Here is a 56,196-nt window from a genome sequence, read left to right on the forward strand (position 1 = left end):
CGATGGCGGCGTTCGCAAAGGATCCTGGCCTGATGCACGCGCACGATGAGAATGGCTTCCCGCAAAAGCTGTTTTTTCCCTGTCATATTGAACGCGCATCCTCAGTTGAACAGGCCGGTTCGGTGCGCTGACGAACTTTCTGCTGCGGCCGACGGTCACTTACTGTGCACATGCAGTTGTTTTCGGACTATTGAAGGGTGATCGAATGGAAAGTATCAGCCTATTGCTGGGTGAGGCTTTGAGCCCGTATCAGGTCACGCTGATTCCCTCCGGCGCCGGTGGCGAATGCCTGGTGACGCTGAAGAGTGCTTCTGGAGCCATCATGGTTGAGCGGGTGTTCAATCAGGCGCAGTTGACCGACAAGCGTCAACTGACGGACGTGGTCGATGGTCTGCATCGGGATGTACTGATCGCCGAGGGGCGTTTGGAGCCTTGTGTGATCGCGGCACTGCGTAATGTGGCTCGCGACAAGGTCATGACCGCAGCGAATTGAATGGCAGGTTGTGGGAACCTTCCTACCGTCCCGTGAGTCAGACTTTTTACCAACAAGATCAAGCATTGTGCTCCGGTGCTTGTCGCTTGTTGCACGGACCTCGAATGGTCACGTTTAACCCCGAGTCGTCTCCCCACTTCTCGGGGTTTCTTTTTGCCTGTCGTTTCGTTCCGTGTGGGAGCGCCTCAGCGAACCTTCCACGTCCAACTGCCAGGACACAAGGCGTTCCTGGCTGAAACGGTGCGGGCGTATTCAGGATTTGACACCTTTAAATCGCCCCCTCGGTGCGCAGGCGAGCGATTTGCTGCGCATCGTAGCCAAGCTCGCCGAGCACCTGGGCGTTGTGTTCCCCAAGCGTTGGCCCGACCCATTCGGCGCTGCCCGGCGTGTCGGAAAGTTTCGGTACGATGCCTGGCATCTTGAACGCCTTACCGTCCGGCAGCTTGGCTTGCAGGAACATTTCACGGGCCAGGAATTGTGGATCGCTGAACATGTCTTCGGCGCTGAAGATTCGGCTGGCCGGCACTTCGGCCCGGTTCAACTGTTCGATGACGGTATCGAGCGGCAATGAGTTGACCCAGCGATCGATGACGCCGTACAGCTCGTCGCGGCGGCTGTCTCGGCCGTCGTTGCTGGCCAGTTGCGGGTCATTGGCCAAATCGTCACGACCGATGACCTGCATGAAACGCTTGAAGATCGCGTCGCCGTTGGCGCCAATCTGCACGTGCTTGCCATCGGCGCTGGTGTGAATCGACGACGGCGTGATGCCGGGCATGATATTGCCGGTGCGCTCGCGGATGAAACCGAACACGTCGAATTCCGGCACCATGCTTTCCATCATGGCGAATATCGCCTCGTACAATGCCACGTCCACCACTTGTCCGCTGCCGCCGTTGACTTCGCGGTGACGCAGGGCCATCAATGCACCGATCACGCCCCACAGGGCGGCGATGGAGTCACCGATGGAAATCCCGGTGCGCACTGGCGGGCGGTCTTCGAATCCGGTGATGTAGCGCAGGCCGCCCATGGATTCGCCCACTGCGCCGAACCCGGGCTGATCCTTCATCGGCCCGGTCTGGCCGAACCCGGAGAGACGCACCATCACCAGCTTCGGGTTCAATGCGTGCAGCACCTCCCAGCCCAGGCCGAGCTTTTCCAGTACGCCGGGGCGAAAGTTTTCGATCAGGATGTCGGCTTCGCCAATCAGCTGTTTCAGGATCGCCAGCCCGTCGGGGTGTTTCAGGTTCAGGGTCAGGGATTTCTTGTTGCGCGCCTGGACGAACCACCACAGGGAGGTGCCTTCATACAACTTGCGCCACTTGCGCAGCGGGTCACCGCCGTCGGGCGATTCGACCTTGACCACTTCGGCACCGAATTCGGCACAGATCCGCGAGGCAAAAGGCCCGGCGATCAAGGTGCCGAGTTCGATGACTTTGACCCCGGCAAGGGGTTTGGCTGTGAGCGACATGAAAGATCCTGTAGGACAAAACGGAACGAATAGAGCGTTTTATCATAGGCCAGCGTCAGTCGCCGCAGGTTGATGGTCGGCAATTCGTGGATTTGCCGTTTCATCGGTTAGACTTGCCGCCTTTCCACGTATCAAGAAGCCCGTTCATGGCCCAGCCGTCCACGACCTACAAGTTTGAACTGAACCTCACCGACCTCGATCGCAATGTCTACGAGAATGTGAAGCAGACCATCGCCCGCCATCCTTCGGAAACCGAGGAGCGCATGACCGTGCGGCTGCTGGCCTACGCTCTCTGGTACAACGAACTGCTGTCGTTTGGTCGTGGTCTGTCAGATGTCGATGAACCTGCACTGTGGGAAAAAAGTCTGGATGACCGCGTGCTGCACTGGATCGAAGTCGGTCAGCCCGACGTTGATCGCCTGACCTGGTGCTCGCGCCGTACCGAGCGCACCAGCCTGCTGGCCTATGGCAGCCTGCGGGTCTGGGAAGGCAAGGTGATCCCGGCGGTGAAAGGCCTGAAGAACGTCAACATCGCCGCTGTGCCCCAGGATGTGCTGGAAACCCTGGCCCAGGACATGCCCCGCGTGATCAAGTGGGACATCATGATCAGCGAAGGGACAATGTTCGTGACCGACGACCGTGGCCAGCATGAAGTTCAACTGCAGTGGTTGCTGGGCGAGCGCGGTTGATTCCTGTGGGAGCGAGCCTGCTCGCGATAGCGGTGGATCATCTCGCAACTCAGAGACTGACACACCGCTATCGCGAGCAGGCTCGCGCCCACATGCAGCTCTTTTGCCGATAGTTTCAATGACCCATAGAAGAATGTCTGTAACCCCATGCGCATAGAACCCCGCCAGCTCCCCGCCACCCTGCCGTTCCTCGGTGACCTGCCGCCCCTGCTGACCCGCCTGTATGCGGCGCGTGGCGTGCAGTCCGAGGCCGAACTGGACAAGAGTCTGGCGCGCCTGATTCCCTACCAGCAGCTCAAGGGCATCGATGCGGCGGTGGATCTTCTGGTGGTGGCCCTGGAGCAGCGCCAACGGATCCTGATCGTTGGCGATTTCGATGCCGACGGGGCAACGGCCAGTACCGTGGGCCTGTTGGGGCTGCGGCTGCTGGGGGCGGCCCATGTCGACTATCTGGTGCCCAATCGCTTCGAATACGGCTACGGGCTGACCCCGGAAATCGTCGAAGTCGCCCTGACCCGCGAGCCGCAACTGTTGATCACGGTGGACAACGGCATTTCCAGCGTGGAAGGTGTGGCGGCGGCGAAAGCGGCGGGGCTCAAGGTACTGGTGACCGACCACCACTTGCCGGGCACCGAGTTGCCGGCGGCCGATGCCATCGTCAATCCGAACCAGCCGGGCTGTGAATTCCCGAGCAAGGCGCTGGCGGGGGTCGGGGTGATTTTCTATGTGCTGATGGCCCTGCGCGCGCGGTTGCGCAGCTTGGGTTGGTATGCCACCAAGCCTCAGCCGAACATCGGTGAACTGCTGGACCTGGTGGCTCTGGGCAGTGTGGCAGACGTGGTGCCCCTGGATGCCAACAACCGGATCCTCGTGCATCAGGGCCTGGAACGCATTCGTGCCGGGCGCGCGCGCCCTGGCATCAAAGCCATTCTGGAAGTGGCCAAGCGTGACCACTCACGCATTACCTCGACCGATCTCGGGTTCATCCTGGGGCCGCGTCTGAATGCGGCAGGACGCCTGGACGACATGAGCCTGGGCATCGAATGCCTGCTCACCGACGACGAGGCGCTGGCCCGGGAAATGGCCGCGCAGCTGGATGGCATGAACCAGGATCGCAAATCCATCGAGCAGGGCATGCAGCGTGAGGCGCTGGCCCAGCTCAAGGAGCTGCCGGTTGAATCGATGCCGTTCGGTCTGTGCCTGTTCGATCCGCAGTGGCACCAGGGTGTCATCGGCATCCTTGCCTCCCGAATGAAAGAACGTTACTTCCGTCCGACCATTGCCTTCGCCGATGCCGGAGACGGCATGCTCAAGGGGTCTGGTCGTTCGGTGCAGGGGTTTCATATTCGCGACGCCCTGAGTGTCGTGGCCGCGCAGCATCCTACCCTGATCACCAAGTACGGCGGTCATGCCATGGCGGCAGGGCTGTCATTGCCGGAGGCGAATTTCCCGTTGTTCGCCGAGGCTTTCGACGCGGAAGTGCGCAGGCAGTTGCGTGAAGAGGACCTGACCGGGCGCCTGTTGTCGGATGGCACCCTGGCGGTGGAAGAATTCCATCTGGAACTGGCCCGGGCCCTGCGCCATGCCGGCCCCTGGGGCCAGCATTTTCCGGAACCGATGTTCCACGGTGTGTTCCAGCTGGTCGAGCAGCGGGTGGTGGGCGAACGGCACCTGAAGGTGGTACTCAGGAGCGAGTGCGGTTCGGTGAAGCTCGATGGCATCGCCTTTGGCATCGACCGCGACGTCTGGCCGAACCCGACCGTGCGCTGGGTCGAGTTGGCCTACAAACTCGATCTCAACGAGTTTCGTGGCCAGGAAACGGTGCAGTTGATGATTGCCCATATCGAGCCGCGGTAGGCCCACAGATTTCCCAAGGCGATGATCCTCCTGTGGCGAGGGGATAAATCCCCTCGCCACAGGAGCTTGTTTTAAACGCGAAACCCTGCCTTATCCCAGGTTGTCGACTAGGCTCTAAACACTGGTTGATAGCCCTTGTGACGTCTTGTCCTTTTTCTTTGCCCGCGGGGGCGGGTGCTGCACCTTTTGTCACTCGTCGACTTTTCAAACAGAACCTGGAGCCTGCCCACTGATTCGAAGAGGTGCCCCATGAGTCTGCTGCTTGAACCCTATACCGTACGCCAATTGACCCTGCCCAACCGCATCGCGGTATCACCGATGTGCCAGTATTCGAGTGTCGATGGCCTGGCCAACGACTGGCATCTGGTGCACCTCGGCAGCCGTGCCGTGGGCGGTGCCGGCCTGGTATTCACCGAAGCCACCGCTGTCACCGCCGACGGCCGCATTACCGCCCAGGACCTGGGGTTGTGGAACGATGAACAGATCGAGCCGCTGCAACGCATCACCCGCTTCATCACCGCCCAGGGCTCTGTGCCGGGCATTCAATTGGCCCACGCCGGGCGCAAGGCCAGTACCTGGCGGCCCTGGTTGGGCAAGCATGGCAGCGTGAAGCCTGCGGATGGCGGCTGGGTGCCGGTCGGTCCCTCGCCGATTGCCTTCGACCCGCAGCACACGCAGCCGTCCCAACTGGACGAAGGACAGATCAATGGTGTCATCCAGGCGTTCGTGGAGGCCGCCAAACGGGCCTTGACGGCCGGTTTCAAGGTGGTCGAGGTCCACGCGGCCCATGGCTATCTGCTGCATCAGTTCCTGTCTCCGCTGAGCAATCAGCGGCGCGATCAATATGGTGGTTCGTTCGAAAACCGTATCCGGCTGGTGCTGCAGGTCACCGAAGCGGTCAGGGCCGTATGGCCTGAGGAGTTGCCGGTGTTCGTGCGTGTCTCGGCCACCGATTGGGTCGAGGATGGCTGGAATCCCGATGAAACCGTCGAGCTGGCGCGGCGATTCAGGGCGTTGGGGGTCGATCTGATCGATGTGTCATCGGGCGGTACCGCGGCGAATGCGGAGATCCCTACCGGTCCGGGTTACCAGACGCGTTTTGCCGAACGGGTGCGCAAGGAGTCGGAAATCGCCACCGGCACCGTCGGCATGATCACCGAGCCAGCCCAGGCCGAGCACATTCTGCGAACCTGCCAGGCCGACATCATTTTCCTGGCCCGCGAGTTGTTGCGCGATCCGTACTGGGCGCTGCATGCCGATGATGACCTGGGTGGGCGCAAGGCAGTCTGGCCGGCGCAGTATCAGCGTGCGACCCATCGGGACCAGCCGATTCATGAGTCGGATCTGCGGGACTGACTGTTTCTGCAAAAAACAAAGCCCCGGTCGTTCAGGCCGGGGCTTTTCTTTGGTTGAAATTTTCTCTGCTTGCACTGGCCTCATCGCGAGCAGGCTCGCTCCCACAAGGAATCCCTATGCAATGAGATCACTGTGTGGGAGCGAGCCTGCTCGCGATGGGGCCAGCCCGGACGACCAATAACTATCAGGGATACTTGCGCTTATCCGGCGTCGGCGGGAAGTACTGGTAAAGCCAGGTCTCGCTCAGGGTCCGGTCCTTGCTGCGAATGAACAGGCGCATCTCCACCGGGTCCACCCGGTCATCGGTCGGGTACCAGTCGAAGGTAATGCGATAGCCCTTGATCGCATCCACCACCAACACGTTGAAGTCCTTCACCTCGCCATGGGAGCAAGTCACCACCGGTTCGATACCGGTCCCAGGGGGCAACTGGTCGATACCGCCGCCACTGAAGTCCACGGCAAAGCGTCGCGCCCAGACGGTGGGGTAATGCTCGCCCGGTGCCCAGCCTTCGATGAACCCACCCATGCCTGAACGGCTCGCATGGACCTGTGCCAGCTCGGTGCTCACCGGTGGCAGGGCGCTCCAGTAGAGTTTGTAGCCGTAGTTCAGTGAATCACCGGCTGCAACCGGTTTTTTTGGCGACCAGAACGCGACGATGTTATCCAGGGTTTCGCCGGTGGTAGGAATTTCCAGCAGATCCACAGAGCCTTCGCCCCAGGCTGTTGTCGGCTCGACCCATAGGCTTGGACGCTTGCTGTACCAGTCCACGGTATCCTGGTAGCTCTCGAAGCTATGGTCGGTCTGCACCAGGCCGAAGCCTTTCGGGTTGTTGTCGGCAAAAGCGTTGAATTGCAGGGTGGCTGGATTGTTCAGCGGACGGCAGACCCATTCGCCATTGCCGCGCCACATGGCCAGTCGGTCGGAGTCGTGGATCTGCGGGTGAATGGTGTCGCACATGCGCCGTTCGACGGTGCCGCAACTGAACATGCTGGTCATCGGCGCAATGCCGAGTTGTTCGATGGCGGTCCGGGCGTTGATGTGGGCGTCGACTTCCATCACGACCCGGGTGGGCTGGCAATCGATGTCAAAACGATAAGCGCCGGTGGCGCTGGGGGAGTCGAGCAGTGCATAGACCACGAAACGGGTGCTGTTCTTGTCCGGGGTTTCGAACCAGAACTGAGTGAAGTCCGGAAACTCCTCGCGGTGTTTGGCATACGTATCGATTGCCAATCCACGGGCCGAGAGGCCGTACTGGCCGCTGGCGTCCACGGCGCGGAAATAACTGGCGCCCAGAAACGAAACGATGTCGTGCCGGTCCAGCTCCGGCGCCTTGAAGGCCCGGAACCCGGAGAACCCCAGGTCACCCGTCAGTTGCGCGGTGTTGACCGTGGTTTTCTCGTAGTTGAACAACTCCGGGCGGAAATGCACTTCACGGGCCAGGCGGGTCTTCGGATTGACACTGTGCATGCGCACCGGCTGCTTGAAACCCATGCCGACGTGGAAAAACTGTACGTCCAGTTGGCCATCCAGCTCATTCCACAGCGAATGGTTGGCGTCATACCGGATAGCGTTGAACTGCAGGGGCGACATCATCGCCAATGTTTCCGGCAAGACTTGCTTGGTATCGACGTAACGTTGCCCGGCCAGCCGCTTGGCCTGGTCTTTCAGGTTCTTGAAGTCGAAGGGGAGGGCTTCGCCGTCTGCCGTCCGATCGGCGGCCCAGGCCCGTGCCGCCATGAGGCCCGAAGCCGAAAGCCCGGTATAGGCGGCGAAAGCCATGGAGGCCTTGAGCAGGTTCCTGCGATGCATAAATACAACCTTTCTCGAAACAATCCCCAGCCGCTCCTGGCAACAGAGACTGATACAACTGATAAAGGAGTTCGGACATGCCTTTGGCCAAACGCGACGGAGGTGGCCTGTGTGGCTAACTCGAATACTCAAATTAACCGCACAAGCCACCAGAACAGATGCCTGAGAGCCGGATCGGTTCACCGAGGCGCAAAATCATAGGGGATACGTCGACGGCTGAGAAAAGGAAAGCGTGGCTTGGTTAAATTTCCTTACAGATATTTCTTTTTTCTCCGGGGTATCTGCATTTTTTTGACTAATTACTCTAAAACTGCCTCCTCGCTGTGTGAATCGCCCCTATTCTTTAGCTTGGCAAAGGGGTTCCGTCCGCGAGCCCGGCAGGCTCCGGGAATCAATTCGACGTACACAAGGACACCGTTCATGACGAAACTACAGGGCATTGCTGAAATGCTGGGGCTCTTCCCATGCCTGCACAACGTGCGCCGGACGCGGCGCCTTAGCCTGGAGGAACTGCGATTGGTGGAGCGCTACCGCGAGCTGTCGGAAAACGACCGGATCGCCATGCGTTACCTGGTGGATGCGATGAGGAGTGTTTCGCGGTTTTGAGCCGGTTGTCGTACTGGATCGGTCTGGGCAGAGTCACTGCTTATTCCATCGACCAGTCCCGGGGACGTTCTGTGCGCTGGCGCAATATGCGCAAGATCTGCAATTGACCTTGCACGACCCGGTAAGGTGCAACGAATGGGTAGCGTGTCAGCACCAGTTCTCGAACATCCGGAACGGCTGAAGGACGGCCGCAGCCGGGGAGACGCCAAACGACAAAACAGGCGAGACCATGGAGAGATACCCTTTGGGTGTATACGTTGTAGACAACCCCAGGGCCTGCCAGGATTTCCGTCAACCAGCGAGGGTGCACCGGTTGACGAAAACCTTAGCAAGACGAAGGCGGGGGGCCGTGCGCATGTGTTTCCAGATACTTATTGCATTTAATGCTTGAACATCACATGCCGCACCACCGTGTAGTCCTCCAGCCCATACATGGACATGTCCTTGCCATACCCGGAATGTTTCTGACCGCCGTGGGGCATTTCGCTGACGAGCATGAAGTGGGTATTCACCCAGGTGCAGCCGTATTGCAGGCGCGCCGACAGGCGATGGGCGCGGCCGACGTCGCGGGTCCATACCGATGAGGCCAGGCCATAGTCAGAATCGTTGGCCCAGTCCAGTACCTGCGCTTCATCGAGGAACGGGGTGACGGACACCACCGGGCCGAAGACCTCCCGGCGCACGATCTCATCGTCCTGCTGGGCATCGGCCAGTACCGTCGGTTCGAAGAAGAACCCGTTGCCGTCCACGGCTTTGCCACCGGTGATCAAACGGATATGTGGCTGGGCGATGGCGCGTTCGACGAGCCCGGCCACGCGGTCTCGATGCTGGGCGGTGATCAGCGGGCCCATCTCGGTGTCCGGTGCGGTCTGCAGGCCGTACTTGATGCTGCCCACCGCAGCGCCGAGTTTTTCGACGAACTGGTCGTAGATGCCTTGCTGGGCATAGATGCGGCAGGCCGCGGTGCAATCCTGGCCGGCATTGTAGAAACCGAAAGTGCGGATGCCTTCCACGGCGGCGTCGATGTCGGCGTCGTCGAAGATGATCACCGGGGCCTTGCCGCCCAGTTCCATATGCGTGCGTTTGACGCTGTCGGCGGTGCTGGAAATGATGTGCGAGCCGGTGGCGATGGAGCCGGTGAGCGACACCATGCGCACTTTCGGGTGAGTGATCAGCGGCTGGCCGACGGTCTGCCCACGACCGAACACCACGTTGAGTACCCCGGCCGGGAAAATGTCCGCTGCCAGTTCCGCCAGGCGCAACGCCGTCAGGGGCGTCTGTTCCGAGGGCTTGAGTACAACGGTATTACCCGCGGCCAGGGCCGGGGCGATTTTCCAGGCAACCATCATCAGCGGATAGTTCCAGGGTGCGATGGAGGCAATAACGCCCACCGGGTCGCGGCGGATCATCGAAGTATGCCCCGGCAGGTATTCGCCCCCCGCCGAGCCGTTCATGCAGCGACTGGCGCCGGCAAAGAAACGGAACACATCGGCAATGGCCGGGATCTCATCGTTCAGGGCGGCGCCCAGGGGTTTGCCACAGTTGTCCGACTCCAGCTTCGCCAGTTCTTCGCCATGGGCTTCAATGGCGTCGGCCAGTTTGAGCAGCAGCAGGGAGCGGTCCTTGGGCGGGATCTGCGACCAACTGTCGAAGGCATCAGCGGCAGCGCGCACGGCGGCATCGACCTGAGCTTCGCTGGCTTCGTTGATTTCCACCAGCACCCGACCCAGTGCCGGATTGAACACGGCCTGTCCGGGACCTTCGCCGTTCACCAGGCGACCGTTGATCAGCAGTTTGGTTTGCATGTCCATGTCCTCTCAAGTTGTTGTTTTTTGTGGGAGCGAGCCTGCTCGCGAAGGTGTTCCACCAGGCAACCCTTGCACTGACTGGAGCACCGCTTTCGCGAGCAGGCTCGCTCCCACAGGGGGGGCATCGCTGTTCATGCCTGAGTTATTTCCCCCCGCTCCCCGCCACGCTCTCACCCCCACGGGTCAGGTAGTAGGCGCCCAATATCGGCAGCATGGTGACGATCATCACCAGCATGGCGACGACGTTGGTCACCGGCACGTCGCGGGGGCGGCTGAGTTGGTTGAGCAGCCAGAGCGGCAGGGTACGTTCGTGGCCGGCAGTGAAGGTGGTGACAATGATTTCGTCGAACGACAGCGCGAACGCCAACATGCCGCCGGCCAGCAGTGCCGAGCCGAGATTGGGCAGGATGATGTAGCGGAAGGTCTGCCAGCCATCCGCCCCCAGGTCCATCGAGGCCTCGATCAGGCTGTGGGAGGTACGGCGCAACCGGGCGATGACGTTGTTGTAGACGATCACTACACAGAAAGTGGCGTGGCCGACGACGATGGTGAACATGCCCGGCTCGATTCCCAGGGTCTTGAACGTGGCCAGAAGTGCAATGCCGGTGATGATCCCCGGCAGGGCAATGGGCAGGATCAGCATCAGGGATATTCCCTGCTTGCCGAAGAAGTCGCGGCGGTACAGCGCCGCTGAGGCCAACGTGCCGAGTACCATGGCGATCAGGGTGGCGATGCTCGCGATCTGCAACGACAGCTTGATCGCCTCCAGTACATCAGGACGGGCGAAAGCCACGCTGAACCATTTCAGGGTCAAGCCCTTGGGCGGGAAGCTGAACGCGGCGTCCTCGGTATTGAAGGCATAGAGGAAGATGATCAGGATCGGGAAGTGCAGGAACACCAGTCCCCCCCAAGCCGCGATGCGCAAACCCCATGACGCCCGGGATGAAGAATCAGAGTGCATCGAAAGCCCCCAGGCGCTTGACGATAGACAGGTAAATGGCGATCAGCACGATGGGCACCAGCGTGAAGGCTGCGGCCATGGGCATGTTGCCGATGGCGCCTTGCTGGGCGTAGACCATGCTGCCGACGAAGTATCCCGGCGGGCCCACCAGCTGGGGCACGATGAAATCCCCCAGGGTCAGCGAGAACGTGAAGATCGAACCGGCGGCGATGCCCGGGACCGACAGCGGCAGGACCACTTGCATGAACGTCTGGCGTGGCTTGGCACCCAGGTCCGCCGAGGCTTGCAGCAGCGAGGGCGGCAGGCGCTCCAGGGACGCCTGGATCGGCAGGATCATGAACGGCAGCCAGATATAGACAAACACCAGGAAGCGTCCCAGGTGCGAAGTGGACAGCGTGCTGCCGCCGACGCCGGGGATTTCCAGCACGAACTGCAACACCGGCCCCAGGCCCAGGTGCTGAATGAACCACTGCGCCACGCCGCCTTTGGCCAGCAACAATGTCCAGGCATAGGCCTTGACGATGTAGCTGGCCCACATGGGTAGCATTACCGCGATGTAGAAAAACGCCTTGGTCTTGCCGCTGGTGTAGCGCGCCATGTAATAGGCGATGGGGAACGCGACGACGGCGCTGGCGATGGACACCGCGATGGCCATGGTCACGGTGCGCAGGATGATGTCGAAGTTCGAGGGTTGGAACAGTGCCGCGAAATTCGCCAGGGTCAGGTCCGGCGTGACCGCCATGGTGAAATCGTCGAAGGTGTAGAAGCCTTGCCACAGCAAGGTCAGCAGCGAGCCCAGGTAGATCGCGCCGAACCAGATCAGCGGCGGTACCAGCAGCATCGACAGGTACAGGTTGGGCCGTCGGTACAGCAGGTTGGAAAACCGTCGCAGCGAACCCGGTGCAGGTGTGCGGGGGAGAGCCAGTGTATTCATCTCAGGCCTCGCCGCCGACAGTGTCGTGCAGGGTAATCATCGCCTCGCGGGCCCAGCGGACCCTGAGCTGCTGGCCGGTCTGGTGCTGAGCGCTGCTGTCGGCCCACTGAGTGTTGGCCTGACTGAGGTTCAGGATCTGGCCGTTTTCCAGCTTCAGCTCGTAGCGAGTGGCGCTGCCCTGGTATTGAATGTCGTGAAGCAGCCCTTGGACTTCGATTTCATGGCCGCTCAACGGGCCCTCGGCGAAACGCACGTGTTCCGGGCGGATCGAAAACGGCTGTGGATAACCGCTCAGCTGTCGCGCCAGTTCGCCGCGAATCACGTTGGAGGTGCCGACAAATTCCGCGACGAAGGTGGTCGCCGGTTTCATGTACAGGTTGCGCGGTGTATCCACTTGTTCAATGCGGCCCATGTTGAATACCGCCACCCGGTCGGACATCGACAAGGCCTCGGTCTGGTCATGGGTAACGAAAATGAACGTGATGCCCAACTGGCGCTGCAGTTTCTTCAATTCGCCTTGCATCTGTTCGCGCAGCTTCAGGTCGAGGGCGCCAAGGGGTTCATCCAGCAGCAACACCCGCGGGCGATTGACCAGCGCACGGGCCAGGGCTACACGCTGACGCTGGCCGCCGGAGAGCTGCGCCGGTTTGCGTTCGCCATAGCCGCCCAGGGCTACCATCTCCAGCGCTTCGTCGGCACGCTTGATTCGCTCGGCCTTGGCGACGCCTTTGACTTTCAGGCCGTAGGCCACGTTGTCGCGTACGTTCATGTGGGGGAAGAGGGCGTAGTCCTGGAATACCGTATTGACGTCCCGTTGATAGGGTGGCAGCCCGGCGGCCTCCTCGCCATGAATGCGGATCGAACCGGCGCTCGGCTGTTCGAAACCGGCAATCAGCCGCAGACAGGTGGTCTTGCCCGACCCGGAGGGGCCCAGCATGGAAAAGAACTCGCCGTCCTCGATGTCGATGGAGACCCGGTCAACGGCCTTCACCTCGCCGAATTGACGGGAAACCTGGGTGAACTGGACTGCGAGTGTCATGGTGCGGTGCTCCATAAGCGCAACTGCTGCTGTTGAATCATTAATGATGACGGGCACCGAACCTGTGGCGCGGGGATAAATCCCCTCGCCACAACGACAGTATTTATCTGTAGTTTTTACACCGCCCGATCAGCCCTACCGCCCGCCCATGATCGCGATGTAATCCTGGGTCCAGCGGCTGTACGGCACGAACTTGCCGCCCTCGGCCTGTGGGGTTTTCCAGAAGGCGATCTTGTCGAACTGGTCGAAGCCGTTGGTCTTGCAACCTTCAGCCCCCAGCAGCTCGCTGCCCTGGCACGCCGCGGGCACTGCCGGCAAGGAGCCGAACCATGCTGCCACGTCACCCTGGACCTTCGGTTGCAGCGACCAGTCCATCCATTTGTAGGCGCAGTTGGGGTGCTTGGCCTCGGCGTGGAGCATGGTGGTGTCGGCCCAGCCGGTGGCGCCTTCTTTCGGAATGGTCGAGGCGATCGGTTGTTTTTCGTTGATCAGGCCATTGACCTGGTATGGCCAGGCACCGGACGCCACCACGCCTTCGTTCTTGAAGTCACTCATCTGCACGGTGGTGTCATGCCAGTAGCGATGGATCAACGGTTGCTGGGCCCGCAGTAGCTCCAGCACGGCCTTGTATTGGGCTTCGTCGAGTTGATACGGATCCTTGATGCCCAGCTCGGGCTTGGCAGTCTTGAGGTACAGCGCCGCATCGGCGATGTAGATCGGTCCGTCGTAGGCCTGCACGCGGCCCTTGTTCGGCTTGCCGTCGGGCAGGGCCTGGGGGCTGAACAACACGCTCCAACTGGTAGGGGCCTGCTTGAATACGTCGGTGTTGTACATCAGCACGTTCGGCCCCCATTGATACGGCGTGCCGTAGGTTTTCTGGTTGACCACGTACCACGGCGCGTCCTTGAGACGCGGATCAAGGTTCTTCCAGTTGGGGATCAATGCGGTGTTGATTGGTTGCACCCGCTTGCCGGCGATCAGTCGTAACGAAGCATCGCCCGAGGCCGTGACCAGGTCGTAGCCACCCTTGCTCATCAGGCTGACCATTTCGTCGGAGGTCGCGGCGGTTTTCACATTGACCTTGCAGCCGGTTTCCTTCTCGAAACCGGTCACCCAATCGTAGGCCTTGTCGCTTTCGCCTCGCTCGATATAACCCGGCCAGGCCACGATATCCAATTGGCCTTCACCCTTGCCAACGGTCTTGAGCGGTTCGGCGGCCTGGACGCTGAGGCTGGTCAGCATCGCCAGGGTGATTGCACTGAGCAATACGGTGTTGTGCGCGTACATGGGAATCCCTCTTGCTTTAATTGTTTTGGATTAGCCGCAAGTCTCAAGCTGGAAGCTGCAAGAAACGGCGGTCACCTACAACTTGTAGCTTGCTGCTTACAACTCCCGCCCGTGACGGGCCATGATGTGGCGCACCACGCTGTAGTCCTGGAGCGAGTCACAGGACAAGTCTTTCCCGTAGCCCGAGCGCTTCAGGCCGCCGTGGGGCATCTCGCTGACCAGCATGAAGTGGCTGTTGATCCAGGTGCAGCCGTATTGCAGGCGCGCCGCCACTTGCATCGCCTTGTCCAGGTTCTGGGTCCATACCGAGGACGCCAGGCCGTATTCGGAATCGTTGGCCCAATCCACCGCCTGGGTGAGTTCGTCGAAGCGGGTCACGGTGACCACCGGGCCGAACACCTCGCGCTGGACGATTTCATCGCTTTGCTTGCAGCCGGCCAGCAAGGTCGGCTGGTAATAGAAGCCGGCACCGGAATGCACCGCCGCGCCGGTGATGCGCTCGATGTGCGGCTGGGCGAGTGCGCGTTCGACGAAACTGGCGACACGGTCGCGCTGGCGGGTGCTGATCAAGGGACCGATTTCGTTGTCGGCGTCGCGCTTGCCGGCAAAGCGCAGGCTGCTGACCGCCGTGCCGAGTTCGGCCACCAGTCGATCGTGAATGGCGCCCTGAGCGTAGATCCGGCAGGCCGCGGTGCAATCCTGGCCTGCGTTGTAATAGCCGTAGGTGCGCACGCCATCGACCACCGCCTGGATGTCGGCGTCGTTGCAGACGATCACCGGTGCCTTGCCTCCCAGCTCCAGGTGCGTGCGCTTGAGGGTTTTCGCCGCGGCCTGGAGGATTTTCTGGCCGGTGACGATATCGCCGGTCAGCGAGACCATGCGCACCTTGGGATGGCTGACCAGATGGCTGCCAACCCCTTCGCCGCCTCCGCAGATGACGTTGATGACGCCCCGGGGCAGGATCCCGGCCAGCAGCGGCGCCAGGGCCAGGATCGACAGCGGTGTATGCTCCGAGGGTTTGAACACCAGGGTGTTGCCGGCGGCCAGGGCCGGGGCGATTTTCCACGCGGCCATCATGATTGGGTAATTCCACGGCGCAATGGACGCGATCACGCCGATGGGGTCGCGGCGCACCATGCTGGTGTAGCCGGGCAGGTACTCACCGCTGAGCTGGCCGGTCTGGCAGCGCACGGCGCCGGCGAAGAAACGGAACACATCCACTGTGGCACTGAGGTCGTCCTGCCGCGCCAGGTGCAATGGCTTGCCGCAGTTCAGCGATTCGAGACGGGCCAGGTGATCGGCATGCTTTTCGATCGCGCTGGCGATCTCCAGCAGCAGGTTCGAGCGTTGTTGCGGGGTGGTGCGCGACCATCCGTCGAAGGCTTGGTGGGCGGCCAGGACCGCTGCCTCGACCTGCTCGATGCTGGCCTCGGCGATAGAGGCCAGTACTCCGCCGGTGGCCGGATTGAGTATCGGCTCGACAAATCCCTCGCCGGAAACGAGCTCCCCATCGATCAGCAATGCGGTGCACAGTGGGGTTGGTGTGCCAGCCATGTTTGATTTTCTCTTATTAAATGGCCCGGAGGATTCAGCAAGACTAGTGCGCAGCCTCCAGGCCGACAAATTCTAAATACTCAAGTATGCATTCGATTAAATAGATGGCTTACGCCCGCCGTGGGGCTGCTCCCTGGCGACGGTCAGGAAAGGATCGACCAATGCCGGTCGTGACGTGCCGCGGCGCCAGGCCAGCCCGACGTCGAGGGTCTGGTTGAGGTCGGCGATCGGACGCGCTTCGATGATGTCGCCCTCCAGTGACCAGGGGCGGTACGTCATGTCCGGTTGGATCGACACGCCCAGTCCCGCCGCTACCAGGCTGCGCACCGCTTCGGTCGAGGCGGTGCGCAGCGTGATCTTCGGTTGCAGGCTGGCACCACGCCACAGGCGCTGGGCGTTGCGTTCCATTTCATCGACGTTCAGCTGGATCAGTGGCTCACTGGCGACGTCCGCCAGGTTGATGCTGTCGTGTTCCAGCAACGGGTGCCGGGGCGGCAGCCACAAGCGGTGAGGAGAATGGGTCAACACTTCGGTCTGCAAGGCATGGCGATCTTCGAGGTTGGACAGAATGAGCACGCCGACATCGATTTCCCCGCTGACTAGCAGATGCTCGATATAGGGCCGTTCGTCCTCCATCACGCGGATCACCACATTCGGGTAGGCGCGCTGGAAGCGGGTCAGCAGATCGGCCAGGTAGTAGCCGGCGACCAGGCTGGTGACGCCGACGGTCAGATGGCCGGCGACCTGGTCGGTGCTTTGCTGCAGGCTGCGCTTGGCGTTGTCTACGGTGGCGAGGATCAGGTGGGCCTGGCGCAGGAACTGATGGCCCTGATGGGTCAGGGTCATGCCCTTGGCATGGCGGTTGAACAGGCTGACGCCGATCTCCTGCTCCAGTTGCTGGATGGCCAGGGTCAAGGTGGACTGGGAAATGAATGCGGCTTGCGCAGCGGCGGAAATCGAGCCGGTCTCGGCCACGGCGATGAAATGGCGGATCTGACGCAAGGTCATCATGGGTGAATACCCGGTAGGCTGTTTTTGTCGATGTTTTGCAGTGTATATCGTTTTTTCTGAAGGGTAGCGGGAGCGGTTGAAAGGGCAAGCAACATCTCGAAGCAATCTCGCCGACGACTTTGAATACTTTCGATTTAGGCTGGTGGCCTTGCTCATTCGGTTACCCGAACACAGGGAGGCAGCGAAATGAATACCCGTGGATTGCTCGATCAGTTACTCAAGTCCGGTCAGGACCTGTTGCAGAACAAGGCGGGCGGCGCGCAGAACAAGCAGACCGGCGGGCTTGGCAGCCTGCTTTCCGGCGCTGGCGGTGGTGCACTGGCGGTAGGCGCCATGGGGTTGCTGCTGGGTAACAAAAGAGTCCGCAAGACGGGCGGCAAGGTTGCGCTCTACGGCGGTCTCGCCGCGCTGGGCGTTATCGCCTACAAAGCCTATGGCAACTGGCAGGCCCAGCAGGGCCGCGCGCCGCAAACGGAACCCCGGACCCTGGACCGGATCCCACCGGCACAGGTCGAGCAGCACAGCCAGGCCATCCTCAAGGCGTTGGTCGCAGCGGCCAAGGCCGATGGTCATGTGGATGAGCGTGAGCGGCAGTTGATCGAAGGCGAATTCACCAAGCTCGACAACGACCAGGAGCTGCGACACTGGCTGCATGCCGAGCTCAACAAGCCTCTGGACCCCACCGACGTCGCCCGCGCCGCCAGCACTCCGGAAATGGCCGCGGAAATGTACATCGCCAGCGTGATGCTGGTGGACGAGGAAAACTTCATGGAAAAGTCCTACCTCGATGAGCTGGCGCGACAGCTCAAGCTGGAGCCGGGGTTGAAGGTCGAGCTGGAGAATCAGGTGCGACGGGCTTCCTTGTAGATAACGCCTGACAAACACCATGCTCCTGTGGGAGCGCAAACCTGTGAGAGCAAAGCTTGCTCGCGATAACGACAGAACAGTCAACATTGCTGCTGACTGACTTACCACAATCGCGAGCAAGCTTTGCTCCCACAGGTTTGTGGCTTGACTGACTGGCATCAGGGCTTGCCCGCTCCTACAGTGGTTGGCATCCAACATCAGTACACCACGCCCCTCGGCTATACTCCCCAACATTTCGAAGTCCCTCCGAGGTTTTACTGTGAAGAACTGGACGTTGCGCCAACGCATCCTGGCGAGTTTTGCGGTGATCATCGCCATCATGCTACTGATGGTGGTCGTCTCGTATTCGCGGTTGTTGAAGATCCAGGACAGTGAAGAGCGGGTACGTACCGATGCGGTGCCAGGGGTCTATTACAGTTCCATGATCCGCGGCGGCTGGGTCGACAGCTACGTCCTCACCCAACAGATCGTCGGCCTTTCGGGAAACCGGGAAATCACCGCCGAGGACAACGCCCACTACAAGGGCTTCGAACAGCATCTGCGTGAAGAAATACAGAACTATCAAAAGCTGATCCAGAACCCGGCCGACCAGGCCTCTCTGGATGAGTTCGAAACCAATCACCAGGCGTTCAACCAGGCGATGGCGAAAGTCCTCGACCTCTATCAGCGCAAGGATTACGAAGGTGCGCGACAGGCGCTGGACAAAGAGCTGGCGCCTGCCTGGATCGGTGGGCGCACGCACCTGAATCATATTATCGAGCGCAATCGGGAACTGGCGGAACAGGCCACCGGCACCATAGACGACGCCGTTACGGCGGCCAAGGTCGCCATGGGCCTGTCGTTTCTCGTCGCGATAGTCGTTGCCGTTCTCTGCGGGCTGTTGCTGATGCGCGCAATCATGGCGCCGATGAATCGCATCGTGGAAATTCTCGAAGTCATGCGCAGCGGCGACTTGAGTGGACGCCTGAACCTGGCGCGCAAAGATGAGTTTGGCGCGGTGGAAACCGGATTCAACGACATGATGACCGAGCTGACCTCCCTGGTGTCCCAGGCTCAGCGCTCGTCGGTGCAAGTCACCACCTCGGTGACCGAGATCGCCGCCACCTCCCGCCAGCAACAGGCCACGGCCACGGAAACCGCCGCCACTACCACGGAGATCGGCGCCACCTCTCGCGAGATCGCGGCGACCTCTCGCGATCTGGTGCGCACCATGACTGAAGTCTCCACCGCCGCCGACCAGGCCTCGGTGGCCGCCGGTTCCGGTCAACAAGGCCTGGCGCGCATGGAAGACACCATGCATTCGGTAATGGGCGCCGCCAACCTGGTGAATGCCAAGCTGGCGATCCTCAACGAGAAGGCTGGCAACATCAACCAGGTGGTGGTCACCATCGTCAAGGTAGCCGACCAGACCAACCTGCTATCCCTCAACGCCGCCATCGAAGCTGAAAAGGCGGGCGAGTACGGTCGTGGTTTCGCCGTGGTCGCCACCGAGGTACGCCGCCTGGCCGACCAGACGGCGGTAGCCACCTATGACATCGAGCAGATGGTGCGCGAAATCCAGTCCGCCGTGTCCGCCGGTGTGATGGGCATGGACAAGTTCTCCGAAGAGGTACGCCGTGGCATGGCCGAGGTGCAGCAGGTCGGTGAGCAACTGTCGCAAATCATCCATCAGGTCCAGGCGCTGGCGCCGCGGGTGCTGATGGTCAACGAGGGCATGCAGGCGCAGGCCACCGGGGCCGAACAGATCAACCACGCTCTGGTGCAACTGGGCGATGCCAGTAGCCAGACCGTGGAGTCCTTGCGTCAGGCCAGTTCTGCCATCGACGAGCTGAGTCAGGTAGCCGTGGGGCTGCGTGGCGGCGTCTCGCGTTTCAAAGTCTGATGGGCGAATTCGAGGCCAGGCGTGGAGCCGCGCCGGCGGCCCGTCAAACCCTGTTCCTGATGTTTTGCATCGGCAACGAGCGCTATGCCCTGCAGGCCACCGACGTGGTTGAAGTGCTGCCGCGCCTGCCTCTCAAACCGATCGCCCGGGCTCCGGCGTGGGTGGCGGGAGTGTTCGCCTGGCGCGGGACAGTGGTGCCGGTGATCGATCTGTGCAGCCTGGCCTTCGGCCAACATGCCGAGGCCCGTACCAGTACGCGTCTGGTGCTGGTGCATTACCGTCCCGACGAGCAATTGCCGGGGCAGGTGCTGGGGTTGATCCTGGAACAGGCCACCGACACGTTGCGTTGCGATCCGCTGGAGTTTCAGCCTTATGGCCTGGATAACCGGCAGGCGCCGTACCTGGGCCCGGTGCGCGAAGATGCCCAGGGACTGCTGCAGTGGGTGCGGGTCAATGACCTGCTTGATGAATCGGTCCGCGCCGTGCTGTTTCCCGCGTCGCCGTTGAACCTTGATGGCTTTGAGGCACTGCCATGAACGGCGACCAGCGTTTTTTCGACTTTCTAAAGGAGCGCATCGGTCTGGATGTCACCTCCGTCGGCACCGCCATCATCGAGCGAGCCGTGCGCCAGCGCATCATCGCTGTACCTGGGCGAACCGCCGATGAGTATTGGCACAGCCTGCAGGCATCGACCCAGGAGCAGCAAGCGCTGATCGAAGCGGTGATTGTCCCGGAGACCTGGTTCTTCCGCTACCCGGAGTCCTTCGCGACCCTCGCCAGGCTTGCCGTCAAGCGCCTGGCCGACATCAGGCACCTGCGCGCCCTGCGTGTCCTCAGTCTGCCGTGCTCCACCGGCGAAGAACCTTACTCCATCGCCATGGCCTTGCTCGATGCAGGCCTGGAGCCCCATCAGTTCAAGGTCGACGGGCTGGACATCAGTCCCTTGTCGATAGAGCGAGCCAGAGGCGCATGTTATGGCAGGAATTCGTTCCGTGGCGCAGACCTCGGTTTTCGCGAGCGACATTTCACCCTCGACGGCGAGGGTTACCGCCTCAGCGAGCGTGTGCGCGAACAGGTACGCCTGCAAGTGGGTAACCTGCTGGATCCGGCTCTGCTGGCGAACGAAGCACCCTACGATTTTGTGTTCTGTCGCAACTTGCTGATCTATTTCGACCAGCCGACCCAGCGACTGGTGTTCGAGGTGCTCAAGCGCCTGACCCACCAGGACGGCGTGTTGTTCATCGGCCCCGCCGAAGGCAGTTTGCTCGGGCGGCTGGGCATGCGCTCGATCGGGGTCGCCCAGTCGTTTGCCTTCAGCCGCCAGGGCGCTCCCGATCCTCAACCATTGCCAGCCCTGATACCCACGCCGTTGCCGATTCGCCAGACACCGCCCCGTGGCGTTCCACCTGCGGTTCGGCCCCGCCCGTTCATGACGAGCGTGACGCCGATTGTCGAGCCGAAAAGCAGTGACGCCGCCACCTTGCTGGCCAACATCGCCGCCCTGGCCAACGGCGGCAACAGCGCCGAGGCCCGTGCGGCCTGCGAGCAATACCTGCGCAGCCACGCGCCCAGCGCCCAGGTGTTCTATTGGCTGGGCTTGCTCAGCGACATGGCCGGCAGTGCGCTCGAGGCCCAGGGTTTCTATCGCAAGGCGCTTTATCTTGAGCCGCAACACGCCGAGGCCCTGGTGCACCTGGCGGCGTTGCTGGCTTCCCAGGGAGACGCGGCCGGGGCCCGTCGATTGCAGGAACGCGCCGCCCGCAGCGGACGCTTGGCTGACAGTGAGCGTAAATGATGAGCGGTTCGGCTTTCCATAACGTCATCCATGACGACGCCCAGGCAATCGACGACTGCTGGAACCGCATCGGCGTGCATGGCGACAAATCCTGCCCGTTGCTGGCCGAGCATATCCACTGTCGCAACTGTTCGGTGTATTCGGCCGCGGCCACCCGCTTGCTGGATCGCTATGCCCTGCAGCAGGACGACCGGGATCTGGCCCATGCCCCGGTGGACATTGATGTAGCGACGCGCTCGCTGCTGGTGTTCCGGTTGGGCGAAGAGTGGCTGGCCTTGACCACCCGCAGTCTGGTGGAAGTGGCGCCGTTGCAACCGATCCATTCATTGCCGCACCAGCGTTCCCGTGCACTGCTGGGGGTGGCGAATGTGCGCGGGGCGCTGGTGGCCTGCCTGTCGCTGGTCGAGCTGCTGGGACTGGAGCCCGGTGCGGCAACGACCGCCGGCGGGCGGGTCATGCCGCGCATGTTGATCGTCGCCGCCCAGGGCGGACCGGTGGTGGTGCCGGTGGACGAAGTGGACGGCATTCATGCCATCGACGAACGCCTCCTGGCGGCTGCTTCGCAGTCCGGCGGCAAATACACCCGTGGCGTATTGCATTACAAAGGGCGCAGCCTGCGCTGGCTGGATGAGCAACAGTTACTGTCCGCCGTGACCCGGAGCCTGTCATGACCCCTGATCAGATGCGCGACGCCTCGTTGCTGGAGCTGTTCAGTCTGGAGGCCGAGGCCCAGACCCAAGTGTTGAGCGCCGGCCTGCTGGCCTTGGAGCGTGATCCGACCCAGGCTGACTCTCTTGAGTCGTGCATGCGCGCGGCCCATTCCCTCAAGGGGGCGGCGCGGATCGTCGGCGTGGACGCCGGGGTCAGCGTGGCTCATGTCATGGAGGATTGCCTGGTGAGTGCCCAGGAGCGTCGCCTGGTCCTGAGCGCCGAACACATCGACGCCTTGTTGCAAGGAACCGACCTGTTGACGCGCATCGCCACGCCGGGCAACAACGTCGGCACGACGGACGTCGACGGCTACGTGGCGCTGATGGGGCGCTTGCTTGATCCCGCCGCGCCACCGGCACCGATCGCGACGCCGCCGATGATCGAGATACCTGCCGAGCCGGTACCCGTCGAACCGCCGGAGCCGGTCGCGCCGGCGCGCCCCAAGGGCAAGCGGGTCACCGAAGGCGGCGAACGGGTGCTGCGGGTCACTGCAGAACGGCTCAACAGCCTGTTGGATCTGTCGAGCAAATCCCTGGTAGAGACCCAGCGCCTCAAGCCTTGGCTGGCAACGATGCAACGGCTCAAGCGCCAACAGAGCAATGGTTTGCGCGCCCTGGAAGAATTGAACGTCCACCTCAAGGACCACGCCTTGAGCCTGCAGGCCCAGGAAGCGCTCGGCGATGCCCGCCGCCTGCTCGCCGAGACCCAGCAGTTGCTGGCGCAGAAAACCGCCGAGCTGGACGAGTTCGCCTGGCAGGCCAGCCAACGGGCGCAGGTGCTGTACGACACGGCGCTGGCCTGTCGCATGCGGCCTTTCGCGGATGTGCTGTCGGGCCAGGCGCGGATGGTGCGTGATTTGGGCCGCAGCCTGGGCAAACAGGTGCGCCTGGAGATCGAGGGCGAGAAAACCCAGGTTGACCGTGATGTGCTGGAAAAACTCGAAGCGCCGCTGACCCATCTGCTGCGCAACGCCGTGGACCACGGCATCGAACCCCCGGAGCAGCGACTGCTGGCCGGCAAGCCCGCCGAGGGCCTGATCCGCCTGCGCGCCTCCCATCAGGCCGGCCTGCTGGTGTTGGAACTGGCGGACGATGGCGCGGGCGTGGACCTCGAGCGCGTGCGGCGCAGCGTCGTCGAGCGCGGGCTGTCTCCCGAACAGACCGCCGCCAGCCTGAGTGAAGAGGAGCTGCTGACGTTCCTGTTCCTGCCTGGCTTCAGCCTGCGGGACACGGTCACCGAAGTGTCCGGGCGCGGTGTCGGCCTGGATGCGGTCCAGCACATGGTCCGGCAATTGCGCGGCGCGGTGACTTTGGAGCAGACGGCGGGCGAAGGCAGTCGCTTCCACCTGGAGGTACCGCTGACGCTTTCGGTGGTCCGCAGTCTGGTGGTAGCCGTCGGCGATGAGGCCTATGCCTTTCCCCTGGCCCATATCGAGCGCATGTGCGACCTGGCGCCGGAGGACATCGTGCAGGTCGAGGGGCGCCAGCACTTCTGGCATGAAGACCGGCATGTCGGGCTGGTTGCGGCCAGCCAGTTGCTCAATCGTCCGGCAACCCAGGACAGTGGCCAGCACCTCAAGGTGGTGGTTATTCGCGAGCGCGAGGCGATCTACGGCGTGGCGGTGGAACGCTTCATCGGCGAAAGGACCCTGGTGGTCCTGCCGCTGGACGAGCGCTTGGGCAAGATCCAGGACATATCCGCCGGGGCCTTGCTGGACGACGGCTCGGTGGTGTTGATCGTCGACGTCGAAGACCTTCTGCGCTCGGTGGACAAACTGCTCGATACCGGACGCCTGGAGCGCATCGCCCGCCAGAGTCAGGCCCAGGCTCCGCGCAAGCGGATCCTGGTGGTGGATGACTCCCTGACCGTGCGTGAGTTGCAGCGCAAGCTGCTGCTCAATCGGGGTTATGACGTCGCGGTGGCGGTAGACGGCATGGATGGTTGGAACGCGTTGCGTTCGGAGGATTTCGACTTGTTGATCACCGACATCGACATGCCGCGCATGGACGGTATCGAACTGGTGTCGCTGTTGCGCCGCGACAGCCGCTTGCAATCGCTGCCGGTGATGGTGGTGTCCTACAAGGACCGTGAGGAAGATCGCTGCCGTGGCCTGGACGCCGGAGCCGACTATTATCTGGCGAAGGCGAGTTTTCATGATGACGCCTTGCTCGATGCCGTGGTCGAACTCATCGGAGGCGCTCGCGCTTGAAAATCGCCATCGTCAATGACATGCCCCTGGCGGTCGAGGCCCTGCGCCGCGCGCTGGCGTTCGAGCCGGCGCATCAGGTGGTCTGGGTCGCCGCCAACGGGGCCGAAGCGGTACAGCGCTGCGCCGAATACACCCCGGACCTGATTCTGATGGACCTGTTCATGCCGATCATGGATGGTGTGGAGGCCACCCGACGCATCATGGCCGAAACGCCCTGCGCCATCGTGATCGTCACCGGTGACAGCCAGCAGAACGTCCATCGGGTGTTCGAAGCCATGGGCCATGGTGCACTGGACGTGGTCGACACGCCGGCCTTGGGCGTGGGCAATCCCGAAGGCGCGGCGGCACCGTTGCTGCGCAAGATCACCAACATCGGCTGGCTGATCGGTGAGCGCGCCAGTCGCGCACGTGCGACGCCGGCTGCGCCGCGTCCCGCCGCTTCCCGTAAGAGCCTGGTGGCCATCGGCTCGTCGGCGGGTGGGCCGGCCGCGCTGGAGGTCTTGCTCAAGGGCCTGCCGCTGCACTTCGCCCCGGCCATCGTGCTGGTCCAGCATGTGGACGAGGTGTTTGCCGCAGGTATGGCCGAATGGCTGAGCAGTGTGTCGGGGCACAAGGTTCGCTTGGCACAACACGGCGAACCGCCACAAAATGGCACGGTGTTGCTCGCCGGCACCAACCACCATTTGCGTCTGTTGAAGGACGGTACCCTGGCCTACACGGCCGAACCGGTGAACGAGATCTATCGGCCCTCCATCGACGTGTTCTTTGAAAGTGTCGCGAGCTTCTGGAATGGCGACGCAGTGGGTATTTTGCTCACCGGCATGGGCCGCGACGGTGCACAGGGGCTCAAGCTCATGAGACAGCAAGGCTATGTGACCATTGCCCAGGACCAGCGGAGCAGTGCTGTATATGGCATGCCAAAAGCGGCGGCGGCCCTCGGCGCGGCTGCGCAAATTCTTGCGCTGGACAATATAGCGCCACGATTGATAGAGATTTTTTCAAGATGACGACCCTCAGCAGTCCTGGTCAAAGCCGCACTCAGGTGAGCCTCCATGAATGACTTACAGCTCGACGATTTCAAGAGCGATGAAAATGCCGCCATGGTCTTGCTCGTCGACGATCAGGCGATGATCGGCGAGGCGGTTCGGCGTGGGCTGTCGAATGAAGAAAACATCGATTTCCACTTCTGCTCCGACCCTCACCAGGCCGTCGCTCATGCGATTCGCATCAAGCCGACGGTGATTCTCCAGGATCTGGTGATGCCCGGGCTCGACGGCCTGAGCCTGGTGCGCGAATACCGCAACCATCCGGCCACCCGCGACATTCCGATCATCGTCCTGTCCACCAAGGAAGACCCGCTGGTCAAGAGCGCGGCGTTTGCCGCCGGGGCGAACGATTACCTGGTCAAGTTGCCGGACAACATCGAGCTGGTGGCGCGTATCCGCTATCACTCGCGGTCCTACACGATGCTGTTGCAGCGCGACGCGGCCTACCGCGCCCTGCGGGTCAGCCAGCAGCAACTGCTCGACACCAACCTGGTGCTGCAACGCTTGATGAACTCCGATGGCCTGACCGGGTTGTCCAATCGCCGGCACTTTGATGAATACCTGGAACTGGAGTGGCGCCGGGCGATGCGGGACCAGTCCCAGCTGTCGTTGTTGATGATCGACGTGGATTACTTCAAGTTCTACAACGACACCTTCGGCCACCTGGAGGGTGACGAAGCCCTGCGCAAGGTCGCCACGGCGATCCGCGAAGCCTGCAGCCGCCCATCCGATCTGCCGGCCCGCTACGGCGGCGAGGAGTTCGCCCTGGTGCTGCCCGGCACCTCGCCTGGCGGTGCCCGGTTGATGGCCGAAAAACTGCGCCAGAGCGTGGTCGCCCTGAAAATCCCCCATACCGTGCCCGAAGAGGGAGCGAGCCTGACCGTCAGCGTCGGCGTCTCTACCGTCACCCCGCAGCAAGGCAGCGATAGCCGACAACTGATTTCGGCGGCGGACAAGGGGTTGTACATGGCCAAGCACAATGGGCGTAACCGGGTGGGCATCGAGTAAATCCCCTCGCCACAGGTCTGTGTTGCCTGTGGGGGCTGTGTTGAATCTCATTACCCTCCCAAGCCGCCAGGCGGGCTGCCGTCGGCGCTTGATTACGTTATACTCGCCGGCTTTCAAAAGTTCGCCAACGAGTGCTGCCCGCCATGGAAATCAACCCGATCCTTAACACCATCAAGGACCTGTCCGAGCGCTCCGAAACTATTCGGGGGTATCTTTGACTACGATCAAAAGCATGAGCGTCTGACCGAAGTCAATCGCGAGCTTGAAGATCCGAGTGTCTGGAACAAGCCTGAGTACGCTCAGGAACTGGGTCGCGAGCGTTCTGCGCTGGCGCTGATCGTCGAGACTCTGGACGAGTTGTCCAGTGGCCTGGCCGATTGCCGCGACCTGCTGGACATGGCTGTCGAAGAAAACGACGAAGGCGCGGTCGGTGACGTGGTCGCCGAGCTGACACGCCTCGACGAGGCCCTGGCCAAGCTGGAATTCCGCCGCATGTTCAGCGGCGAGATGGACATGAACAACGCCTACCTGGACATCCAGGCCGGTTCCGGCGGCACCGAGGCCCAGGACTGGGCCAACATCCTGCTGCGCATGTACCTGCGCTGGGCCGACAAACGCGGTTTCGACGCGACCATCATGGAGTTGTCGGCCGGTGAAGTCGCCGGGATCAAGGGCGCAACCGTACATATCAAGGGTGAATACGCCTTTGGCTGGCTGCGTACCGAGATCGGCGTGCACCGCCTGGTGCGCAAGAGCCCGTTCGACTCCGGCAACCGTCGCCACACCTCGTTCTCGGCGGTATTCGTTTCCCCCGAGATCGACGACAAGGTGGAAATCGAGATCAATCCGGCGGACCTGCGCATCGACACCTACCGTTCCTCGGGCGCCGGTGGTCAGCACGTCAACACCACCGACTCGGCGGTACGGATTACCCACGTACCGACCAACACCGTGGTCAGTTGCCAGAACGAACGGTCCCAGCATGCCAACAAAGACACCGCGATGAAAATGCTCCGGGCCCGCTTGTACGAGCAGGAGATCCAGAAGCGCAACGCGGCGTCCCAGGCCCTGGAAGACAGCAAGTCCGACATCGGTTGGGGTCACCAGATCCGTTCCTATGTGCTCGATGCCTCGCGCATCAAGGACCTGCGCACCAACATCGAACGCAGCGACTGCGACAAGGTGCTGGACGGCGACATCGACGAATATCTGGAAGCGAGCCTCAAACAAGGGCTGTAACGCGACACCCATGCGGCGGGCGGGCACACTTTTGTGAAAGCGAGGCCCGCCGGCAAACTCCGGCCCCGGGGCCGGGGGCAACGAACCTGTGATGGAATCCATAAAGACATGAGCGACCTAGAACTCGACCCGCAAGCCCTGCAACAGGAAGAAAACTCCCTGATCGCCCTGCGCAAGGAAAAGCTTGCTGCCGAGCGCAACAAGGGCCAGGCCTTCCCCAACGACTTCCGCCGCGACGCCTACTGCGACGCCCTGCAGAAGAAGTACGCAGACAAGACCAAGGAAGAGCTGGCCGAGGCGGCGATTCCTGTCAGGGTTGCCGGTCGTATCATGCTCGACCGTGGTTCGTTCCTGGTGATCCAGGACATGACTGGCCGCATCCAGGTCTATGTCAACCGCAAGACCCTGCCGGAAGAAACCCTGGCCGCCGTCAAGACCTGGGACCTGGGCGACATCATCGCCGCCGAAGGCACCCTGGCCCGTTCCGGCAAGGGCGACCTGTATGTTGAAATGACCAGTGTGCGCCTGCTGACCAAGTCCCTGCGCCCGTTGCCTGACAAGCATCACGGCCTGACCGACACCGAGCAGCGCTATCGCCAGCGCTACGTCGACCTGATCGTCAACGAGGACGTACGCCAGACGTTCCGCGTGCGCTCCCAGGTGATCGCCCACATCCGCAGCTTCCTGATGAAGCGCGACTTCCTGGAAGTCGAGACGCCGATGCTGCAAACCATTCCCGGCGGTGCGGCGGCCAAACCGTTCGAAACCCACCACAACGCCCTGGACATGGAAATGTTCCTGCGTATCGCGCCGGAGCTTTACCTCAAGCGGCTGGTGGTTGGCGGGTTTGAAAAGGTTTTCGAGATCAACCGCAACTTCCGTAACGAAGGCGTTTCGACCCGGCACAACCCCGAGTTCACCATGCTCGAGTTCTACCAGGCCTACGCCGACTACGAAGACAACATGGACCTGACCGAGGAGCTGTTCCGCGAGCTGGCGCAGCTTGTTCTCGGGACTACCGACGTGCCGTACGGCGACAAGGTGTTCCACTTCGGTGAGCCGTTCGTGCGTCTGTCGGTGTTCGACTCGATTCTCAAGTACAACCCTGAACTGACCGCCGATGACCTCAACGACATCGACAAGGCCCGCGCCATCGCCAAGAAGGCCGGTGCCAAAGTGCTCGGCTTCGAAGGCCTGGGCAAGCTGCAGGTGATGATTTTCGAAGAGCTGGTGGAGCATAAGCTGGAGCAGCCGCACTTCATTACCCAATACCCGTTCGAGGTGTCGCCGCTGGCTCGTCGCAACGACGAAAACCCGAACGTGACCGACCGTTTCGAGTTGTTCATCGGCGGCCGTGAAATTGCCAACGCCTACTCCGAGCTCAATGACGCCGAGGACCAGGCCGAGCGCTTCATGGCCCAGGTGGCCGACAAGGACGCCGGTGACGACGAGGCCATGCACTACGATGCCGATTTCGTGCGTGCCCTCGAGTACGGCATGCCACCCACGGCCGGCGAAGGCATCGGCATCGATCGCCTGGTGATGTTGCTGACCAACTCACCGTCGATCCGGGATGTGATTCTCTTCCCGCACATGCGGCCTCAAGCGTAAGTGTTTCAATTAAAAAACCGCCTGGAAGGGCGGTTTTTTATTGCCTGTCTGGTACAAACGTATCAATTGGTTACTTTTGAAATAGCGAGGAAAGACCTGTCGTGAATCGTGCAATGTCTCCAGAAGGTGCAGCGGGCGTCGCCACTGCAGTCGCTGAAAGTGTTCAGTACCAGGGCCGCAAGGCGAGCCGACAGGGCAGTGAGCAGCGTCGCCAGGAGATTCTCGATGCGGCCATGCGCATTGTGGTGCGCGATGGCGTGCGGGCTGTGCGACACCGGGCAGTGGCCGCCGAAGCAGGCGTGCCGTTGTCGGCCACTACTTATTACTTCAAGGACATCGATGACCTGCTCACCGATACCTTCGCCCAGTACGTGGAGCGCAGCGCGGCTTTCATGGCCAAGCTGTGGGCCAACAACGAAGGCTTGCTGCGGGAAATGGTCGCGTACGGGGACGGCAGCCCGGGATCCCGTTCGCAACTGGCCGACGACATTGCCCGGATGACCGTCGACTACGTGCAGCATCAGTTGGACAGTCGCCGCGACTACTTGATGGCTGAGCAGGCCTTCCGTCAGGAGGCGCTGCTCAACCCGCGCCTGGCGGAACTGGTGCGGTCCCATCAGCAGATCCTGTTGCATGGCACGTGTCAGTTTTTCCAGGTGTTGGGCTCTCGTGAGCCGCAACAGGATGCCAAAGTGTTGACGGCGATTATCGGACGGATGGAATATCAGGGTTTGCTCAATGGCGCCGAGCCGGTCGCCGGTGAAGACATGCTCGGCATTCTGACCCGCTACATGCACTTGGTATTGGCGTCTGTCTGAAACACATGGACCTTTGTGGCGAGGGGATTCATCCCCTCGCCACAAAGGTCCAGTCGCCAGTCATGGGAGTTCCAATGAAAGCCTGGCGTGCCGTTGTAATGGCCATGTCGTTGCTGCTGCTCAGCGGCTGCCTGGTGTCCTTCAAGGCTCCGTTGCCCGACGCTGAGGCCGCGCCCAAGGGCTTGCTCGGCCACTGGACCAGCACCAATGCCTGGGGCGAGCCGCTGAACCTTGAACTGACGAAAGTTGACAAGCACCGCTACCAGGCCATTAGCTACTTCAGGGCCAGGCCCCAGGAGCGGGAAGCCATTCCCCTGACCGTTTCCCGTCACGGCAGCCGCTGGTATCTGTCGGCCAAGGTACCGGCCCGGTATGGCGGGCATTTCGTGATCGCTGGTTTCGAGCTGACCGACAAGCAGGAACTGGTGGTCTACAACCTGGACATGGAACAGATCAACCAGGCCATCAGCCAGAAAATTCTCAGCGGCCAGCCGAACCGGAGCGAGGAGGGCGATGGGGTCCTGGTGGACAGCGACATGAGCAGGGTCTTCAGTTATCTCGACGACCCGGCCAATTCCGATGTGTTCTCGGAAGCCGTGCGTTACCAGCGGCTCAAATCCCAATAGACTCAAACATCAAAAGCTGCAGCAAGCGGACGTTTTTCACAGGAGTTCCGGGTGGACGATTACCAGCAGACGATACGCACCTTGTCCGATCGCATAGTGCTGGCGCAAACGCCGATTCGCGTTCTCGACGCGGTGAAATGGGACGAGAACATCCGTAAGGGGTTTCTCAAGGCCAAGGGCAAGGAACCGCCTGCAGTGGACCGTGACTATTACCTCAACCGGCCGTTGTCCTTCGATTCCAGCAAGGTCAAGCTGGAGTTCCAGAATATCGAGCGCGACATTACCCGTCAGCTTGGGCAATTCAACCCGGTTGGCCAGATCATGCGCCGCATGTGCAAGGAATACCGCATGGTGGTGCGCATGCTCGAAGCGCGCGGCACCGAGGACTTCGGGCTGATTTCCCAGGAGCTCTACGGCGCCGCTTCCGACGCCTTCCATGCCGGCGATCCGACCCTGTCCGACCTCGGCCTGATGCTGTCCGATTACCTGAACAATATCGATGGTCGTGGTGATCTGAAGGACGAGCCCAAAGTCCTCAGTGCCAAGGAAGCGGTGGGCCTGCTGCAGCACCGCCTCAACCGGGTCTTTGGCGAAGCCGAGGAAACCATCCGGGTGTTCGAGTCCGACGGGATCGTCGCGGACGCGGCGGCAGGTGCCGACTACATCAAGATCCGCGCCGATGCGATGTTCAACGAACGGGACGTGCGGGCCCTGGAGGTCCATGAAGGCCTTGTACACGTCGGCACGACCCTCAACGGCTTGAACCAGCCGATCTGCACGTTCCTGTCCAAGGGCCCGCCCTCGTCCACCGTGACCCAGGAAGGCCTGGCGATCCTGATGGAAATCATCACGTTTGCCTCCTACCCGAGCCGCTTGCGCAAGCTCACCAACCGCACCCGCGCCATCCATATGGTGGAGGAAGGGGCCGATTTCCTGCAGGTCTTCGAGTTCTTCCGCGAGCAGGGCTTTGAAATGGCCGAAAGCTACGGCAATGCCAGCCGGGTCTTCCGTGGCTCGGTGCCGAACGGCCTGCCATTCACCAAAGACTTGTCCTACCTCAAGGGCTTCATCATGGTTTACAACTACATTCAGTTAGCCGTGCGTAAAGGCAAACTGGAGCAGGTGCCGCTGTTGTTTTGCGGCAAGACCACCCTTGAGGACATGCGTACCCTGCGGCAACTGGTGGACGAAGGCCTGGTGGTGCCACCCAAGTACCTGCCCGAGCAGTTCCGCGACATGAATGCGCTGTCGGCCTGGATGTGTTTCTCCAACTTCTTGAACCATCTGAGCCTGGACCGGATCGAAGCGGATTATTCCAATATCCTGTAAGCGAATGTGGGAGCGAGCCTGCTCGCGATAGCGATATGTCAGGAACCTTTGCATCAACTGACACACCGCTATCGCGAGCAGGCTCGCTCCCACAGGGACTGTGTTTCAACTTCAAACTTATGCGAGGTTCACCGGATGCGAACCCTCGGCATTTTTTGCCTGCTGCTGGCCCTGAGTGGTTGCAGTTCGCTGTTGTTCTACCCCGAACGGGGGCAGCCCTTCACCCCGGAGCGGGCGCGGCTCGAATACCGTGACGTCACCCTGCTCACCGCTGATGGTTTGAAACTCCACGGCTGGTGGCTGCCGGTCAAGAAGGGGGTCGAGGTCAAGGGGACGGTGCTGCACCTGCACGGTAACGGTGGCAACCTCGCCTGGCACCTGGGCGGTAGCTGGTGGCTGCCGGAGCAGGGCTATCAGGTGTTGATGGTGGATTATCGCGGTTATGGCTTGTCCGAAGGCGAGGCGAGCCTGCCGGCGATCTACCAGGACATCGACGCGGCATTCAAGTGGCTCGACCAGGCGCCGGAAGTCCAGGGCAAGCCGTTGGTGTTACTCGGCCAAAGCCTGGGTGGCGCGCTGGCGGTGCATTACCTGGTCGATCACCCGCAGCGCCAGCAGCAACTCAAGGCCCTGGTACTCGACGGCGTGCCCGCCAGCTATCGCGACGTGGGACGTTTTGCCCTGAGCACGTCGTGGCTCACCTGGGCCTTCCAGGTGCCTTTGTCCTGGCTGGTGCCCGACGGCGACAGCGCCATCGGTTCCATCGCGCAATTGAAAGGCGTGCCGAAGTTGATCTATCACAGCCTCGACGACCCTATCGTGCCTCTTTCCAACGGTATCCGCCTGTATCAAGCTGCGCCGCCGCCGCGAGTCCTGCAGCTGACTCGTGGCGGGCACGTGCAGACGTTCGCCGACCCGGTCTGGCGAACCGTGATGCTGCGCTACCTCGACGACCCGCAACACTTCAACGGGCTGCGCCGCCTGGGCGAAGTCCCGAATTACCCGAAATCCCCTGTTGAATCTCCAGAGAGCCCGCAATGAGCGAAGAACGCAACGCCATCCCCCTGATCATCACTGGTATCTGCAGCATTCTCGGCACCGTCGCGGTGCTGTGGTACTACGGCTACCTGCACTTCGCCAAGCCCGAGGATGCGTTGTTGCTCAATGAGTTCACCATGCTCAAGACCATGCCGGGCGAAGACTATAAGGTTTCCCTGGAGCCGGCGCCCCAGGTGGCCCAGTGCATCGATGGCGTGCTGGTGCTGTTTGACACCGAACAGAAAGGCCTGACGGGCGTGCTGATCAATGACAAGAAGCGCGCGGTGCGGTGCATGGGCCAGGAGACGCCGCAGAAGCTCCAGCCGTAATGCCATGAGGGCCGGTGACTCCCTGTGGGAGCGAGCCTGCTCGCGATGACGTCCGTTCAGTCAGTCATGCATTGACTGACACTCCGCCATCGCGAGCAGGCTCGCTCACACAGGGGGAAAATATTCGGCGATAAAAAGCCCCGCCTGAGCAACCCAGGCGGGGCTTTTTCGTTGCACTCAACCGATCAGTTGGCGCTCATGGTCGAGCGTGGTGCCACTGGCTGATTGTCGTTGGAGATGGTGACTTCCACCCGACGGTTCATGGCTCGGCCCGACACGCTGTTGTTGTCGGCCACCGGGAATTCCTTGCCATAGCCCTGGGTCACGATGCGCGCCGGATCGACGCCCATTTTCACCAGCGCGGTGCGCACGGAGCTGGCGCGGCGTTCGGACAGCGACTGGTTATAGGAATCCGAACCGGTGCTGTCGGTGTAGCCTTCGACGATCACCTTGCGGTCAGGGTTTTCCTGGAGGAACTGGGCCAGTTTATTCACGTTGACCAGGCCGCTGGAACGCAGCTCGGACTTGTTGGTAGCAAACAGCACGTCGCCGAAGGTCACCAGGGTACCGCGCTCGGTCTGCTTGGCGTTGAGGCTTTCCTGCAACTGCTTGATCTGTGCGTTGCGGGCGTCGAGCAGGGCACGGGCACGCTCGTCGCCGGCGTTTTTCAGCTCCATCTCGGCGGTACGCAGGGCAATGGTCTGTTTGGCCACTTCGACGCGCTGATTGGTCAGGTAGGCCAGTTGGTCGACCTTGGCTTCGTCTTCCCGGTCCATATAAGCCTTGTCGGCCTTGGCCAGGAAATCGGCCGCGTCCTTGGTTTCCAGCGCTGCCACCTTGGTTGCTGCCGGATTGGCCTGCAAGCCGTTGTAGTTGGTTCGGGCCTGTTCCAGATTCACGTTCGGGTCGTGGGAGCAAGCGGCCAAGGCTACACAGGCGGCGAGCAGGGCGGGCATCATCAAATGTTTGTGCATCATAGTCTGTCGTCCTTTTATCAATGAGAAGTACGTCGTGGCGTGAACGGCTTACTGAACCTTGTTCATGCCTTCCTGACGCAGTTCCTGAATCCCTTTCTGGGAATCCTTGAGTGCCTGTTCGGCTTTGGCGGCCTGGGCCTTGCGTTCAGCGACGCGAGCATCCCACTCGGCCTGTTCGGCCAGACGCTTGGCTTCGTCGTATTTTTTGTCATGCATGGCCAGCTCGGCTTGCTTGAGCTTGTCCTGGGCCGACTTCATTTCCACCGCGGCGAATTCGGTACCGCCGGCGCTGACGGCGCTGTTGACGGCCGATTGAGTCACTGCGTACTGCTCCGAAGGCGGATTGCCGGCGCACCCGGCAAGGATCAAGCTGCTTCCGATGGCCAGGGCAGCCAACTTCAGACCACGCAGGCCATTGAATGAGGGTTTGGCAGTGCAGGTATTCATAGGCTTCAACTCCATTGGAAAACTCCTGGGAAACTACAAATCCATGCCGGAACCGAAGCCTTGACGTCCGTATTGATGCTGATGCCAGGCGCGTTTATTTAAACAACCGTTCCAGTATGGTTATTCGGTGTGACCCGAGGCATTTTTCAAAAGTTCAGCAAAGATGGCCAATCGCCAAAAAGCTTTACTGACTGATTGGTCAAGTGCGAAAAAGCTGAACTTTCCTGGCGCGCAGCGGTATTCCCGGGGAGTGGAGATGCGAAGATTTCTAATGGCGAACGCCCCGTAGGAGCTGCCGAAGGCTGCGATCTTTTCACTGACGCTCGAGCTTCAGAGTGAAAGATCAAGATCAAAAGATCGCAGCCTGCGGCAGCCCCTACGGAGATGTGCGGTGCGCTCAGTGCTTGGACTTGTCGTTCTGTGAACTCAGTTCATGCAAGTGACGACGGGACAGGGCGAGAAAACGCGGCGTCGGGCCCACGTCTTCATACAGCGGGTCGCCTTCTTCATCGGTGGCGACCACTTGGGAGCCCTTGATGTACGGGAAACTTGCTTCCAGCTCCTCCAGCGCGGCCCCGATCAATTCGCCGAGCAGTTCCTCGGGCTGGCGCTTGGGGTACATGTCGCAGATTGCGGCGAGGCGTGCGGCGGCTTCCATGTCCAGATGAATGGTGTAGCCGGTCTGGGTCAGGTGGCCCTTGGCGTTCTCTTCCCAATGCTGGGCAAGCTCACGGATTTTCATGATGGCCTCATAAAACCTGCTCGTGGCAGATGCAGTGAGTGACAAGCCGTCGTGCGGCTTACTGTTGAGACTAGTGTCCTGTTTCGCAAATACGTTCTTTTTTTGACGAGTGGCTGTTGTCGTCCGATAAGGTTTAAAGACCCTTCGTCGCTTGTCATAAACGGCCGGCATCGGCACTCTCTCTTGAACGTCTCACCCAAGAGCTGTCCGGACCTTTTTTGCTGGAGAACTGCTGATGACCGATATCGATGCCCGCTTGCGCGAGGATGTCCACCTGCTCGGCGAGCTGCTGGGCAATACCATCCGCGAACAGTATGGGGACAGGTTTCTCGACAAGATCGAGCAGATCCGCAAGGGCGCCAAGGCCGATCGACGCGGCTCCGTTGATGCCGAACTCAGTGCCAGTCTCAACCAGTTGAGCGAAGACGAACTGCTGCCGGTGGCGAGGGCGTTCAATCAGTTCCTCAACCTGGCGAACATTGCCGAGCAGTACCAGCTCATCCACCGCCGCGAGGAGTCGCAGCCAGCGCCATTCGAGGCGCGGGTGTTGCCTGAGTTGCTCGCCCGGTTGCGCGCCGAAGGCCATACCGCCGAGTCCTTGGCGAGGCAATTGGGGCGCCTGGAAATCGAGCTGGTGCTCACGGCCCACCCTACTGAAGTGGCCCGCCGCACCCTCATCCAGAAATACGATGCCATCGCCGGGCAACTGGCGGCCCAGGATCACCGCGACCTGAGCAGTGCCGAGCGTGCGCAGATCCATGGGCGCCTGCAGCGGCTGATCGCTGAAGCCTGGCACACCGAGGAAATCCGCCGCACCCGTCCGACCCCCGTGGACGAAGCCAAGTGGGGCTTCGCGGTGATCGAGCATTCGCTGTGGCAGGCCATTCCCAATTACCTGCGCAAGGCCGACCAGGCCCTGCACGCCGCTACCGGGCTGCGCCTGCCGCTGGAGGCGGCGCCGGTACGCTTTGCTTCGTGGATGGGCGGTGACCGTGACGGCAACCCGAATGTCACCGCTGCGGTGACCCGTGAAGTGCTGTTGTTGGCGCGGTGGATGGCGGCGGATCTGTATTTGCGCGACGTCGATCAACTGGCCTCCGACCTGTCCATGCAGAAGGCCAGCGAGGCCTTGCGTGCCCAGGCCGGCGACAGCGCCGAACCCTACCGTGCCGTGCTCAAGCAACTGCGCGAACGCCTGCGCGCCACGCGCAACTGGGCCCAGGCATCCTTGAAAGCCACCACACCGGCCGGCGCCGATGTGTTGCAGAACAACCGCGAACTGCTGGATCCCCTGGAGTTGTGCTACCAGTCGCTGCACGACTGCGGCATGGGCGTGATCGCCGACGGCCCGCTGCTCGATTGCCTGCGCCGGGCGGTGACCTTCGGGTTATTCCTGGTGCGACTCGACGTGCGCCAGGATTCGACCCGCCACACTGCGGCCATGACCGAAATCACCGATTACCTGGGGCTGGGCCGTTATGAGCAATGGAGCGAGGAGCAGCGCATCGGTTTCCTGCTGGACGAACTGAATAACCGCCGGCCGTTGCTTCCGGCCAATTTCAAACCGTCGGCCGATACGGCGGAAGTCCTGGCCACGTGTCGGGAGGTCGCGGCGGCGCCGGCGGCGTCCCTGGGTTCCTATGTGATCTCCATGGCCGGTGCGGCTTCCGATGTGCTGGCGGTGCAACTGCTGCTTAAAGAGGCCGGTGTGCTGCGGCCTATGCGGGTCGTGCCACTGTTCGAAACCCTGGCCGACCTGGACAACGCCGGGCCTGTGATCGAACGGTTGTTGCTGCTGCCGGGTTATCGCGCGCGCCTTCACGGGCCCCAGGAAGTGATGATCGGCTACTCCGATTCGGCCAAGGACGCGGGGACTACCGCGGCGGCCTGGGCGCAGTATCGGGCCCAGGAACGGCTGGTGGAGATCTGTCGCGAGCAGCAGGTCGAATTGCTGCTGTTCCATGGTCGTGGTGGCACCGTCGGCCGTGGCGGCGGTCCGGCCCACGCGGCGATTCTGTCCCAGCCCCCGGGATCGGTGGCGGGACGTTTCCGTACCACGGAGCAGGGCGAAATGATTCGTTTCAAATTCGGCCTGCCGGACATCGCCGAGCAGAACCTCAATCTGTACCTCGCGGCCGTGCTGGAAGCGACCCTGCTCCCACCGCCGCCACCCACGCCCGAATGGCGACATCTGATGGACGAACTGGCGGCCGACGGGGTCAATGCCTACCGTGCCGTGGTGCGGGAGAACCCCCAGTTCGTCGAGTACTTCCGCCAATCCACCCCGGAGCAGGAACTGGGACGCCTGCCCCTGGGCAGCCGGCCGGCCAAGCGCCGTGCCGGTGGCATCGAAAGCCTGCGGGCGATTCCGTGGATTTTCGGCTGGACCCAGACCCGCCTGATGCTCCCGGCCTGGCTCGGCTGGGAAACCGCACTGGGCAGGGCTCTTGAGCGGGGAGAGGGCGAGTTGCTGGGACAGATGCGCGAGCAGTGGCCATTCTTCCGTACCCGCATCGACATGCTGGAAATGGTGCTGGCCAAGGCCGATGCCGATATTGCGCGTTCCTACGATGAGCGCCTGGTGGAGCCGGGATTGCGACCTTTGGGTGCGCATTTACGCGACCTATTGTCGCAGGCCTGTTCCGTGGTGCTGGGGTTGACCGGTCAGTCGCAACTACTGGCACATAGCCCAGAGACGCTCGAATTCATTCGCCTGCGCAACACTTACCTCGACCCCTTGCACCTGTTGCAGGCTGAACTGCTGGCCCGCTCGCGGCAACAGAACGTTGCCCAGGGCAGCCCCGTGGAGCAAGCATTGCTGGTGTCTGTGGCGGGTATTGCCGCCGGATTGCGCAACACCGGCTAAGCTCAGGCGGCGCCTCGAAACGGTTCGCCCGGCGTCGCCGGGCGTTGCCTGGCAGACAGGGCAGCAGGCCGGCCAGGTGACAGTTTGTTGTCCGGTTGCGACGCTCGCCACCCCCTCCAAAGGTCGCGTCGGGCGGCGGTTCCTCCGACTTTCGGCGGCTTGTGTGGGTCGGGCCTGCTGTGTATCTTGATCAGCCTTTGGCCGTTTGGGCGGTCACGATTCCAGTTTTCCGAGATTGGCCCGACGAGGCGAATCCGAGCGTTTTACATAAAAAAATTGAGGAGCACATCGATGCGCGTCATTCTGCTGGGAGCTCCCGGGGCCGGTAAAGGTACTCAGGCAAAGTTCATCACCGAAAAATTCGGTATCCCGCAAATCTCCACCGGCGACATGTTGCGTGCAGCGGTCAAGGCCGGCACCGAGCTGGGCATCAAGGCCAAGAGCATCATGGATGCCGGCGGCCTGGTGTCGGATGACCTGATCATTGCTCTGGTCAAGGATCGCATCGCTCAGTCCGACTGCGCCAAGGGCTTCCTCTTCGATGGTTTCCCGCGCACCATTCCCCAGGCCGAAGCCTTGGTGCAAGCCGGTGTGGAGCTGGATCACGTCGTCGAGATCGCCGTCGATGACGAAGAGATCGTCCAGCGCATCGCCGGACGTCGCGTCCACGAGCCTTCTGGCCGCGTGTACCACACCGTCTACAACCCGCCGAAAATTGCCGGCAAGGACGACCTCACCGGTGAAGAACTGGTGCAGCGCAAGGACGACACTGAAGAAACCGTGCGTCATCGCCTGTCGGTCTACCATTCCCAGACCAAGCCGCTGGTGGACTTCTACCAGAAGCTGTCCGCCAAGACCGGCGGCAAGCCCAAGTACAGTCACATCCCGGGCGTCGGCACGGTCGATGCGATCACCGGCAAGGTGCTCGAAGCGCTGAGCTGAAAAGTCTGATCGGTTGCAACAACTACGGCCCGCTTGCGGGCCGTAGTTGTTTATACTGGCGCCCCTTTTTTTCCCTGATTGACGGACACATCGATGAGCACCTTGCTGGCCCTGGACACCGCGACCGAAGCTTGCTCCGTTGCCCTGCTGCACGACGGCAAGGTTACGAGCCATTACGAGGTGATTCCACGCCTGCATGCCCAGAAACTGTTGCCGATGATCCAGCAACTGCTCAGCGACGCCGGCACCACCTTGCAGGCTGTGGATGCGATTGCCTTTGGTCGCGGCCCAGGGGCCTTCACCGGTGTGCGAATCGCCATCGGCGTCGTCCAGGGACTGGCATTCGCGCTGGAGCGCCCGGTGTTGCCGGTATCGAACCTGGCCGTGTTGGCCCAGCGTGCCTTGCGTGAGCACGGCGCCCAACAGGTGGCCGCGGCCATTGATGCACGCATGGACGAGGTGTACTGGGGTTGCTATCGCGACGTCGCTGGCGAGATGCGTCTGGTGGGGGCCGAGGCGGTGCTGCCGCCCGAGGTTGCGGCGTTGCCGACCGATGCGACGGGTGAGTGGTTTGGCGCCGGCACCGGTTGGGGGTATGGCGAACGTATTGCCGTCAACCTCAGCGGCCAGGACGCCAGCCTGTTGCCCCACGCCGGAGACCTGTTGGCCCTGGCCCGCTTCGCCTGGGAACGCGGCGAAGCCATCCCGGCCGACGATGCCCAGCCGGTGTATCTGCGGGACAAGGTCGCCACGCCCAAGTCCGAGCGATAACTGCACGCTCAAGCGGGCAAAGTTGTGGCGAGGGGATTTATCCCCGCTGGGCGCGAAGCGCCCCCGCCATTATCGTGTCGGTCAATTATCCAGCGAGCGCTACGCACTCGAGCGGGGATAAATCCCCTCGCCACAAAGTCACCAGCTACAAAACCCTTAGCACCCTGTAGTCCCCTCGCCACACGTCATTCCAGAGCCCGAAAGTCACATCCAATATCGCCAGTCGTCACTTTTTCACCCGGTTTTTAAACCTTTTCGACTTTATGTGTTCTAGTTATCACTTGCGCATTTGCGCGGCTGGGAAAGTGCCGCTAAATTGCCATCATTGATACTGAGCATTCTGTTATGCGTATAGACGGATATTCACCGCAGTCCTACCCCATCAAGCGCCGGCCTCGGACAGGCAAGGTCGCTGATCAGGAGTCCTTCGACGACGTCGATGGCGAATTGGAGTTTCCGTCTGAAGAGCAACTGGCCGCCCGTGCTGCCAAAGCCTCCGCACAGCGCTTGAGCAATCTCCCCGCCCGCCAGCAAGACATGCTCTATCACCGTTCCATGAGCCGCAGTGTTGCCACGGCGCTGGCCAGTTATCTCAGCACCGCCGGTTTCGTCGATTGGGATATGGAAGTGCTGGGGCTCGATCTTTACATCTGATGGCGTTGCCTTATTACGTCGGCTGCCCCTCCTGGAGCGAAAACGCCTGGCGTGATTATCTTTATCCCCAGGACGCCAGAAGCGCCGATTTCCTGAGTCTCTATTCCCAGGTATTCAACGCCGTGGAAGGCAACACGACCTTCTATGCGAGCCCGTCTGCGGCCATCGTGCAGCGTTGGGCCGAGACCATGCCCGAGCACTTTCGCTTCACTGCCAAGTTCCCCGGCGAGATCAGCCACAATGGCGACCTGCGCGATCACCAGACGGCAGTCGATACCTTCGTGCAACTGCTCAGCCCATTGGGCGAACGGGTTTCGCCATTCTGGTTGCAGCTGTCCAAAGCGTTTACGCCGAATCGGTTGTCGGAACTGGCGGGGTTCATCGACGCCTTGGAGCGCCCGTTGGCGGTGGAGGTCCGTCACGATGAGTTCTTCGCCAAGGGGGATGCCGAACGGCAGCTCAATCGCCTGCTGCTCGATCGTGGTGTCGAGCGTATCTGCCTCGATCCCCGGGCACTGTTCAGTTGCACCTCCACCGATCCTGCCGTGCTCCATGCACAATCGAAAAAACCGCGCGTACCCCCCCGGCCGGCGGCCTTCACCCAATGCCCGCAGGTGCGCTTCATCGGTCATCCGGTACTGGAAGCCAATGAGCCATTCCTGACGCCCTGGGTGGAAAAAATCGCCGGTTGGATCGAAGAAGGGCGCACGCCCTACATTTTCCTGCACACCGCCGACAACCTGCTGGCGGCAAAGCTGGCGTTGCGTTTTCATCAGCGGTTGATGCAGCGATTGCCTGGCTTGCCAGTCCTGCCTGAGTTATATAGAGAGCCCGCCGCCGAGCAACTGGGTTTGCTCTGAGGCCGAATCCTTCCCTGCTCAGGAGTGACCTACATGGATGCGCAAACTCGTCGGGCCCAGGCGTTCAAAGCCTTGCACGAACGCGAAGGGGCTTTTGTCATTCCCAACCCGTGGGATGCCGGTTCCGCGAAGATGTTGGCCAGCCTGGGGTTCGAGGCGTTGGCCACCACCAGCGCCGGTCATGCTTTTTCCCTGGGACGCCCGGACGGCGCACTGGGGCTGGAAGACACCCTGGCCAATGTGCGGGCGATCGTGGCCGCCACTGACCTGCCGGTGGCGGTCGATTTCGAAAACGGTTTCGCTGACGCTCCCGAAGATTGTGCCCGCAACCTGCTGCGTGCGGCGGAAGCCGGTGCGGTCGGGGGCTCCATCGAAGATGCCACGGGGCGCGAGGACAGCCCGATCTATTGTTTCGAGCATGCCGTGGCACGGGTCAAGGCCGCGGCCGAAGCGGTACGCCGCCTGCCTTACCCGTTCCTGCTGACCGCCCGGGCGGAGAACTTTCTGCACGGCAATCCCGACCTGGATGACACGATCCGTCGCCTGAAGGCGTTCGCCGACGCCGGTGCCGACGTGCTCTATGCCCCAGGGTTGAGTACTGCCGAGCAAGTGCTGGCGGTGGTGCAGGCCGTGGCGCCGAAGCCGGTGAACGTGTTGATGTCCGGGGCTCTGGACCTGACACTCGCGCAATTGAGCGAGCTGGGTGCCAAGCGCATCAGCGTCGGCTCGGCCCTGGCCCTGGCGGCGTACGGCGAGTTCATGCGTGCCGCTGGGGAAATCCGCGAGCAGGGCACGTTCACCTTTACCCGTCGCTCGATGACGTTCAAGCAAGCTAACCAGTTGTTCAAGGGTTGATGCTCGAGACGTTGCCGTGAGGATTGCCAAAGGCTTGGCGTCGGTGATGGCGCTCGTCGGCGTCGCGGTGCTGGGGGTGTGGCGGGGCTGGTTGCCGGTGCCGCCGGAATGGAACCCCTGGGCACCCCTGGACGTCAATGCACCACCGAACCTGCTGACCCGTTACAAACTCATGGCCTTGCGCAGTGATGCGCAACTGTGTGAACAGGCCCTGGCCACGTCGGGGTTGCGGGTTGCCCATCAGGCCGACAGCAATCCTGCGGCCAGTTGCCCGTTGACCAACGTACTGCGGGTGCAGGGCGGCGAGGTGGCATTGAGCAGCAGTTTTCTCGCCAGTTGTTCCCTGGCAGTGGCATTCGCCTTGTTCGAACGGCATGCGCTGCAACCGGCTGCGCAGGCCGCCTATGGGCGGAAAGTGACGCGAGTCGATCACCTCGGCAGTTTCGCCTGTCGCAACATGTACGGTCGTGAAGACGGGGCGCGCAGCCAGCATGCCACGGCCAGTGCCTTGGATATTGCCGGGTTTCGCCTGGCCGATGGCCGAACGGTCAGCGTCCTCCGGGACTGGCCGAAAGACAGCGCCGACGCGCGTTTCCTGCGGCAGGTGCGCGACGGCGCCTGCGACATGTTCAGTGTGGTCTTGAGCCCGGACTACAACGCGGCGCACCGCAACCATTTCCATCTGGATGTGGGGCCTTGGTGGATCTGTAGATGATCAGGCGGCGATACGCAGATTCTGCAGGACGATCGGGCGGGCCCAGCGGGTGTCGAAGTCCAGGGCTTTCTGTTGGGCGACGATTTCTTCTTCCGGGAACGGCGGGAAGGGCTTGTCCAGCAGGTCGAGTTCGAACTCGGCAATCGGCAGGTGCAACGGACGTGGCTGCGGCGCCGGGCCGGGTTCCGGCTGCGCTTGGCCGGCAGCGAGGACGATGGGGCGAACCCAGTTGCTCTCGAAGTTCTGCTGTTTTTGCTGGGCGCTGATTTCTTCTGGCGGGAAGGGTGGGAACGGCTTGTCCAGCAGGTCCAGTTCGAATTCGGCGATGGGCAGGAACAGCGGCTCAGGTGGTTTGACCTGGGTTTCTGTCACATCGCAGGTGCGCTGGCTGACGATGTGGTCCAGCAGTTCGGCGCCGAGGGTCGGTTCAACGGTCTCATCGAGGGCGACGGGCTGGTAGCTGCCAGGCGCGGGTGCGTTTTCACCCAACTGATCGGCCAGGGCCCGGGCAAAAAAATCTTGCCACAGGTGACTGACGCCGCTCAGGGCCTGGGTGTTGCGCAGGCTGTAATCACCGTAACGGGAGATGAAGCCTATCGATGTGGAATGAATGTCTGACATTTTTCTCGGTCGACGCTCAGCTCTGGCAAAATGCCGTTCACCGTTGTTATCGGCCGTTTTTGCCGATCCTTAATTTTTTGAGCGTGTTTTCCATGAGTGAGCAACCCGCGGCCTGCCGCATCCACGTCGAGGCCCTGGCCCCGGCCTTCCAGCCTCAGGCCGAGCACTGGGCCCTGCGCCTTGGCCTGCCCTTGCAGGTGGACGATGGCGAGTTTGCCTTGCAGGTCGGCGAGCACGGGCTGCAACTGCAACAACTGGGGCCGGACGCTCCGGGGCCGGTGCGAGTGGATTTTGTCGAGGGCGGCGCGGCCCATCGCCGGTTGTACGGTGGCGGTAGCGGTCAGATGATCGCCAAGGCGGTCGGCATCGCCCAGGGCGTGCGTCCACGTGTGCTGGATGCCACGGCCGGTTTGGGCAAGGATGCCTTCGTGCTGGCCAGCCTGGGCTGTGAGATGAGCCTGATCGAACGCCAGCCGTTGATCGGCGCCTTACTGGAGGATGGTCTGGCCCGTGGCGCGGAGGACTTCGACGTGGCGCCCATTGTGGCCCGCATGCGCTTGCTCAAAGGCAATTCCATCGAGGTGATGCAAAACTGGGAAGGCGAGCCGCCCCAGGTGATCTATCTGGACCCGATGTTCCCACATCGTGAGAAAACTGCCCTGGTGAAGAAGGAAATGCGCCTGTTCCGGCCCTTGGTTGGCGACGATCCCGACGCTCCGGCGCTGCTGGCCGCAGCCCTGGCCCTGGCGACGCACCGGGTAGTGGTCAAGCGCCCGCGCAAGGCACCGTGCATCGAAGGGCCGAAGCCGAGCCATGGGCTCGATGGCAAATCCAGTCGGTACGACATCTATCCCAAGAAAGCGCTCAAGGCTTGAGCTGTGGGAGCAAAGCTTGCTCGCGATGAAGGCGCCTCGGTTTCAGGGCTAAACGCATAAATTTCATCGCGGGCAAGCCTTGCTCCCACGGGTTTTGGGCAACGCCAATCCACTGTGGGAGCGAGCCTGCTCGCGATCAAGGCCATCCCAGGCACCGAAAACCTAAGGCCGATACGCCCGCATGAACAACCCCACCACCTCCTGCACATGCTCCTCGGCCGCCTCAGCCACCAACGGCGCGCCGCAGCCATACAGCAAGCGGAAATTCGCCGCGCCCTTGATCAGACAGAAGAAATGCTCCGCCGCATGACGGGGTTTGTCGATACACAGGGCACCGCTCTGGTTGACCTTGGCCAGTAACCGCTCCATGCCCGAGAGCATCCGCTCGGGGCCGGCTTGGTAGAAAATCGTCGAAAGCTTGGGGTCCTGGCTGCCCAGGGCCATGATCACCCGATGCAGGTTCACTGATTCTTCGCTGCTGACCAATTGGTGAAAGCCTCGGGCAATGTTCAACAGTACATGTTCAATCGGCACGCCATCTGGCCACTCAAAGAACAGCGGTGGCACCTGCTCTTCGCACTTGGCAATCACGGCGGCGGAAAACAGTGTTTCCTTGTCGTTGAAGTGACTGTAGACCGTCAGCTTCGACACGCCCGCTTCGGTGGCGACGGTATCCATGCTGGTATTGGCGTAACCCAATTCTATGAACAGCCGTTTGGCGGCGTCGAGAATGGCCTGGCGCTTGACCAGATCCTTCGGGCGGCCAGGGCCGCTGGTGGGTAAAAGATTGTTCGACATTCTTCGCTTTAATACTGGACTGGTGAGTTTGCTATTAATACCATACCCGTCAGTATAATTATTCCAAGCACCATTAGCGAAAGGTCTGCCGCCATGTTCCGCTATGCATTGCCCCTCGCCGTGCCAGTCACCCTGGCTTTTTTATTGTCTGCGTGTGGTCATGACGAACCGGTAGTGGTCGCCGTGCGTCCGGCCATGGTCGTGAAACCAGAGCCTTCGGCCCAGGCGACCGACAGTTACCCAGGTGAAGTGCGGGCCCGTTTCGAGCCGGACCTGGCTTTTCGCATTGGTGGCAAAGTGAGCCGACGTCTGGTCGAAGAGGGGCAACGGGTCAAGGCCAACCAACCACTGGCCGAACTCGATCCCCAAGACGTGCGCTTGCAACTGGAAGCCACCCGGGCCCAGGTGGCCGCGGCCGAGGCCAACCTGAACCTGGTGCGGGCCGAGCGTGATCGCTACAAGAAACTGCTGGACCGGCAGATGGTCAGTCGCTCCCAGTACGACAATGCCGAGAACCTCTACCGCTCGGGCGCCGCGCGTCTCAAGCAGATCCAGGCGGAGTTCGACGTTTCCAGCAATCAGGCCAGCTATTCGGTATTGCGGGCGCCCCAGGATGGCGTGGTCGCCCGGCGTTCGGTGGAAGTCGGTCAGGTGGTGCAAGCCGGACAAACCGTCTTCACCCTCGCCACCGACGGTGAGCGAGAAGTGCTGATCAGCCTGCCGGAACAGAGCTTTGGTCGGTTCAGGATTGGCCAGCCAGTCTCGGTAGAGCTATGGAGCCAGCCGGGTCAGCGTTTCAGTGGGCATATTCGCGAACTCTCGCCGGCAGCCGATCCCAAGTCCCGTACTTTCGCCGCCCGTGTCGCATTCGTCGGGGGCAGCGTTCCCGCCGAGCTGGGCCAGAGTGCCCGGGTCTTCATTCAGACGGTCGACAAAGTGCCGCTGTCGGTACCGCTATCGGCTCTGACGGCTGAAAACGGCGCGACGTATGTCTGGGTGGTCAACGCCAACAACACCGTGAAGAAGGTTCCGGTGCGTGTCGGCGCCTTCGGTGAGAAGACCGTTCCAGTGCTTGAGGGCCTCAGTGCCAATGACTGGGTAGTGGCGGCCGGCGTGCATGTGCTCCTTGAAGGCCAGCAGGTACGGCCGGTGGATCGCTCCAACCGCGTGGTCAACCTGGCGGCCAAGGAGTAATCCCCGATGGGCTTCAATCTTTCCGAATGGGCGTTGCGTAATCGTCAGATCGTACTGTTCCTGATGCTGTTGCTCGCCATTGTCGGCGCGCTTTCCTACACCAAGCTGGGTCAGAGTGAAGACCCGCCGTTCACCTTCAAGGCCATGGTCATCAGTACCAACTGGCCGGGAGCCACGGCCGAGGAAGTGTCGCGCCAGGTCACCGAACGCATCGAAAAGAAGCTGATGGAAACCGGCGATTACGAAAGAATCGTCTCGTTTTCCCGTCCGGGCGAGTCCCGGGTGACCTTCATGGCCCGGGACTCCATGCATTCGGCGCAGATTCCCGAGTTGTGGTACCAGATCCGCAAGAAGGTCGCCGATATCCGGCATACCTTGCCGCAGGGTGTCCAGGGGCCGTTCTTCAACGATGAGTTCGGGACCACCTTCGGCAATATCTACGCCCTGACCGGCGATGGCTTTGACTACGGTGTGCTCAAGGACTACGCCGACCGTGTCCAGATCCAGCTGCAACGGGTCAAGAATGTGGGCAAGGTCGAGTTGCTCGGTCTACAGGACGAGAAAATCTGGATCGAGCTGTCGAACGTCAAGCTGGCGACCCTCGGTCTGCCTTTGTCGGCGGTCCAGCAGGCCCTGGAAAAGCAGAACACCGTCTCGACCGCGGGCTTTTTCGAAACCGGTAGTGAGCGTTTGCAGCTACGGGTGTCGGGGAATTTCCAGACGGTAGAAGAGATCCGCAACTTCCCGATCCGGGTCGCCGATCGTACGTTCCGTATCGACGATGTGGCGGACGTGCATCGTGGCTTCAACGAACCACCGGCACCGCGTATGCGCTTCATGGGCGAAGATGCCATTGGCCTGGCCGTGGCGATGAAGGAGGGGGGCGACATCCTGGTCCTGGGCAAGGCGTTGGAAGCCGAGTTTGCCCGGATCCAGAACAACCTGCCGGCCGGGATGCAGTTGCGCAAGGTGTCGGACCAGCCGGCGGCAGTGAAGACCGGCGTCGGTGAGTTCGTCCAGGTGCTGGTGGAAGCGCTGACGATCGTCTTGCTGGTGAGCTTCTTCTCCCTGGGGCTGCGTACCGGGTTGGTGGTCGCCCTGGCGATTCCGCTGGTGCTGGCGATGACCTTCGCGGCGATGTATTACCTGGGGATCGGCCTGCACAAGATTTCCCTGGGCGCGCTGGTGCTGGCGCTCGGGTTGCTGGTGGATGACGCGATCATTGCGGTGGAGATGATGGCGATCAAGATGGAGCAGGGCTTCGACCGGATCAAGGCGGCCAGCTACGCCTGGACGAGCACGGCGTTCCCGATGCTCACCGGTACGCTGATCACGGCGGCAGGGTTCCTGCCGATCGCCACGGCGCAATCGGGCACCGGCGAATATACCCGCTCGATTTTCCAGGTTGTGACCCTCGCGCTGCTGGCGTCCTGGGTGGCTGCGGTGGTGTTCGTACCCTACCTGGGGGAAAAACTCCTGCCGGACCTGGCGAAAATTCATGCGGCCAAGCACGGCACCGGTAACGGCCAGCCCGACCCTTACGGTACGCCGTTCTACCAGCGGGTCCGGCGGTTGGTGGAATGGTGCGTGCGTCGGCGCAAAACCGTCATTGCTTTGACCGTGCTGTTGTTCATCGGCTCGGTGATGCTGTTCCGTTTTGTCCCGCAGCAGTTCTTCCCGGCATCGGGGCGGCTGGAATTGATGGTCGATCTGAAGCTGGAGGAAGGAGCGTCCCTGCGTAACACCGCCGAACAGGTCAAGCGCCTGGAGGCGTTGCTCAAGGATCACCCGGGTATCGATAATTACGTGGCCTATGTCGGCACCGGTTCACCGCGTTTCTACCTGCCGCTGGATCAGCAACTGCCGGCGCCGAGCTTTGCCCAGTTCGTGGTGTTGGCCAAGACCATCGAAGACCGCGAACCCTTGCGCAGCTGGCTGATCAGCACCCTGAACGAACAGTTTCCGACCTTGCGCTCCCGGGTCACGCGCTTGGAGAACGGTCCGCCAGTGGGGTATCCGGTACAGTTCCGGGTGACCGGTGAGCATATTGAGAAAGTCCGAGCGCTGGCGCGGAAAGTCGCGACGAAGGTTCGCGAAAACCCCTACGTGACGAACGTACACCTGGATTGGGAAGAACCGAGCAAAGTCGTGTACCTGAATGTCGACCAGGAGCGCGCCCGTGCTTTGGGCGTGAACACCGCCGACCTGTCGAAATTCCTGCAGAGCACCCTTGTCGGCTCCAGCGTCAGCCAGTACCGGGAGGACAACGAACTGATCGAGATCCTGTTGCGTGGCACGCTGCATGACCGCACCGAACTGACGCTGCTGCCGAGCCTGGCGGTGCCTACCGAGAATGGTCAGAGTGTCGCGCTGTCACAGATCGCGACGCTGGAGTACGGTTTTGAAGAGGGCGTGATCTGGCATCGCAATCGCCTGCCTAGCGTGACGGTGCGGGCCGATATCTATGGCAAGGAGCAGCCGGCATCCCTGGTGCAGCAGATCTTCCCGACCCTGGATCCGATTCGCGCAGAGTTGCCGGACGGTTACCTGCTGGAGGTCGGTGGGACGGTCGAGGATTCGACCCGAGGGCAGAAGTCGGTGAATGCCGGGGTACCGTTGTTCATCGTGGTGGTGCTGACCTTGCTGATGCTGCAACTGCGCAGTTTCTCACGCACGGCCATGGTATTTCTGACGGCGCCTCTGGGGCTGATCGGCGTTACGCTGTTCCTGCTGGTGTTCCGTCAACCGTTTGGTTTCGTCGCCATGCTGGGCACCATTGCCCTGTCGGGGATGATCATGCGCAACTCGGTGATCCTGGTGGACCAGATCGAACAGGATATCGAGGCAGGGCTGACGCCGTGGCAGGCGATCATCGAAGCCACGGTACGACGCTTCCGACCGATCGTGCTCACCGCGCTGGCGGCGGTGCTGGCAATGATTCCACTATCACGCAGCCTGTTCTTCGGCCCGATGGCGGTGGCGATCATGGGTGGACTGATCGTTGCGACGGCGTTGACGCTGCTGTTCCTGCCGGCGCTGTATGCGGCTTGGTTCAGAGTCAGGAAAACCTGACTGAGCGGTTGTGAACGCCAAATCTTTTTGTGGGAGCGGCTTGCTCGCGAAAGCGGTGGCTCTGTCACTCAGAGTCTGACTGTACCGCCGCCATCGCGGGCAAGCCCGGCTCCCACAGGGGCCGAGGTGATCGCAGATTGGCCGTCCGCCGCAAAGCAATGTGGGAGCGAGCCTGCTCGCGAAAGCGGTGGGTCAGCTTGCATCGATGTTGTTCGTGCCACCGTCATCGCGGGCAAGCCCGGCTCCCACAGGGGCCGAGGTGATCGCAGATTGGCCGTCCACTGCAAAGCAATGTGGGAGTGGGCTTGCTCGCGAAAGCGGTGGGTCAGCTTGCATCGATGTTGTCCGTGCCACCGCCATCGCGGGCAAGCCCAGCTCTCACAGGGGCCGAGGTGATCGCAGATTGGCCGTCCACCGCAAAGCAATGTGGGAGCGAGCCTGCTCGCGAAAGCGGTGGGTCAGCTTGCATCGATGTTGTCCGTGCCACCATCATCGCGGGCAAGCCCGGCCCCCACAGGGTCCGAGGTGATCGCAGATTGGCCATCCACTGCAAAGCAATGTGGGAGCGGGCTTGCTCGCGAAAGCGGTATCGCAGCCAACGAATAGGTCATGGCTGAAACCGCTATCGCGAGCAAGCTTGCTCCCACAGTTGGTTACCGCATTCAGAGACTGCCAAACACCTTCTTCGCCAGGCTGGTGGCCGCGGCCGCCGGGTTCTGGCGAATCGCGGCTTCCTGCTTGCCGATCATTTCGAACAAGCCGTCCAGTGCCTGCTCGGTCACGTAGTTTTCGACGTTGGCGCTTTTGGCATCCAATACGCCGAACGTCGCGGCCTGACCGGCAAAGGCATTGTATTTCTGGGCGAGGCCGACCTTGTCGGTGGCTTGCTTGACGATGGGCAGGAACTTGGCGCGGATCTGCTCGCGGCTGCTCTTGTTCAGGTACTGTGTCGCCGAGTCCTTGCCACCGCTCAAGATGCCCTTGGCATCGTCCACGCTCATGTTCTTCACGGCATTGACCAGAATCGGCTGGGCCTGGACCACGGCAGTCTCGGCCGCCTGGTTCATGCTGGCTTCCAGTTGATCGACCTGATCACCCATGCCGAAGGCTTTCATCTTGCTGGCGACTTTGCCGAGTTTGCCCGGCAGTTCGATTTTCACTTCCGGGTTGTTGCTGAATCCCCCGGGAGTGCCCAGTTGCTTGACCGCTATTTGCGCGCCCTGGGTCAAGGCGTCCTTGAGGCCTCCCGTGGCATCTTTTTGCGACAGATCACCCAGGGACAGGGCCATGGCATTGGCACAGACCAGCAGGCCTGCGAACAGTAGAGTAGAACGGAGCATGACAGCGTCCTTGAAGTGAATTGAAAGGGATCAACGTGCAGGGTTGACGCGGATCTTCAACGGCTGCGGATCTTTGCCATCGAGTTGCACGGTGTGTTGTTCGGTGCTGATGAACATCAACTGGCCGTCTGCTTCGATGCGGGCACTCACGGCATAACGATGGCCGGGTTTGACCTGGGACGGATCATAACTGAGGTGGAATGGCAGCGGGACCTGTCTTTTGACGGGGCCGCTCTGCTGATCGAGCACCACCGCCGGAGCATCGGCCAGGGAAACATCTTGCAGGCTCACGCTCAGGGTCGCGGAGGGCGGCAAGGCGATGCGTTGCAGGTAGAACACTTCACCGTCGAGGTGGTTCTTGCTTGCCAGCGGCGCGCTGGAGCAGGCGCCGAGCAGTGCGGCAACAACCAGCAGGGGTATTTTCTTCATGGCGCAACTCCTTGTTCGAGGGCGCCAGGAAACGGCCTGGCGCCGGTGGGGCTCAGTCCTGGGGCACCGGAGCAACCTGATCCGCCGCATCTTCACTGCGATGCAACGCCACCTGGCGGATCGACAAACGAATCTCCGCCGGCAGCACCCGTTTGGCGGCGCCTTCGGCCAGTTCGCCCAGCAGATCGTGATAGCTTAGCTTGCCGGCATCGTCCCGGCGCAGAACATCGAGGTCCAGCATCGTCTGAATGAAATGGCGGAACAGGGTCTTGTCGAAGAATTCCGGTGCGTTCAGGCCATGCAGGATCGACAGGCGCTGGGCCATGACGGTGCAGAGGTCCTCCAGCTCTTCGGCGCTGATGCTGTTCTGGCCACTGTTGAGCAGCAGCGAGACGGTCATGTAGAAGCGTTGCAGAGCCTGGGCGATACTTTTGGACAGCAGGGTCAGCAGCACGAAGTGCCGCGAACTCGGCGCTGGACGCAGGTACAGATCATTTTCGAAACGTAGCAGGCCCTGTTCGACGAACGCTTCGAGCCACTGGTCGATCACATCGTCCAGTTGCTCCAGCGACCAGCGAATGAACAGTTCCGATTGCAGGTACGGGTACAAGGCGCGGGTGTAGCGCAGGATCTGCTCGCGGCTCATGCGCGAAGAACTCTGGAAAAAACTCGCCAGCAACGCCGGCAGGGCGAAGATGTGCAGCACGTTGTTGCGGTAGTAGGTCATCAGCACCGCATTCTGCTCATCCAGGTACACAATCTTGCCCAGGGCATCGTTCTGTTCCGACAGCAGATCCATGCCTTTCACATGTTCGATCAACGCCCGGCCATCTCCCTCGGGCAATGTGGTGTGGGGCGAATACGGTACTTTGCGCAGCAACGCCAGATACAGGTCCAGCACCCGGGCCATGGCCTGATCGTCGAGCGCCAGGCGGCTGGTGGAAAGCAGCGCCAGAGCCACGAGATTGACCGGGTTGATGGCGGCGGCTTCGTTCAGGTGTCGGGCCACGCGTTCACCCAGGCGATGGGTGGTCGCATTGAGCCAGGTCGGTTTGAACTGCGGCCCCAGCTCCTGCTGGCGCCAATCCGGTTGTTCGCCATCGAGGAATTCGGCCAGTTTGATCGGCTCGCCAAAGTTCACCGCCACCTGGCCGAAGCGTTGCTTGAGAGCTCCGATGACCTTGAAAATGTCGAAGATCGATTCCTTCTTCTTGCTGGCCCCGCGCAACTCACCCAGGTAGGTACGACCTTCCAACACCCGTTCATAGCCGATGTAGACCGGGACGAACACGATGGGCGTGCGCGATGAGCGCAAGAAGCTGCGCAGGGTGATGGCGAGCATGCCGGTCTTGGGTTGCAGCATGCGCCCGGTGCGCGAACGACCACCCTCGACGAAGTACTCCACCGGAAAGCCCTTGGTGAACAGCGTATGCAGGTATTCGTTGAATACAGCGGTGTAGAGCGGGTTGCCTTTGAAAGTACGGCGCATGAAAAACGCCCCGCCACGACGCAACAGGCTGCCGATCACCGGCATGTTGAGGTTGATGCCGGCAGCGATATGCGGTGGGGTCAGGCCATTGCGGAACAGCAGGTACGACAGCAGCAGGTAGTCGATATGGCTGCGGTGGCACGGCACATAGATGACTTCGTGACCTGGGGCGATGTCCTGCACGCCTTCGATATTGTTGACCTTGATGCCATCGTAGATCTTGTTCCAGAACCAGCTCAGCACCACTTCCAGGAACCGAATGGCGGTGTAGGTGTAGTCCGAGGCAATTTCGTTGCCGTAGCGCAGGGCCTGGGCCTTGGCTTTTTCCGCCGGGATTTTTTCCCGCTCGGCCTCGTCGGCAATCGCCTGCTTGACCAATGGCTGGTTCACCAGGCCCTTGACCAGGTTGCGTCGATGGGAAATGTCGGGGCCGATGACCGCCGCCTTCAGGTTGCGAAAATGCACCCGCAGGATCCGCTGGGCCATGCGTACGGTGCGTGCGTGACCTTTGTCGTGCTCGATCAGTTCGCGCAGAAGGATCGGCGCGGAGAACTGCACGCGGGTCTTGCGTCCCAGGATCATGATGCTCAATAGGCGACGCAGGCGTCCGGTGACCGCCCAACTGTCGGCGAACAGCAGTTTCCATGGGCTGGACTCGCTGTCGGGCGACTGGCCCCAGAACACGCTGACCGGGATGATCTGTGCGTCTTCGGCGGCATCATGAGTCAGCACATTGACCAGTCGCGTCAGGGTCGGTGGCGCACCGCGCTTGTCCTGGCGCCCGAGCCAATCCGGCGCTGGCGTCAGATAGAAGAATGCCGCCGGTTCCAGCAGGTTGCCCACCGACACCGGCAACACTGGACGGGGCAGGCCCGCTTTGGTGCACTCGGTGTCGAGTACCGCCAGGTCGGTCAGTGACGGATCTTGCAGAACGTAGAACACCGGACGACTGCGGTCGAGGTTGAGGGTGAAGGACGACTGGTTGATCGTCTCGGAGCGAACCCAGAGGTACAGCAGTCGGCGCAGGGTGCCAAACACAAGACGGCGGAACGGGGAACGGGTCATACGGCTTCTGCATGGGTGGATGAGATCAAGCGGCAGGTAGTGTGCCGGATTCGCCGAAAATCGGCAAAAAAGCACCGAAGTAAAGTCAGTTGAGAGTTTTCTCGAGTGTCATATACTCGGCCGGTGCCTGCCACGGCTTCCCTTATGGAAGACTGCACGGCGGCTAAAGTTCGTACGGCTTTCTTTCGAAAAGCCGACTCAAAAAATAAAAATGGGAGTGAACATCATGGCAGCACGGGAAACCGGCAGCGTTAAGTGGTTCAACGACGCCAAGGGTTACGGCTTTATCCAGCGTGAAGGCGGGGCGGATGTATTCGTGCATTACCGCGCGATCCGCGGCGAAGGCCACCGTTCACTGACCGAAGGCCAGCAGGTCGAATATGCGGTGGTGGAAGGGCAGAAAGGCTTGCAGGCCGAGGATGTAGTGGGGCTGTAACCCACTCTTCCAAAAAACACTGCAAACCCCTTGTGGGAGCGAGCCTGCTCGCGATAGCGGTATATCAGGCAATACATAATCGACTGACATACCGCTATCGCGAGCAGGCTTGCTCCCACATTTGAATCTGTCGAGGACCTGAGCCGAATCAGGCAGTCTTCCAGGTAATCTCTTCTTCCCCATCGGCACTGATGCGAATCCAGCGATCGGCTGATTCCTCACCTTCCTCTTCCACCCACGAGCCGGGCGCGCAGCGTACTTCGACATTCAGTGCGGCGAACGCGGCACGGGCGCAGGCGATGTCGTCATCCCATGGGGTCCGATCGCTTTCCAGGTACAGGCTGTTCCATTTCCCCACGGCCTTGGGCAGCCAGGTCACCGGAATATCCCCGGCCTTGCATTTATAGGTCTGGCCTTTTTGGGTCCATTCGCTGCACGGGCCCAGCGCCTGGGTCAGCCAGGCGGCGACGGCCTTGTGATCGACGTCGGCGTCTTTGAGGTAAATCTCGATATCGGGTTGGCGCATGGATGTCCTCACTGCGGTTTCGAAAAATCCATTCGCGGATTTAACTGGTCCCAAGCGACGCTCGGGACCCGGAATCAAAAAAGGTTACTGAAGAACGAAATAATCGTAGCGCATCGACACTGTGACTTCGAACGGCTCGGCTTGCTCGATCACGCTGGCGCGGCGTTCGGCACTGGCGCGCCAGCCGTGGGGCGTCATCGCCAGCAGGTTGGCGCGATCCTGGCCGCTCTCCAGGGTCAGCTTGAACGCCAGGGTTTCGCTGTGCTCCAGCGCCATGCCCTGGGGCACCAGCGCCAGGTGCTTGTCATCGGTGTATTCGCGCACTTCGTCGTACAGGCGTTCGCGCAGCTCCATCAGGTGACCGCGGGTGGGGCCGACTTTCATCAGGCCGCCACCGGGACTGAGCAAGCGCTTGGCCTCCTGCCAGTCCAGTGGACTGAACACGCTCGCCAGGAACTGGCAACAGCCATCGGCCAGCGGCACCCGCGCCATGCTGGCGATCAACCAGGTCAGCTGTGGATTGCGTTTGCAGGCACGCTTGACTGCCTCGCGGGAAATGTCCAGGGCATAGCCATCGGCATCGGGCAGTGCGTCGGCGATCTGCGCGGTGTAGTAACCCTCGCCACAGCCGATGTCCAGCCAGCGGCCGGGGTTGCGTTCAGCCGCCAACTCGGCCAGGCGTCGGGCGACAGGGGCGTAGTGCCCGGCGTTGAGGAAGTCGCGGCGGGCTTCGACCATGGCCTGGTTGTCGCCGGGGTCGCGGCTGTTCTTGTGCTGCACCGGCAACAGGTTCAGGTAGCCCTGGCGGGCGCGGTCGAACCGATGCCCGGCCGGGCAGGCCACGCCGTTATCCACGGCGTTCAGTGGTTCACTGCAGATCGGACACGCGAGCATCAGGCGAGCAACTTGATCAGCGTTTTGTAGTAGATCTCGGTGAGCACATCGAGATCGGCCGCCAGCACGCGTTCGTTGACCTGATGGATGGTCGCGTTGACCGGGCCCAGTTCCACCACTTGGGTGCCCATGGTGGCGATGAAACGACCGTCGGACGTGCCGCCGCTGGTGGAAGCCTGGGTTTCGCGACCGGTCACGTCCTTGATGCTGGACGACACGGCGTCCAGCAGCGCACCCGGCTCGGTGA

At 61.6% G+C, this 56,196-nt stretch carries 52 protein-coding genes (2 of these 52 running past the window's edge); 32 read left to right on the plus strand and 20 right to left on the minus strand.

All coding sequences use genetic code 11. The features are described from left to right. Positions 1–33, plus strand: partial view of a transporter substrate-binding domain-containing protein gene (locus QZH45_RS06645; RefSeq protein WP_024778950.1) — the 3' portion only. 1,338 nt of this gene lie to the left of the window's left edge; 33 of the gene's 1,371 nt are visible here — the last part of the coding sequence; the start codon falls outside the window, past its left edge; the stop codon is at positions 31–33. A 172-nt stretch (positions 34–205) separates the two neighbouring features. Then, the gene (locus QZH45_RS06650) at positions 206–493 is read left to right on the plus strand and encodes a DUF3509 domain-containing protein (protein WP_024778951.1); all 288 of its coding nucleotides are present in this window, start codon (positions 206–208) and stop codon (positions 491–493) included. 268 nt (positions 494–761) lie between these two features. Here QZH45_RS06650 and QZH45_RS06655 read toward each other — a convergent pair whose 3' ends face one another. Further along, on the minus strand, positions 762–1,961 hold the full coding sequence (locus QZH45_RS06655; RefSeq protein WP_024778952.1) for a CaiB/BaiF CoA transferase family protein: 1,200 nt from the start codon (positions 1,959–1,961) through the stop codon (positions 762–764). A gap of 146 nt (positions 1,962–2,107) precedes the next feature. On the opposite strand from QZH45_RS06655, the gene QZH45_RS06660 reads away from it, so the two are divergent. From QZH45_RS06660 to QZH45_RS06670, 3 genes are all read left to right on the plus strand, one after another. Then, the gene (locus tag QZH45_RS06660) at positions 2,108–2,650 is read left to right on the plus strand and encodes a YaeQ family protein (RefSeq protein WP_055136035.1); all 543 of its coding nucleotides are present in this window, start codon (positions 2,108–2,110) and stop codon (positions 2,648–2,650) included. A 147-nt stretch (positions 2,651–2,797) separates the two neighbouring features. Beyond that, the gene (gene recJ, locus QZH45_RS06665) at positions 2,798–4,507 is read left to right on the plus strand and encodes a single-stranded-DNA-specific exonuclease RecJ (RefSeq protein ID WP_024778954.1); all 1,710 of its coding nucleotides are present in this window, start codon (positions 2,798–2,800) and stop codon (positions 4,505–4,507) included. 249 nt (positions 4,508–4,756) lie between these two features. Further along, positions 4,757–5,863, plus strand: coding sequence for an NADH:flavin oxidoreductase/NADH oxidase (locus QZH45_RS06670; protein ID WP_055135204.1), 1,107 nt, complete (start codon positions 4,757–4,759; stop codon positions 5,861–5,863). A 184-nt stretch (positions 5,864–6,047) separates the two neighbouring features. Here the strand turns inward: QZH45_RS06670 and QZH45_RS06675 are convergent, their stop codons facing one another. After that, a complete protein-coding gene (locus QZH45_RS06675; RefSeq protein WP_055135205.1) occupies positions 6,048–7,673 on the minus strand; it encodes a glucan biosynthesis protein D in 1,626 nt (541 codons plus the stop codon). Between the two features lie 420 nt (positions 7,674–8,093). Here QZH45_RS06675 and QZH45_RS06680 point away from each other — a divergent pair, with 420 nt between their 5' ends. Next, positions 8,094–8,279 carry a hypothetical protein gene (locus QZH45_RS06680; protein WP_024778957.1) on the plus strand — a complete coding sequence of 62 codons (186 nt, stop codon included), beginning with the start codon at positions 8,094–8,096 and terminating at the stop codon, positions 8,277–8,279. A 380-nt stretch (positions 8,280–8,659) separates the two neighbouring features. Here QZH45_RS06680 and QZH45_RS06685 read toward each other — a convergent pair whose 3' ends face one another. The 7 genes from QZH45_RS06685 to QZH45_RS06715 all read right to left on the minus strand — a co-directional run bounded on the left by QZH45_RS06685 (position 8,660) and on the right by QZH45_RS06715 (position 16,873). Continuing rightward, complete coding sequence (locus QZH45_RS06685) at positions 8,660–10,084, minus strand: gamma-aminobutyraldehyde dehydrogenase (RefSeq protein ID WP_024778958.1); 1,425 nt, start codon at positions 10,082–10,084, stop codon at positions 8,660–8,662. Positions 10,085–10,229: 145 nt separating this feature from the next. Then, on the minus strand, positions 10,230–11,048 hold the full coding sequence (locus tag QZH45_RS06690) for an ABC transporter permease (RefSeq protein WP_024778959.1): 819 nt from the start codon (positions 11,046–11,048) through the stop codon (positions 10,230–10,232). Next, positions 11,038–11,982, minus strand: coding sequence for an ABC transporter permease (locus QZH45_RS06695; RefSeq protein WP_024778960.1), 945 nt, complete (start codon positions 11,980–11,982; stop codon positions 11,038–11,040). Before QZH45_RS06695 ends, QZH45_RS06690 begins: the two co-directional genes overlap by 11 nt. Before the next feature lies 1 nt (position 11,983). Next, on the minus strand, positions 11,984–13,021 hold the full coding sequence (locus tag QZH45_RS06700; RefSeq protein WP_024778961.1) for an ABC transporter ATP-binding protein: 1,038 nt from the start codon (positions 13,019–13,021) through the stop codon (positions 11,984–11,986). 135 nt (positions 13,022–13,156) lie between these two features. Next, positions 13,157–14,308: a putative ABC transporter substrate-binding protein YdcS gene (ydcS, locus tag QZH45_RS06705; RefSeq protein ID WP_024778962.1), complete on the minus strand. Its 1,152-nt coding sequence runs from the start codon at positions 14,306–14,308 to the stop codon at positions 13,157–13,159. Between the two features lie 96 nt (positions 14,309–14,404). Beyond that, positions 14,405–15,862: a gamma-aminobutyraldehyde dehydrogenase gene (locus QZH45_RS06710; RefSeq protein ID WP_069018473.1), complete on the minus strand. Its 1,458-nt coding sequence runs from the start codon at positions 15,860–15,862 to the stop codon at positions 14,405–14,407. 96 nt (positions 15,863–15,958) lie between these two features. Beyond that, positions 15,959–16,873: a LysR family transcriptional regulator gene (locus tag QZH45_RS06715; RefSeq protein WP_055135648.1), complete on the minus strand. Its 915-nt coding sequence runs from the start codon at positions 16,871–16,873 to the stop codon at positions 15,959–15,961. A 186-nt stretch (positions 16,874–17,059) separates the two neighbouring features. Here QZH45_RS06715 and QZH45_RS06720 point away from each other — a divergent pair, with 186 nt between their 5' ends. From QZH45_RS06720 to QZH45_RS06790, 15 genes are all read left to right on the plus strand, one after another. Beyond that, complete coding sequence (locus QZH45_RS06720) at positions 17,060–17,740, plus strand: tellurite resistance TerB family protein (protein WP_055135647.1); 681 nt, start codon at positions 17,060–17,062, stop codon at positions 17,738–17,740. 259 nt (positions 17,741–17,999) lie between these two features. Then, the gene (locus QZH45_RS06725) at positions 18,000–19,622 is read left to right on the plus strand and encodes a methyl-accepting chemotaxis protein (RefSeq protein ID WP_024778966.1); all 1,623 of its coding nucleotides are present in this window, start codon (positions 18,000–18,002) and stop codon (positions 19,620–19,622) included. Further along, positions 19,622–20,158, plus strand: a complete 537-nt coding sequence (locus tag QZH45_RS06730) for a chemotaxis protein CheW (RefSeq protein WP_024778967.1) — start codon at positions 19,622–19,624, stop codon at positions 20,156–20,158. The genes QZH45_RS06725 and QZH45_RS06730 overlap by 1 nt, the downstream gene beginning before the upstream one ends. Then, positions 20,155–21,417 (plus strand): CheR family methyltransferase, encoded by a 1,263-nt coding sequence (locus tag QZH45_RS06735; protein ID WP_055135646.1) that lies wholly within the window; start codon positions 20,155–20,157, stop codon positions 21,415–21,417. Before QZH45_RS06730 ends, QZH45_RS06735 begins: the two co-directional genes overlap by 4 nt. Further along, on the plus strand, positions 21,417–22,088 hold the full coding sequence (locus QZH45_RS06740) for a chemotaxis protein CheW (protein WP_069018474.1): 672 nt from the start codon (positions 21,417–21,419) through the stop codon (positions 22,086–22,088). The genes QZH45_RS06735 and QZH45_RS06740 overlap by 1 nt, the downstream gene beginning before the upstream one ends. Beyond that, complete coding sequence (locus QZH45_RS06745; RefSeq protein ID WP_069018475.1) at positions 22,085–24,337, plus strand: hybrid sensor histidine kinase/response regulator; 2,253 nt, start codon at positions 22,085–22,087, stop codon at positions 24,335–24,337. Before QZH45_RS06740 ends, QZH45_RS06745 begins: the two co-directional genes overlap by 4 nt. Continuing rightward, a complete protein-coding gene (locus tag QZH45_RS06750; protein WP_024778971.1) occupies positions 24,334–25,344 on the plus strand; it encodes a chemotaxis response regulator protein-glutamate methylesterase in 1,011 nt (336 codons plus the stop codon). The genes QZH45_RS06745 and QZH45_RS06750 overlap by 4 nt, the downstream gene beginning before the upstream one ends. 45 nt (positions 25,345–25,389) lie before the next feature. Further along, positions 25,390–26,391 (plus strand): response regulator, encoded by a 1,002-nt coding sequence (locus tag QZH45_RS06755; RefSeq protein WP_024778972.1) that lies wholly within the window; start codon positions 25,390–25,392, stop codon positions 26,389–26,391. A 143-nt stretch (positions 26,392–26,534) separates the two neighbouring features. After that, positions 26,535–27,630 (plus strand): peptide chain release factor 2 gene (prfB, locus tag QZH45_RS06760; protein ID WP_122319494.1). Its coding sequence is split into 2 segments (ribosomal slippage): positions 26,535–26,606 and positions 26,608–27,630, totalling 1,095 coding nucleotides; the frame shifts between segments, so codons are not numbered across the junction. A gap of 108 nt (positions 27,631–27,738) precedes the next feature. Then, positions 27,739–29,241 (plus strand): lysine--tRNA ligase, encoded by a 1,503-nt coding sequence (gene lysS, locus QZH45_RS06765; RefSeq protein ID WP_024778974.1) that lies wholly within the window; start codon positions 27,739–27,741, stop codon positions 29,239–29,241. A 113-nt stretch (positions 29,242–29,354) separates the two neighbouring features. Next, the gene (locus QZH45_RS06770) at positions 29,355–30,059 is read left to right on the plus strand and encodes a TetR/AcrR family transcriptional regulator (protein ID WP_033034556.1); all 705 of its coding nucleotides are present in this window, start codon (positions 29,355–29,357) and stop codon (positions 30,057–30,059) included. A 74-nt stretch (positions 30,060–30,133) separates the two neighbouring features. Beyond that, a complete protein-coding gene (locus QZH45_RS06775; protein ID WP_024778976.1) occupies positions 30,134–30,685 on the plus strand; it encodes a hypothetical protein in 552 nt (183 codons plus the stop codon). A gap of 51 nt (positions 30,686–30,736) precedes the next feature. Continuing rightward, positions 30,737–32,014, plus strand: a complete 1,278-nt coding sequence (locus tag QZH45_RS06780; protein WP_053192691.1) for a flavohemoglobin expression-modulating QEGLA motif protein — start codon at positions 30,737–30,739, stop codon at positions 32,012–32,014. Between the two features lie 135 nt (positions 32,015–32,149). Continuing rightward, positions 32,150–33,055: an alpha/beta hydrolase gene (locus QZH45_RS06785; RefSeq protein ID WP_024778978.1), complete on the plus strand. Its 906-nt coding sequence runs from the start codon at positions 32,150–32,152 to the stop codon at positions 33,053–33,055. Continuing rightward, entirely contained in the window at positions 33,052–33,381 is a 330-nt protein-coding gene (locus QZH45_RS06790) for a hypothetical protein (RefSeq protein WP_024778979.1), read from the plus strand. The genes QZH45_RS06785 and QZH45_RS06790 overlap by 4 nt, the downstream gene beginning before the upstream one ends. A gap of 185 nt (positions 33,382–33,566) precedes the next feature. Here the strand turns inward: QZH45_RS06790 and QZH45_RS06795 are convergent, their stop codons facing one another. The 3 genes from QZH45_RS06795 to QZH45_RS06805 all read right to left on the minus strand — a co-directional run bounded on the left by QZH45_RS06795 (position 33,567) and on the right by QZH45_RS06805 (position 35,547). Then, positions 33,567–34,355 (minus strand): OmpA family protein, encoded by a 789-nt coding sequence (locus QZH45_RS06795; RefSeq protein ID WP_024778980.1) that lies wholly within the window; start codon positions 34,353–34,355, stop codon positions 33,567–33,569. A 51-nt stretch (positions 34,356–34,406) separates the two neighbouring features. Further along, entirely contained in the window at positions 34,407–34,820 is a 414-nt protein-coding gene (locus QZH45_RS06800) for a DUF4398 domain-containing protein (RefSeq protein WP_024778981.1), read from the minus strand. A 382-nt stretch (positions 34,821–35,202) separates the two neighbouring features. Next, on the minus strand, positions 35,203–35,547 hold the full coding sequence (locus QZH45_RS06805; protein ID WP_024778982.1) for a hypothetical protein: 345 nt from the start codon (positions 35,545–35,547) through the stop codon (positions 35,203–35,205). Positions 35,548–35,782: 235 nt separating this feature from the next. Here QZH45_RS06805 and ppc point away from each other — a divergent pair, with 235 nt between their 5' ends. From ppc to QZH45_RS06840, 7 genes are all read left to right on the plus strand, one after another. Further along, entirely contained in the window at positions 35,783–38,413 is a 2,631-nt protein-coding gene (ppc, locus tag QZH45_RS06810; protein ID WP_024778983.1) for a phosphoenolpyruvate carboxylase, read from the plus strand. A gap of 291 nt (positions 38,414–38,704) precedes the next feature. Next, positions 38,705–39,355 carry an adenylate kinase gene (adk, locus tag QZH45_RS06815; protein ID WP_024778984.1) on the plus strand — a complete coding sequence of 217 codons (651 nt, stop codon included), beginning with the start codon at positions 38,705–38,707 and terminating at the stop codon, positions 39,353–39,355. 93 nt (positions 39,356–39,448) lie between these two features. Beyond that, a complete protein-coding gene (tsaB, locus tag QZH45_RS06820) occupies positions 39,449–40,126 on the plus strand; it encodes a tRNA (adenosine(37)-N6)-threonylcarbamoyltransferase complex dimerization subunit type 1 TsaB (protein WP_053192696.1) in 678 nt (225 codons plus the stop codon). A gap of 345 nt (positions 40,127–40,471) precedes the next feature. Beyond that, a complete protein-coding gene (locus QZH45_RS06825) occupies positions 40,472–40,780 on the plus strand; it encodes a hypothetical protein (protein ID WP_024778986.1) in 309 nt (102 codons plus the stop codon). Next, positions 40,780–41,640: a DUF72 domain-containing protein gene (locus QZH45_RS06830; protein WP_055136187.1), complete on the plus strand. Its 861-nt coding sequence runs from the start codon at positions 40,780–40,782 to the stop codon at positions 41,638–41,640. Before QZH45_RS06825 ends, QZH45_RS06830 begins: the two co-directional genes overlap by 1 nt. A gap of 33 nt (positions 41,641–41,673) precedes the next feature. Then, on the plus strand, positions 41,674–42,495 hold the full coding sequence (locus QZH45_RS06835; RefSeq protein WP_024778988.1) for an isocitrate lyase/PEP mutase family protein: 822 nt from the start codon (positions 41,674–41,676) through the stop codon (positions 42,493–42,495). A 46-nt stretch (positions 42,496–42,541) separates the two neighbouring features. After that, on the plus strand, positions 42,542–43,210 hold the full coding sequence (locus QZH45_RS06840) for an extensin-like domain-containing protein (protein ID WP_392397815.1): 669 nt from the start codon (positions 42,542–42,544) through the stop codon (positions 43,208–43,210). Here QZH45_RS06840 and QZH45_RS06845 read toward each other — a convergent pair whose 3' ends face one another. Then, a complete protein-coding gene (locus QZH45_RS06845; protein ID WP_024778990.1) occupies positions 43,211–43,831 on the minus strand; it encodes a hypothetical protein in 621 nt (206 codons plus the stop codon). It lies immediately after the preceding gene. A 92-nt stretch (positions 43,832–43,923) separates the two neighbouring features. On the opposite strand from QZH45_RS06845, the gene QZH45_RS06850 reads away from it, so the two are divergent. Continuing rightward, the gene (locus tag QZH45_RS06850; RefSeq protein WP_024778991.1) at positions 43,924–44,706 is read left to right on the plus strand and encodes a class I SAM-dependent methyltransferase; all 783 of its coding nucleotides are present in this window, start codon (positions 43,924–43,926) and stop codon (positions 44,704–44,706) included. Between the two features lie 162 nt (positions 44,707–44,868). Here the strand turns inward: QZH45_RS06850 and QZH45_RS06855 are convergent, their stop codons facing one another. Continuing rightward, positions 44,869–45,504, minus strand: a complete 636-nt coding sequence (locus QZH45_RS06855) for a TetR/AcrR family transcriptional regulator (protein WP_024778992.1) — start codon at positions 45,502–45,504, stop codon at positions 44,869–44,871. A gap of 93 nt (positions 45,505–45,597) precedes the next feature. On the opposite strand from QZH45_RS06855, the gene QZH45_RS06860 reads away from it, so the two are divergent. Both QZH45_RS06860 and QZH45_RS06865 read left to right on the plus strand, forming a co-directional pair. Next, on the plus strand, positions 45,598–46,698 hold the full coding sequence (locus QZH45_RS06860; RefSeq protein WP_024778993.1) for an efflux RND transporter periplasmic adaptor subunit: 1,101 nt from the start codon (positions 45,598–45,600) through the stop codon (positions 46,696–46,698). Between the two features lie 6 nt (positions 46,699–46,704). Next, positions 46,705–49,770, plus strand: coding sequence for an efflux RND transporter permease subunit (locus QZH45_RS06865; RefSeq protein WP_055136185.1), 3,066 nt, complete (start codon positions 46,705–46,707; stop codon positions 49,768–49,770). Positions 49,771–50,432: 662 nt separating this feature from the next. On the opposite strand, the gene QZH45_RS06870 is transcribed toward QZH45_RS06865, so the two are convergent. Genes QZH45_RS06870 through plsB form a run of 3 tightly spaced genes read right to left on the minus strand, consistent with a single transcriptional unit; the run spans position 50,433 to position 54,093 of the window. After that, the gene (locus QZH45_RS06870) at positions 50,433–51,110 is read right to left on the minus strand and encodes a DUF4197 domain-containing protein (protein WP_024778995.1); all 678 of its coding nucleotides are present in this window, start codon (positions 51,108–51,110) and stop codon (positions 50,433–50,435) included. 30 nt (positions 51,111–51,140) lie between these two features. Further along, positions 51,141–51,539: a YbaY family lipoprotein gene (locus QZH45_RS06875; protein ID WP_024778996.1), complete on the minus strand. Its 399-nt coding sequence runs from the start codon at positions 51,537–51,539 to the stop codon at positions 51,141–51,143. A 52-nt stretch (positions 51,540–51,591) separates the two neighbouring features. Next, the gene (gene plsB / locus QZH45_RS06880; RefSeq protein ID WP_055135882.1) at positions 51,592–54,093 is read right to left on the minus strand and encodes a glycerol-3-phosphate 1-O-acyltransferase PlsB; all 2,502 of its coding nucleotides are present in this window, start codon (positions 54,091–54,093) and stop codon (positions 51,592–51,594) included. 226 nt (positions 54,094–54,319) lie between these two features. Here plsB and QZH45_RS06885 point away from each other — a divergent pair, with 226 nt between their 5' ends. Continuing rightward, the gene (locus QZH45_RS06885) at positions 54,320–54,529 is read left to right on the plus strand and encodes a cold shock domain-containing protein (RefSeq protein ID WP_003198198.1); all 210 of its coding nucleotides are present in this window, start codon (positions 54,320–54,322) and stop codon (positions 54,527–54,529) included. A gap of 148 nt (positions 54,530–54,677) precedes the next feature. Here the strand turns inward: QZH45_RS06885 and QZH45_RS06890 are convergent, their stop codons facing one another. From QZH45_RS06890 to dapE, 3 genes are all read right to left on the minus strand, one after another. Continuing rightward, positions 54,678–55,055, minus strand: a complete 378-nt coding sequence (locus tag QZH45_RS06890; protein WP_024778998.1) for a hypothetical protein — start codon at positions 55,053–55,055, stop codon at positions 54,678–54,680. Positions 55,056–55,139: 84 nt separating this feature from the next. Next, positions 55,140–55,949 carry a putative RNA methyltransferase gene (locus QZH45_RS06895; protein WP_024778999.1) on the minus strand — a complete coding sequence of 270 codons (810 nt, stop codon included), beginning with the start codon at positions 55,947–55,949 and terminating at the stop codon, positions 55,140–55,142. Further along, positions 55,949–56,196: the 3' portion of a succinyl-diaminopimelate desuccinylase gene (dapE, locus tag QZH45_RS06900; protein ID WP_024779000.1), read on the minus strand. The gene runs 904 nt beyond the window's last position; the window shows 248 of its 1,152 coding nt (coding positions 905–1,152); its start codon lies beyond the right edge, outside the window; its stop codon occupies positions 55,949–55,951. The genes QZH45_RS06895 and dapE overlap by 1 nt, the downstream gene beginning before the upstream one ends.

The sequence above is a fragment of the Pseudomonas corrugata genome, from assembly GCF_050920615.1.
GTDB lineage: Bacteria > Pseudomonadota > Gammaproteobacteria > Pseudomonadales > Pseudomonadaceae > Aquipseudomonas > Aquipseudomonas corrugata.

What these genes read in the sequence shown, in the direction of transcription:
- QZH45_RS06650 (WP_024778951.1), top strand. Translation starts at nt 206, where the DNA reads ATGGAAAGTATCAGCCTATTGCTGGGTGAGGCTTTGAGCCCGTATCAG.
- QZH45_RS06655 (WP_024778952.1), bottom strand. Translation starts at nt 1,961, where the DNA reads ATGTCGCTCACAGCCAAACCCCTTGCCGGGGTCAAAGTCATCGAACTC.
- QZH45_RS06660 (WP_055136035.1), top strand. Translation starts at nt 2,108, where the DNA reads ATGGCCCAGCCGTCCACGACCTACAAGTTTGAACTGAACCTCACCGAC.
- recJ (WP_024778954.1), top strand. Translation starts at nt 2,798, where the DNA reads ATGCGCATAGAACCCCGCCAGCTCCCCGCCACCCTGCCGTTCCTCGGT.
- QZH45_RS06670 (WP_055135204.1), top strand. Translation starts at nt 4,757, where the DNA reads ATGAGTCTGCTGCTTGAACCCTATACCGTACGCCAATTGACCCTGCCC.
- QZH45_RS06675 (WP_055135205.1), bottom strand. Translation starts at nt 7,673, where the DNA reads ATGCATCGCAGGAACCTGCTCAAGGCCTCCATGGCTTTCGCCGCCTAT.
- QZH45_RS06680 (WP_024778957.1), top strand. Translation starts at nt 8,094, where the DNA reads ATGACGAAACTACAGGGCATTGCTGAAATGCTGGGGCTCTTCCCATGC.
- QZH45_RS06685 (WP_024778958.1), bottom strand. Translation starts at nt 10,084, where the DNA reads ATGCAAACCAAACTGCTGATCAACGGTCGCCTGGTGAACGGCGAAGGT.
- QZH45_RS06690 (WP_024778959.1), bottom strand. Translation starts at nt 11,048, where the DNA reads ATGCACTCTGATTCTTCATCCCGGGCGTCATGGGGTTTGCGCATCGCG.
- QZH45_RS06695 (WP_024778960.1), bottom strand. Translation starts at nt 11,982, where the DNA reads ATGAATACACTGGCTCTCCCCCGCACACCTGCACCGGGTTCGCTGCGA.
- QZH45_RS06700 (WP_024778961.1), bottom strand. Translation starts at nt 13,021, where the DNA reads ATGACACTCGCAGTCCAGTTCACCCAGGTTTCCCGTCAATTCGGCGAG.
- ydcS (WP_024778962.1), bottom strand. Translation starts at nt 14,308, where the DNA reads ATGTACGCGCACAACACCGTATTGCTCAGTGCAATCACCCTGGCGATG.
- QZH45_RS06710 (WP_069018473.1), bottom strand. Translation starts at nt 15,862, where the DNA reads ATGGCTGGCACACCAACCCCACTGTGCACCGCATTGCTGATCGATGGG.
- QZH45_RS06715 (WP_055135648.1), bottom strand. Translation starts at nt 16,873, where the DNA reads ATGATGACCTTGCGTCAGATCCGCCATTTCATCGCCGTGGCCGAGACC.
- QZH45_RS06720 (WP_055135647.1), top strand. Translation starts at nt 17,060, where the DNA reads ATGAATACCCGTGGATTGCTCGATCAGTTACTCAAGTCCGGTCAGGAC.
- QZH45_RS06730 (WP_024778967.1), top strand. Translation starts at nt 19,622, where the DNA reads ATGGGCGAATTCGAGGCCAGGCGTGGAGCCGCGCCGGCGGCCCGTCAA.
- QZH45_RS06735 (WP_055135646.1), top strand. Translation starts at nt 20,155, where the DNA reads ATGAACGGCGACCAGCGTTTTTTCGACTTTCTAAAGGAGCGCATCGGT.
- QZH45_RS06740 (WP_069018474.1), top strand. Translation starts at nt 21,417, where the DNA reads ATGAGCGGTTCGGCTTTCCATAACGTCATCCATGACGACGCCCAGGCA.
- QZH45_RS06745 (WP_069018475.1), top strand. Translation starts at nt 22,085, where the DNA reads ATGACCCCTGATCAGATGCGCGACGCCTCGTTGCTGGAGCTGTTCAGT.
- QZH45_RS06755 (WP_024778972.1), top strand. Translation starts at nt 25,390, where the DNA reads ATGAATGACTTACAGCTCGACGATTTCAAGAGCGATGAAAATGCCGCC.
- lysS (WP_024778974.1), top strand. Translation starts at nt 27,739, where the DNA reads ATGAGCGACCTAGAACTCGACCCGCAAGCCCTGCAACAGGAAGAAAAC.
- QZH45_RS06770 (WP_033034556.1), top strand. Translation starts at nt 29,355, where the DNA reads ATGTCTCCAGAAGGTGCAGCGGGCGTCGCCACTGCAGTCGCTGAAAGT.
- QZH45_RS06775 (WP_024778976.1), top strand. Translation starts at nt 30,134, where the DNA reads ATGAAAGCCTGGCGTGCCGTTGTAATGGCCATGTCGTTGCTGCTGCTC.
- QZH45_RS06785 (WP_024778978.1), top strand. Translation starts at nt 32,150, where the DNA reads ATGCGAACCCTCGGCATTTTTTGCCTGCTGCTGGCCCTGAGTGGTTGC.
- QZH45_RS06790 (WP_024778979.1), top strand. Translation starts at nt 33,052, where the DNA reads ATGAGCGAAGAACGCAACGCCATCCCCCTGATCATCACTGGTATCTGC.
- QZH45_RS06795 (WP_024778980.1), bottom strand. Translation starts at nt 34,355, where the DNA reads ATGCACAAACATTTGATGATGCCCGCCCTGCTCGCCGCCTGTGTAGCC.
- QZH45_RS06800 (WP_024778981.1), bottom strand. Translation starts at nt 34,820, where the DNA reads ATGGAGTTGAAGCCTATGAATACCTGCACTGCCAAACCCTCATTCAAT.
- QZH45_RS06805 (WP_024778982.1), bottom strand. Translation starts at nt 35,547, where the DNA reads ATGAAAATCCGTGAGCTTGCCCAGCATTGGGAAGAGAACGCCAAGGGC.
- ppc (WP_024778983.1), top strand. Translation starts at nt 35,783, where the DNA reads ATGACCGATATCGATGCCCGCTTGCGCGAGGATGTCCACCTGCTCGGC.
- adk (WP_024778984.1), top strand. Translation starts at nt 38,705, where the DNA reads ATGCGCGTCATTCTGCTGGGAGCTCCCGGGGCCGGTAAAGGTACTCAG.
- tsaB (WP_053192696.1), top strand. Translation starts at nt 39,449, where the DNA reads ATGAGCACCTTGCTGGCCCTGGACACCGCGACCGAAGCTTGCTCCGTT.
- QZH45_RS06825 (WP_024778986.1), top strand. Translation starts at nt 40,472, where the DNA reads ATGCGTATAGACGGATATTCACCGCAGTCCTACCCCATCAAGCGCCGG.
- QZH45_RS06830 (WP_055136187.1), top strand. Translation starts at nt 40,780, where the DNA reads ATGGCGTTGCCTTATTACGTCGGCTGCCCCTCCTGGAGCGAAAACGCC.
- QZH45_RS06835 (WP_024778988.1), top strand. Translation starts at nt 41,674, where the DNA reads ATGGATGCGCAAACTCGTCGGGCCCAGGCGTTCAAAGCCTTGCACGAA.
- QZH45_RS06840 (WP_392397815.1), top strand. Translation starts at nt 42,542, where the DNA reads ATGGCGCTCGTCGGCGTCGCGGTGCTGGGGGTGTGGCGGGGCTGGTTG.
- QZH45_RS06845 (WP_024778990.1), bottom strand. Translation starts at nt 43,831, where the DNA reads ATGTCAGACATTCATTCCACATCGATAGGCTTCATCTCCCGTTACGGT.
- QZH45_RS06850 (WP_024778991.1), top strand. Translation starts at nt 43,924, where the DNA reads ATGAGTGAGCAACCCGCGGCCTGCCGCATCCACGTCGAGGCCCTGGCC.
- QZH45_RS06855 (WP_024778992.1), bottom strand. Translation starts at nt 45,504, where the DNA reads ATGTCGAACAATCTTTTACCCACCAGCGGCCCTGGCCGCCCGAAGGAT.
- QZH45_RS06860 (WP_024778993.1), top strand. Translation starts at nt 45,598, where the DNA reads ATGTTCCGCTATGCATTGCCCCTCGCCGTGCCAGTCACCCTGGCTTTT.
- QZH45_RS06865 (WP_055136185.1), top strand. Translation starts at nt 46,705, where the DNA reads ATGGGCTTCAATCTTTCCGAATGGGCGTTGCGTAATCGTCAGATCGTA.
- QZH45_RS06870 (WP_024778995.1), bottom strand. Translation starts at nt 51,110, where the DNA reads ATGCTCCGTTCTACTCTACTGTTCGCAGGCCTGCTGGTCTGTGCCAAT.
- QZH45_RS06875 (WP_024778996.1), bottom strand. Translation starts at nt 51,539, where the DNA reads ATGAAGAAAATACCCCTGCTGGTTGTTGCCGCACTGCTCGGCGCCTGC.
- plsB (WP_055135882.1), bottom strand. Translation starts at nt 54,093, where the DNA reads ATGACCCGTTCCCCGTTCCGCCGTCTTGTGTTTGGCACCCTGCGCCGA.
- QZH45_RS06885 (WP_003198198.1), top strand. Translation starts at nt 54,320, where the DNA reads ATGGCAGCACGGGAAACCGGCAGCGTTAAGTGGTTCAACGACGCCAAG.
- QZH45_RS06890 (WP_024778998.1), bottom strand. Translation starts at nt 55,055, where the DNA reads ATGCGCCAACCCGATATCGAGATTTACCTCAAAGACGCCGACGTCGAT.
- QZH45_RS06895 (WP_024778999.1), bottom strand. Translation starts at nt 55,949, where the DNA reads ATGCTCGCGTGTCCGATCTGCAGTGAACCACTGAACGCCGTGGATAAC.